Origin of the sequence: Helicobacter trogontum (assembly GCF_000765905.2) — a bacterium.
GTDB classification, from domain to species: Bacteria; Campylobacterota; Campylobacteria; order Campylobacterales; family Helicobacteraceae; genus Helicobacter_A; species Helicobacter_A trogontum.
On the sequence record NZ_JRPL02000011.1, the window covers coordinates 1 to 57671 of the forward strand.

Sequence of the window (57671 nt, forward strand, 5' to 3'; positions counted from 1 at the left end):
TATTGAAACACAAAAGAAATTTGAAGAAAAACTCCCAGAATTTGCTATGGAATTTGAACGATCTGTAAAAAAAGGGCTTGATGCAAGAGGGAGAAGGTAGTGTGAGTAAAAAGCCTTAATTATAGGTGACTTTTGCTTGCATCTTCTTAGAATCTCTGCACCTCTTACTTTATATTATATATAGTACTTTTTTAAATTTTATTTTGCCATCTGCTATTTGTATCACTTATGTATCATCTCATCATTTACTTTTTAATTTGGCTTGTGTTGGTAGTAGTAGCATCAAGCTAAAAATTAATTTAGTATCCATAAACATCTTTATGTTATTTACTAGCCTCAATAGCTTGATAATTTATTTTGTGAGCATTTTTATACCTCATACTTATCTTATTGATTGCGATATTATTAGTTATGACTTACATAAAATTTCATCATAAAATCTAAAAAAACCAGTATTTTTTAGGCATGATGTGGTAGTTTATATGGCTTTATCATAAAAAAATACAAAAATGTAAAGTATTTTTTACATTTTTATTGACAAATAACTAATTTTTATGTATAGTTCCAATGCGTTCCTAATTATTAGGGCGTAGTTATAGGTGAGGTTACCCCCTCCAATTTCCCTACGCCTATAACTTCAAAAACTTTGCTGAACCCCACAAATTGTGAAGTTTTTGTTACTCTCCACTCCTTTTATAGGCTCCGTTAGGAGCTTTTATTTTTCATTTTACTCCTTTGTTTTATTTAAGATTTATTCTTTTGAGTTGAAAAACTCAAGGGATTTTTTTGTATCTACGATACGTTAAAGCTGCAACATAATAAAAAGTACTTAAAAAATAAGTTAAATAAATATATTTAAAAATAAAAGAAAATGAAGACTGTGGCAGAGGGGAAGGGATTCGAACCCTCGAAAGCTTACACTTTACACGCGTTCCAGGCGTGCTCCTTCAACCACTCGGACACCCCTCTATAGATAAAAATTCTATAGGAACGCAATTATAGCAAAAAAAATGCTTTTTTGCAGATTATATCCACTTTTTAATATGAGATATTGATGCTTGATAACAATCCTAATGCTTCTGGGTTTGTTGTACCATCATAAATATTTGTAAGTCCCTCCACCCTTGATAATAATGTGTTTTTTATAGCAGTATTTGAACTAAAAGCTCCACCTATGTGAAGTGTTGTAATATGCACTCCGCCTAGTTTAATATTTTCTTGCTTATTGTTTATAATTGGTTTCACATTCCATGCACTATGGGCTACAATAGCCCTTTGTGAGCCTTTGATATTGACATGCCCTAGATAAAGCATAATATGCCCCTTTAGCCAAATGATACTTGCAAAGGGCTTTGCATTTGCGATAATATACTCTTCTTTTTCACTCTCTGTCATTTTAGATAGATTCACAAATTGCCCTTTAAATTGTGCTTGTGCAGCAGAATTACGTGGTAAAAATATCCCAAAGGATGCAAAACTATCGCGTGTAAAAGCACTGCAATCTCTATTGCCAAATAATCCCCCCCAGCCATACTTTTGTCCTAACATCGTGTGGATGAGTAGTGACATTTTTTCTTCACTAAAAGGCATAGGAAAATCTGAAAACAGATTAGAATCAAAATTGACTTCTCGAATTTGAGCATAATTATCTACGTCTTTATAAAAGGTTACAAGCGTATTGTGCCTTTTATTATAGGGAAAAACTTGTCCCACACGTGCATCAAGCACCCATTGATTCTGATAGGATAAGGGAATAAAATCTTTATTTGGAATTTTATAAGATTCAAAACTTAGAATTTTTTTACGCATACTATCACTAACAAGTCCGACACTACGCGTATCAATCCAACCATATACAAAAGGTCCTTGTATGTGTGCATATCGCCCATCGCTGCTGAAGTGAGAAATCATTACAGGTGTGCCCTCAAATATAAAGCTGTTTTGCCATCTATCAAATGGGAAGTCATCTTTACTTTTATAGCGTGGCTTATTTGTGGGGACAGCTCGCACGGATGTGGCTTGCACAATAATTCCTGCTCTAGGTTTTCGCAAAAAGTCTTGTAAGTTCATATTTGATAGGATTTGCTCAAATTCTTCAAGTGTATTTGGCATAAGGTTCTCGCCAATACCAAGCAGCGTGTTTATCTTTTGCTTGAGTGATGTTATTTTTGCATTATATTCTCTTTCTGCTTTTGCATAATTTTTTATGCCTTTCTTTGGTGGTTTTTTCTTAAGTTCTTCTAGTTCTTTATTGTAATTTAGAGCATTTTGCAGCGATGGTACAATATAAAATATAGAATCTGTATTGCTATTAACTCTGTTTATATCCCATACAGCATAAAACTTTGATAGATATTCTTCCTTGATTGCAGCGTCCAAGCTTTGCGTTTGAAACGGCATAGATTCTATCGAGTTGAATGTATGTAAGTTCTTTGTGCCAGAAAGTATGTTAATATTAATGCCCTCTTGTGCTTTCAGGAGGGTAAGGCATACGCATAAAGTAGTAAGAGTTTTAATAAAAGAGTTCATAATAGCGCTTCCAAATGTTGTAATCCAATAGTAACTTTTTGGATAATATTGTTATGATAGCTTACAATAAGTGGTCGTTTTATTACACTTAGATTCTGTAATATAACTTCTAGTGTCATGTCTTTTATACCTTGTTCTTTTAGTTTTTTATAGGTTGTACCCTTGGTGTTTATAAGATCTTCTAGACTTGTAAATTCAAGTATTGCTTTCAAAGATTCTATATCTAACCCTTCTTTTTTAAAATCATGAAATTTATATGCAATACCATGTTCATCTAAAAATACGAACGCTTTCTTCATACTATTGCAATTTTTAATGCCATATATTACTAATTCCATTATATCCTCATTATGCAAAGTTAATGTTATAAGGCAAAAGTTTACCATACTTATATTGATTTTGCATGAAAGCATAAAAGCAGTTTTTTACTTTCTTTGAAAATGCTTAGTATTACCCCTTTTTTATAGCAACAAGTTGTGGTATAAAGCGAAATGATACTTTTTTATACACACTTATAAAATTGAACAAAAAAGCATACCATTTTTATTTACAGAAAAAATAATTTTTCATATATTATATTATCTCTTACCTTTGCATGATTAATTAAGAATGTCGAAATAGATAATATTTCATAGATTTAATTATTTACCTAGGGTAGGCTATCTTGTATTAAAGGGTGTTTTAATGAATGGTATGAATAGGGTTTTGTGGATAGCTATAGCAGTCATTGGAGCGTGCTGCTTTGGCGTGTTGGCATTACATAATGGTGAAAAGATTTCAGCACTTTATCTTGTTGTTGCCGCGATTTGTATCTATTCCATCGCATACCGCTTCTATAGTGCTTTTATAGCGAATAAGGTGTTAGGGCTTGATAGCACACGAGCTACACCCGCTATCTTACATAATGATGGGCAAAACTTTGTCCCAACGCATAAGGCTGTTCTTTTTGGGCATCATTTTGCTGCAATCGCTGGAGCAGGACCTCTTGTAGGACCTATCCTTGCTGCACAGATGGGCTATCTCCCTTCTATGATATGGATACTTGTTGGTGGTTGTTTGGCTGGTGCAGTGCATGATTTTGTTGTGCTTTTTATTTCATCTCGTAGAAATGGTAGATCGCTTGGTGAAATGATAAAAGAGGAGATGGGTAATACCATTGGCAGTTTTGCTATGCTTGCTATTTTTGGAATTATGCTTATTATTATTGCCATTCTTGCGATGGTTGTAGTGAAAGCTTTAGCTGATTCTCCATGGGGGACTTTTACAATTGCTATGACTATACCTATTGCTATGTTTATGGGCATATACATGAGATTTTTACGTCCAGGTTGTGTTGGAGAGGCAAGCATTATTGGCTTTGTGTTGCTTATGTTTGCGCTTTATTATGGGCAAGTTGTCGCACAAGATTCTAATTTATCAGGTTATTTTCATTTTAAAGAGACAACACTTGCTTTAATTATCATGGGATATGGTTTTATTGCTGCAGTTCTGCCTGTGTGGTTATTGCTTGCACCAAGGGATTACCTAAGCACATTTTTAAAAATTGGCGTTATTGTGATTATGGCGATTGCAATCCTTATAGTTGCACCTGATTTGCAAATGCCAAGATTCACTCAGTATACTGATGGCACTGGTCCTGTGTTTGCTGGAAAACTTTTCCCTTTCTTATTTATTACGATTGCTTGTGGTGCCATAAGTGGATTCCATGCCTTAATTAGTTCTGGAACAACACCAAAAATGCTTGAAAATGAAACGCATGCTAGAATGGTTGGTTATGGTTCGATGCTTATGGAATCCGCTGTTGCAATTATGGCATTGATTGCGGCGTGTATTTTGCAACCAGGGTTATATTTTGCTATCAACTCCCCTGCTATTGCTATTGGTGCAGATGTTGTAAGTGCAGCACAGACTATATCTAGCTGGGGATTTGTAATAAACCCACAAGATATTACAGATCTTGCAAAAAATGTTGGTGAAAATACAATATTAAGTCGCACAGGCGGTGCACCAACTTTTGCAATAGGGCTTGCTACCATTATTTCTCAAGTACCTATATTTTCAGCAGCTTCAATGTCGTTTTGGTATCATTTTGCTATTTTGTTTGAAGCACTCTTTATTCTTACTGCAGTAGATGCAGGCACACGCACATGTCGTTTTATGGTACAAGATATTTTGGGCAATATATATAAGCCTCTAGGGAATCTTGAATCTGTTCCTGCTGGTTTGATTGCCACTGGGCTTTGTGTAGCAGGTTGGGGATATTTCCTCTATCAAGGAGCAATTGATAAGAAGGGAGGTATCTATACTTTATGGCCACTTTTTGGCGTAAGTAATCAAATGTTGGCCGCTATGGCGTTACTCCTTGTGATGGCTATTCTCTTTAAAATGGGACGCGGTAGATATGCGTGGGTTGTCGCTATGCCTGTGACATTCGTGCTTATTGCTACACTTTATGCTGGAGTGCAAAAGGTACTTCCTGCAAATGGAGAAAAATTGCATGATGCGGTGAGTCATGTGGCTTTTGTGCAGAATACAAATGCAAAAATTGCAGTATTAGAGCAAGTAAATCAAGACTTGAAGGAAGGAAAGATTGACCCTAAATCAACTACAGAAGGAAAAACCCTGCAAGAAATGCGTGAAATTGAGATCGCAGCAAATGAGCGAGATATAGCAGGTATGCAAAAAGATATTATTAATAATTCTATTAATGCCATATTGTGTATATTTTTCATGTGTGTAACATTGCTTGTGCTTATCCAAGCTCTAAGGATTGCTATACAATCTCGCAGTGGTGGGCAGCTTCGCTATCCATTAAGAGAAGAGCCATATGTAGCAATAAAATAATATTTGTGTAACAATTCTAACGTTTGCTATTATCTAAATTTAATATGCAGACACTTTGCAGAGTTTACAATCCCTTTTATACAAAGTTTTACTAGAGAGATTGAGGTAGGGTTGTGACAAATTCTATGTTCAAATTCTATATTCTAGGAGATTTGAATCTTTAGGAAGAGAATTGGAATGACTATTATTTTGGTTTCTTGGTTTTTTAGGACAACTTATAAAATCTTTATACAAAATTTTTGTGAGTAATAGTCTCACAAAGATTTATCATATTATGCGATAAGCACTTTATTGTCTTTCTTAAGAGTTAGTTGGCTCGGTAAATAAATTAAGGATTATAGTCCATGTTATTGCGTTGTTTTTTTGGAGTCTACATCTTATTTTACATTGATATTGCACAAGCTTTTAATCTGTGTTTAACAGTATTATTTAAATTATTAAAATGACGTTTTTTGGAACATGCCTTTTATAATATTCATGAATCCCATCGATTTTAAGTTTATATATAAATGCACCTTAGGTTTTGCAAGTCGACTAGATGATAGAAAATCTAAGTTTTCTGCCATCTTAATATTGTTTGGTATAAATAAATATGGTTTATCTTCTCATGTTACGTATTACACAAAAAGACCTTTATTGTAGATTTAATTCTAATATTGTGCATTTTAGTCTCATGTTTGCCCTATTTTTAAGATTTATCTTCTATAAGCACTACTTATGATATTACCACTTATAGCAATCATTTTAAACCAAAAATAACCCAGTTTTACTCAAAAGCCTCAAAAATACTTATTAACATAAAAATTATAAAAACATATTTTTGAATTTTAGCTACAATAGCACCTCTCAGTATAGATAAGAAATTCAAGGAGTAAAAATGCAGCTTATCTGCGATATGAGCATAGGTAAAAAAATTAGTCTTCTTTCAACATCAGTTCTAGTGTTAGGCATGTGTATGCTCTATGTGATTATTTCTAGTAAGTTGGAGAGTGGTATGCAATATGAGGCACAAAAGACGCTTATTGCCAATGCTATTCAAAATGCTAGAGAAGTGGAAAATTATTTTAATGCGGCAGGTGCAAATCTTGAGGCAATTACAAAGGCAATCCAAGCAGGTTGGGAGGAAGGGAGTGGCTCTTTAAGCGATAATTATCTAATGCATTTTTTGGGATACATTGTAGATTATGATCCCACCATCATAGCAACTTTTGCACAAGTCAAATATCCCTCTTTCTCTCGGAGTGGAGGGGCAGACACAAGCTTATATAATGCTAATGATATTTTAGAATTTGTGCTCATTGATACAGATATTGAGAACTATGATTCTGGTGTTGAGGTGGCGAAGCAGGGTGTTATAAAACTAACAGATGGACGCAATATTTTCGAAGGTCTTTCTGCCATTCAGGAAGTGTATACACAGAAACAGCCTATAGTAACACAGCCTTACCGCGTATTTTATAACAATATGGAGCGATCGGTTGTGAGTTTGATTTTCCCAATTATTGCAGATAATAATAAGGTGGTTGGTGTGATTGGTGCATTGATTGATATGGATAGTCTGTCAAAAGTTGTATTCAACTCAAAACATGCTTTATACCCACATGCCGAACGCTTTCTTATAAATCATTATAATACCTTGACACTTTATCCTGATACAAAAATGCTTGGAAGTCCTATTGATGCAGTTATAGATCCTAAAGCTGCACAAGAGATCATAGCTTTGCAATATGACGCAGAAGCTAGTGCTAGAGATAACACAAAGGTTATTGAGATAGAATCAAAGACTGGTGCAAAAGGTTTAGCAAGCGTTTTTAAACTGGAAATATGGGATGATATAGTCTGGACTATGGTAAGTTTTGCACCTTATGACGAAGTCTTAGAAGAACTTTATGTTGTAAGATATGTGATTATTATTGCAGTGATTATCCTTACACTTTTTATTGCTTTCATAATGATTGGTTATGCAAGGTTTTATTTACAAAATGATATCGAGAAAATTTATGTGGGCTTGGAGAATTTCTTTGCATTTTTGGATCATAAAACAAACAAAGTTGATAGTATTGCAATTCACAAGCGAGATGAATTTGGGCGAATGGCACAGAAAATTAATGCAGTTGTAAAAGACATTGAGAATCACAGCTTACAAGATAAAGCAGCCATCACCGATGCTATAAATGTGGTTAATAAAGTAGAATGTGGTGATTTAAAAGCACGTTTAACAGAGCAACCATATAATCCGCAATTGATTAAATTGCAAGAGATTCTGAATAATTTGCTTGGGGTTTTGCAAACAAAAATTGGTAGTGATATGAATGATATTCAAAAGCTCTTTGAACAATATAGAGATCTTGATTTTCGCCAATCTATCGCAAATGCAGAGGGTCATATCGAGAGTATTGCCAATTTGCTTGGCATGGAGATAAGAAAGATGTTGCAAGATTCTAAAACATTTGCAACAAGCCTTAATGATAAATCAAGTTCGCTTGAAGACAACGTAAATAAACTCACAGAAGGCACAACACAACAAGCCCAAGCACTGACACAAACTGCCGCATCATTAGAGCAGATCACAGCCTCAATGCAAAGTATGCGTGGACGTATGAATGAAGTTTTGCAGCAAGGTGAGGATATTAAAAATATTGTTGCTATTATTAATGATATTGCAAATCAGACAAACCTACTTGCTTTAAATGCAGCAATTGAGGCCGCAAGGGCAGGGGAGCATGGTAGAGGTTTTGCAGTTGTAGCTGATGAAGTGAGAAAATTAGCAGAGAGAACACAAAAAAGTCTAAGTGAAATCGAGGCAAATGCAAATATTTTATCACAAGGGATAAACGAAGTAGCAGAAACCATAAATGAGCAGGCACAAGGTGTAGCCCAAATTAATGAAGCGGTTACGCAACTTGAGAATAGTATACATCAAAGTGTAGAAGTTGCAAGATATTCGCAAGATATTAGTCAGGCAGTATATGAAATAGCAGGACAGATCCTTGAAGATGCGGAGAAGAAGCAATTTTAATTATTATTCATATTGAGTAATTTTACCACACATTAATACTGCAAGGAAAGTTTGTGAAATCCTAGCAGATTCACAAACTTTAAGAAATAAATATACTTTTGTTTGGTTTCTTAGAAATGGAAATATCTAATTCATCGCATTTGGTATAGCTAAATATGATAGGCTATCAAATTTATATTGGAATGATATTTTCATGATTATTAAGAGGAAGGTTGGCGTCATTTCACGTATTTATTGTAAAAATTTGACTCCTTGAATTTAACTTTGCAACCTGTTTTTCAAGATACTTGGTTTAAAGGGTTGAGCTAGAGATATTTGACTTGCTTGTATTTAAAATTTGTGTTAATATGAATGAAGCTTATTAAGTCTTGTATTGATTTTATTGTGAATCACCTTTGTTTGACATTTAATGTAAAGACATATAGGTTAATTTCTTTTATTATGATATCTTTGTTTACAATTGTGATAAAGGTATTAGGGGTTAGAATCTTCTTAGAGAAAGTTAGGAAGTATATAAAACTTACAATTTTTGCGGGCTATATGCTATAGCAAAATATTATGAGTTGTATTTGAAGCTATTTTAATTTTACAGCCCTGCTTTTAAAAGATTCTATAAAGATAAAAACCCCTAAAACATGCTTTAACAATATGTTTTATGTATAGTTGATAAAAGACATCAAAACATTAAAGCAGATCATAAGCTAAAACCTTGCAAATAGGCTTAAAATAGTGCATGTTGTGAAATAAAGGTTTATAAGTTCTTGGATAAAACAAGATTTTTTGAGTTTCTTTATAGCAATCTTAATAATATACTACTTCGCTATAACATAGCTTATTGGATTTTTTTAAGAAAACTAACTTTTTGCTTTTTAGGATATTATCTTACTTCAACGAGCCAAGAGGTAAAAATTGTTGTTGATGAGATTTTTTATATATTCTTGTGGGATAAAAAGTTTGCTCAATAATTTTTTAAGATTATTTTTTGGCTTTGTATCTATAGGTTGTTATTGGATTCTATAAAGTTTAAGAAAAGTAATGCTGGGTTATAAACTTTTAAACTTTAGCTTTAATCCAAAGAAAAGAAACAAACATAGCAAGTGAAATCTATTCCTCCTCTGTAAGCATACTGATGTTATTTTAACATCTCATGCAAGAGTTTTTTACCTCGTTCGACTGCAGGTTGATTGTAGGTTTGTATGCCAAAGATACAGCCAACAGCAGATGTTAGTAGCTCATAATACATTATAAGGCAACCAACATTTTCTTCATTTAATAAATCAAGTTCTATAGAATCTATAGGCAATCCCTCATCTTGCAATACACGCATAGTAGCACGTTTTTGTGTTGCAAGTAATTTAGCAAACGAGATGGTATTTACAAAATCAGTTGGTTCTAAGCCTTGCAATCTTATATCAGGTATCACAAGCTCATTATATCCTTCTTCTTCAATGCATAGGAATGTGATGGTTTTGTCTTGTTTGCCTTCTAAAATAAGTTGCAAAAATGAATGTTGATCGATACTTCCAATAAGGCTTATAGGTGTTAAACCTATCTTATTAGAATCTTTATCGATTTTACCTAGGCTCTCTCCCCATAACTGCACATACCAAAGATTAAAATCTCTAAATGAACTAGAATAAGAAAATAAGATATTCATCGGCAATGTATTGTGATTTTTTGCCATAAATTGTGCCTTTTCTAAAATATGATCCTCATTTCTTGCAAGAAAGGAATCTTGCAGGGTTTTTGCTCCTTTAAGGATGGAATCTACTTTATAACCAAGCAACATTAAAGGCAGGATGCCAACTGCACTAAGCACACTAAATCTACCACCTATATTACTTTCAATTCCAACACTATATACGCCATTTTGCTTTGCCCATGTATCAAGGGGTGAGTTTATATCAGTAATAACGAGTAGGCGGTTTTTGACACAAGATTCTAAAAGATTGTAACGCCAAATACAATATTTCATCAAAGAAGTGGTTTCAATCGTCATTCCAGACTTTGATATTACAATAAAAAGTGTTGTGTGAAGTCTAATTTTTTTCAGTGATTTCTGTATTTTTAATGGATCTGTATGTTCTAGAAATTTCACCGTAATATTGTTTCTATGTGGTAGGTGATACAGCATTGTATCAATAGCTTTTAAACCAAGTGAGCTCCCACCTATACCAATAATTACAATATGCGTAAGATCCTTTAATACCGCACTATTATATTGCATATACGCAAGGGAATCTTGCAGAGCTTTTGTTTCATAAGGTAGATTGTAATAACCACTTTTTTGCTGCTTTTTTTCATTGATAAGGCGAGTAAAGATTTCATCTTTTTCTTGATTTGCTTCTTGTGTATACGTTGCTAGTTTATTGAAACCTAAATGAAATTTTACCATGAGGTTTTTCCTTGCGAGATTTAAGATCAAAAAAGTTTGATAAATCTTTCATTATATAAAAAAAACATAAATATATATGAAATATAGATGTTAATGAGGTTTAAAAGTATAAAGTTTATAATCTGTTTTCTTATTTCATGCAACAATGCTTTGTTATAAAATAAATCTAATTTGCTATAATGCACTGTAAAATCAGGACGCATTCACGGAGCACACAATATAATGGCTATATATGATGAAAATGTAATAATGGCAACCGCGACAACATATTTAAATGATGCTAAGAAATATATTAGAAAAAGGGATATGCAAATCTATCATCGTGTTAAATCATTAAGTAAAAGTGATATGGATTTTTTAGAACAACTCATGCTTATACACATAAAAAATATAGAAAAAGGTTCAAAAATTCCACAAAATTTCTATGCTTTTTTGGATAACTTTATTCTTGATAATCTTTTTGTTAAGCATTGTTTTTCAAGTTTAGAAATGATTCGTCTTATTTGTTATCGTCTTGCATTATTACCAAATCAGGTGTTGCTAAACGATGTCAAAAGGAAGTGTAACAACATTCTTTTAAATAGTATCAAAAAATATAAGCCATACAAAAATACAAACAATATGCTCTATGTTTTTATTCCACTACCAAACTTACAAAATGATATAGAATCTTTTGTAAAAGTATGTTTAGAGCTTTTTACACAAGATAAGATTAACGGATTAATAATAAATCCTCTAAACCTTATTTTAAACCCAGACTTCAAAGATCAAACACAACGTATAACAGAGCTTAGTGCCAACTTGCAAATACTTTTGAATAATTCAAATGCAAAGAAGCTTGTTTTAGATAATGATTGTGAAAATCTCTTTGTGCTCTTAGCAAGTATAGAAAATGCAGTGCAAAACATTGGATATCCTGTTGATATTACCCTAAGTTTGCCAAGCTATCACTTTATGTCATTGGAGGCATTAGATCATATTGCAGAATTAAGCAAAAAGTTATGTAACCAAAATAAAGCAAAGTTGTGTGTAAGGCTTAAAGATTTGGATTATGCTTATGATATTATGGAATTTAAAGCCGCACATACTCGTGCCATAAATACACATTTTACAAATCAAACTAATGCTAGAATTAACTTAATTGCACTTATAACAAAGTGCGTTCAGTATAAAGATATTCTTGCATGTTGTATTGTAAGCACAGACATGTTTGTTCTATCATTGGCAAAAAGTCTTGATATGCAAATGCAATTTGAGATAGAGCCAAGTCTACATTATCCCCTCTATAAAATCTTAACAAAACAAGGTGTCCAACTCTCTGCGATAGCCTATTACACAACACATTTTTCAGATATGATTGCTTTGCGGTTAAAAGAAGCATATGCAAACATTCACTATGGCTTACTTGATTATATTTCGACACTTTATAACAAGCAAGAATGGGATAAAAAGTCTAAAGCTTTTATGCACAATCTAAAATATAGCCAAAAAGACGATCTTAAAAAGGAATATAGTCTTAGTGCTATCAAAGATTCTATGCTTTTATCACAAACACAACAATACAATTTTGAAACTTTTGATTATACGCTAAGAAAACCTCTAGTGCTATCTCAAATAATGCTTTTACAGAATCTAACAACAAAAGATTCTATGAAATCAAATTATGTAGATTCTAAGGATAAGGACAACGTGGGCTCATTTCTAAAAGATTTAGAAAATTTGCAAATATACATGCCAAATACAAGTAAGCTAGAAGATGTTTTATATCTTAATGCACAAGATATGCATAGACTAAATATGCAAAGTATGAATAATGCTCCAGCAACATTTTCACTCTATGCGGAAAAGGAAAAAGAAGAGTTGAATTTAGCCCATAAAAAGCAAGAAGAAATATTGCAAAATAGGAGTAATATCATAACCTCTGTGATTGGCCGCATTAAAGAATGTATGCCATCGCTTTTTGCAACATTGTGTGAGTTGTATCCAAACACACCGCCAAGCATTTATGAAGAGCAAGTATATATGTTGCTTGATAGCTTTAAATATTATGCTTATGCATACAAGCAGCTCCTGCAAGAGACAGAATCCGTATTGCTTATGCCACTAGGAAACATCTTTATTCATACAAAGAAACTAGCTATACATGAGATTGGTGCTGTGATTGCAAGCAATATTATGATAGGTAATGTTTCGTTTTTAGAAGATTCTGTAATGAGTCGAATATTTTATTATCTTTTTACACCTATTTTTGATTTTTGCCCTTTCTTGTGTGTAATGGAGAACAAAAAGGCAAGAGAGAGAGAATTAATTGATTATGAAATTATTACAAAACAAGACTTTATGAAATTACAGACAAGTGAGCGAACAAATAACTTTTTGGTATGGGACAAAGGTGTAAGTGTTGTGTTTATTAGCTCATTTTATGACATACATGAAGCAGTCAAAGAAGTGCAATATATGCGATTTAGCTTACATGCACAAATTTTGATTTATACAGATTCCTACATTTATGAAGTAGCAAAGCAAATCTTTATTCCATCGCAAGTTATGCAAACAAGCCTTGCAGATCTCATCTTAAATTTACCAAAAGATACATCAAACTTTAGCCTTTTTACTTATAATAAAGCAGAGATGAATTATGCAATAAACAAACTAAAAGTGTCACTTTGTATCAATGGTGCATACAAATCAAAGCTGGTATCAGGCACTCCAAGGACATTTTCACCTGGCTATCTACAGCCTTTTGGCAGTAAGCTTTTGCTTGGTAAACTTGTGCAGACAAGCCCTAATAGTGTGATTTTGCATAATAGTTTATATTCTGATATTATTGGTTGTTTTAGCGAGATTCTAAGTATTGATGAGATTGAGTTTCTCTATAATCTCAATCATAATTACAGCCAGTTTTTAAAAAATCTCACACGCATAGCAAGTTTTGATAATATCTATGAGACAAAGAAGCCATATAGCATGTGTGTGCGTGTTTATGAACAGGATGATTTCTTTCATGTATGTGTCATTATGCTCATTAGCTTCTTATTGCAAATAAAAACTCGACTTAGTTTTGTAAAAGAGTATTTTGCACAAGCTCCAGATACACCAAAGATACTACAAAAAGCGTTGCAAGAGAAATATATTGATTATTTTACCTTGAATTTTGAAGATGAAAAGTCTTTTAGAGATTCTATTGACACAGAAACTTTGGTGCGTATCCTGCAAGATGAAAGTGAGTTTGCTTCCACAGAGACTTATACATACTTAAGCAATCAAGGCATCATTGCAGAGTATTCATTGCCTATACTTAATTGTCACTTGGAGCTTGAACGCTATCTTGCAACGCAGTATATCCAAATCGAGCCAAATATGCTTTTACAAACACATGTGTGTTGATGTATGCTTACTTGGGGTATGATATATAGAAGTGCAAAGCATGATATAAATTTATCTTTGATTTATTATTATGCTTTGTAGACCCCCTGCTTTCCAATACCCTTTAACTTTGTATTCATCGAGTTTACATAGATTTGAATCTGTTATAAATTCAATATGTTTATATTTCAGTATAACATTAGGTAGATTTTTGCAGTGATCTAGAAATATCATGTCTTTATCTAAATATGGCAGGATATTAGCATACAGATACATGGCTTGCAACACCAACTACATTGCATTATCTTTACTACCATCATTTATAAAAATACATTCAAATTTAAGTGCTTGATCACTATTTTTGGCAATAGAATCTAAGATATCAAAAACCTCTTTACTGAAAGCTTCTAAATTTTTAGATTCATTATAGCAAGGGACAATAAGCGAAAGTTTCATAATTAGATCCTATCTTTAAAAATAGGCAATATTATACCAAAAATTGCCATTAGGTAATAGCTTATGGGTTTTCATTAACAGCCATCTTTGTTGTGATGAGACATTTTAGATATGAATTTATATTAATTAGCAACAAGCAATAATTTAAGCATTTATCATTATAAAATACTGCAAACATGCAGGAATATAGTAGAATTCCATTTTAGTTTCAATCTCTACATAAAAAAAGCACATTGTAAGGAAATATCATGTTTTATGAGCTACATGGAATCTTAAACATTACTTTATTAAAATACATTACCTTTCGCTCTGGTTTAGCATTTTTTCTTGCTTTTTTGCTAAGCGTGTATTGTATGCCATTGTTTATCGCATGGGCAAAAGCTAAAAGAGCGAACCAACCAATTTCAGATTCTATAAGAACACATGCAAATAAGAAAGACACGCCAACTATGGGTGGTTTGGTATTTGTCTTTTCCGCTGTTGTATCAAGCTTGCTTTGTGCAAATCTTAGCAACTCTTATGTGCAAATTGGACTTGTTTGTCTTATTGCATTTATGCTTGTTGGTGCAAGAGATGATTATATGAAAATTTCAGCACGAAGTAATGCGGGTATGAGTTCAAGAGCAAAGTTTCTACTTTTAGCTTGTGTGGCATTTATTTTAAGTTTATGGCTTTATTTATCTGGTTTGAGCACTGATTTTTACGTTCCATTGCTTAAAAAGCCTATACTCACATTAGAATCTTGCTCTTATGTTATGATTGCCTTTTGGGTGATCGTATTTTTAGCGACTACAAATGCAGTAAATGTGACTGATGGGCTTGATGGATTGGCAACTATTCCTAGTATCTGCACCCTTGCATCCTTAAGTGTATTTGTGTATATAGGTGGAAATTTTGAGATGGCAAAATACCTGCTTTGGCCTCATATTATAGATTCTGGTGAAGTGATGGTTTTAAGTCTTGCTATGATAGGTGCACTTTTTGGATTTTTGTGGTACAACTGTCACCCTGCACAAGTCTTTATGGGAGATAGCGGAAGTTTAGCATTGGGTGGTTTTATTGCATATTGCGCTATTGTTTCAAAGAATGAGATATTACTAATTCTTATGGGCTCTATTTTTGTGATTGAGACCATTTCTGTGATTTTGCAAATTGGAAGCTATAAATTGCGTCAAAAAAGGATTTTTTTGATGGCACCAATCCATCACCACTTTGAGGCAAAGGGTTGGGCGGAAAATAAAATCATCGTAAGGTTTTGGATCATTGCTATTTTATCAAATCTTGTCGCACTCATCACTTTAAAGATTCGATAAGACGTTTTATTTGATATTTGTTTTGCAATAGAGATTTTAATGGGTATCAACTTAGAATCATAGTTGCCCAAACGCAAGCAAAAATAAATATTTGAAATCATACAGAAAACCGCCCAATTCTTTCATTGTTATGTCTGCTTTTTCACATGCAAATTCATCGGGGTCAATATATTGAAACATGCCTGATAATGTATTGCACACATTTTTATCAATGCGTGCTTGAGCAATCACAAAATTTCTGCCTTCAGCTACCATTATCGATGCAATTTTTTTAGCTAAATCAGATTTTGCTTCTGCACCAAAAATATAATTATCCCATGTTTTTTCAACATAAAGACCAGATGTTTTTCCTTTCATTAAACTATATAGTCGTTGCATATAAACTTCACATATTCGCTTATCAATTCCTGTGCGAATGCACTCTTGGGGTATAATAGAATGAATTTGTGTAATCCTATAGTTTTCATACTGACTTTGTGTTTTTTCTTTTATATCATCAAGAAATATAAAAACCCCTATACATGTAATGATACCAAAACATGCAACAATAGAAAGTACCCACTTAATAGCCCTTTTTAATATCCCAAATCTAATTAAAATAGCAACGAGCACTGCAAGTGCAAACAACAAGGTTAAGATAAACATAAAAACCTCCAAATAATATAACCGATCTAAATATCTATTATATATTAAACTTATTTCAAATACTCAAATCTATAAGATTCTAGCACCTTTGCACACAAAATCCCCCTTATTCATGCTAAGAACTAACCTATCATTACGATTAATCACAAACAAGTCATCCTTTTTACTAGTCTTTTTGATTTTTCTAACATGCACCATCAATATTACAAAAAGCCTTATTAAGTGTAATTAATATCTCTTTTAATTCCTGCTTATGTATGGATTCATGGTGCTTTACATTATGCTTTTTAAAGAGTATGTTATACTTAATCCTATCACACACTATACATAATATAATCAAGTGCTTTCATATAGTTAAAAATCTGCTTACATACAGAATACAACGTTTTGCATGTAGCTAGTTTATTACTTGTTTGATAGTCTTGCAATATGGCTAAAATATCATTTTTAGTAATATCCCTTATATCTTTATTGCCAAATGCAGCACATAAAATATTAGAATAATGCTTATATCTTGCAAGTGTAACCGCCCTTACATTCTTACTAGCTAACCATTCATTACAAACCTTATATCTGCGATAATATCAACGTAACATACAAATCATTCATCATCAAAATCTTAGATAAGCAGATTTTTCATATTGTTCAATGTAATATATTTACATTTATTTTTATACTTGTTTTTGTTTTTATCTCTAACATCTAAGAGTTGCAAATATTCCTTTAGATTTAACCCCTTTTGCTTGTATTCAACACTTTCAATAATATTGTTATATCTCTTTGCTATCTCTCTAGCGTTATTTAAGTTGAATTGCGGGTATTGCTAATGCTTTGCTTACTTGGTTTTACAAATATGTATCAGTTATAAATCATTTAAAAAAGAATAGCATGTAAAAAACGATGCTCTTATATTTTAATATTACATGAGTATTTCTAGATTCACTTATACATATATGTAAATTTATATACAAGTTCATGTGTAATGTTATATGGTTTTGTGTATATGCTTACTCACTTAAGAGTGTAGTTCTATGATGAAACAAGAATGCCAATACATAGTATAATGATTCTATTTTTCATACCAATTTACACCCCAAATATTCTACTCATACTATACAGAAAGCTTTAATCTATTAACTACATAAATTCCCTAGTCTTGTTTGTGTAATAAATGAAGATAACAAATAATATATTAAAAAATTGAGAAGCGCATATGATTTAAAACCTTTATGACTAAACCATTTCATCAATAATCTAAGATGTAAACACGGAATATAAAATACGAAATAGATGGAGAGAATATTAAAGTGATAAGTATCTAAATACTAAGATGTTATAAAAAGAGAATATCGCGGCTGATATTCCCCAAGTCAAAAGACTTAATAAATTATTTTAATATGTTATAAACGAGATTCATAGCGTCTTAACATATAAAGTCGTTTTAACATTTTTTTCTTAGCGTTGATTTTTCGCTTTTTGCGTTGTTCTGTTGCAGATTCAAAAAATCTTCTTGAACGACATTCTGTTACGATAAGATTCCTATCAGCTTGTTTCTTGAATCTTCTATACGCTTCATCAAAAGTTTCAACTTCTTTTACTTTAATGCCTGGCATATCATCACCCACTTTCTTTGAAAAATTGGACTAAATTATATCGAAAGAATGCAAACAAAGGTAAATATCTTTAATTTTCCACCCATACATCCTGATTAATAACTAACATATGTTATTGCGATTAAATTGGAGATTAGAATCCTTAATCGCATACAATCAAGTCATCTCTTTCTGGGCTTGTGGAAATAAAGCCAACCTTACAATGCACAAATGATTCTATAAAAGCTATATATTCCTTAGCTTCTTTAGGTAATGCTTGAAAGTCTTTTAGTCCTGTAGTTTTATCCCAACCTTTAAAAGTTTTATAGATAGGTTTTACATCTAAATCATAAGGCATATAATCAATTTCTCTGCCTTTATATTCATAACCAACACATGCTTTTATAGTAGAAAAGCCATCAAGTACATCAATTTTCATTAATGCAAGCTTTGTGCAACCATTTAATCGTACGGCATGTTTAATCGCAACCAGATCAAGCCAACCACATCGCCTTTCTCTACCTGTCGTTGTGCCAAACTCAAAGCCTTTTTCTCTTAATAAGTTACCAGTATCATCATGCAGTTCTGTTGGGAATGCACCATTACCAACGCGAGTACAGTATGCTTTTGTGATCCCAATAACTTCATTTATGTCTCTTGTGTTTAAGCCTGTGCCAGATAGACAACCTGCAATGCTTGTGTTTGAGCTTGTTACAAATGGATATGTGCCATGGTCGATGTCTAGCATACTACCTTGAGCGCCTTCGAGCATGATTTTTTTACCCTTTTCTATGCAATCCCAAAGTAATTTTGTGGTGTCTGTGATAAATGGAGCAAAAATTTCTGCATACCGCATTAATTCTTGTATTAAAGATTCTGAATTAATATCAAGATTTAAATGTTTCAAATTCTCAAGATTTACCTCAATTTTAGTTCTTAGTTTCTCTTCACAAAGTAAATCACCAATCTGTATGCCATTTCTTGCGACTTTATCTGCATAGGTAGGACCTATACCCTTGCCTGTTGTGCCAATGGTTTCTGTGCGTTTATTTTCACCTAAATTATCAAGCAAAACATGATAAGGTAGGATTACGTGTGCTTTATGAGAGATAAAAAGTCTATTTTGCAATATACTAATATCATCACCTGCTTGTGGATTTAGTGCCTTATTTAAATCTTTTAATTCTTGCAGTAATGCACCAAGGTCAATAACTACACCATTAGCAATAACGTTTTTGCATTGTGGATATAAGATTCCGCTAGGGACTAAATGTAGTGCGTATTTTACACCATTCACAACGATTGTGTGACCCGCATTGTGCCCACCTTGATACCGCACTACATACTCATAATCTTTTGCAAATCGATCAACGATTTTACCTTTACCTTCATCACCCCATTGCACACCGACAACAACATCAACCATCTATATATCCTTTTTATTTTGTTTTAATAAATAATGCACAACATTATCTGTATAGATTCCAAAACCACAACTTTTTACCTCATCAATACAAGATATACCACCAGATAAAAACGTAAAATTTTGGATAACCATACGGAAAAATAAATCATCATAATATTCAACTGGCACAGGCAATAGCGGAGCACATATAAGATTTTCATAATCTGATGAACATAAATCTAGAAGTCTTTTGATCTCTGTGCGTAAAAAGTCAGGGCATATTGCCAGAAATGCTTTTAAGCTTACTGCATCATTGACTTGTAAAAGTTTTGCAAGAAAATCAATACTCTGCAATCTCTCAATATTTAATGTTGCAAAGTCTTTATAGTCTAGTTCTGTGTTATCTACACAAACTTTGGCAATACTTGCATTTGTAACTTGCAGTAATGGCTTAATACCTAATTCCTCAAAGATACGAATGCCAAGTTCTAGAATCTTTAAATATTCGCTTTCATCAAGACATTCTACACCGATTTGATTGTGCTCTATGGTGGGGTAACTAAAAACAGGTTGGATATAAAACCACTTTTTTTGTGTCGTACTTCGACCAAGTCGCTTTGTGATAATCCGCACAACATCAATTGTGCTATCATTTCTCATTGCAATTTGATGATTTTTTTCGCTACTTAATTGAATCACATCTCTGTTTAGAAAGCTTTTTTGATGTTCTTGATAGACAAAAGTGGGACTTACAATCTCTTCAAAACCATGCTCATAAAAAAGATTCACACTTAGATTCTCAACCTTTCGTTTGAGTGCTGCTGATAGCCCAAAATGAAGCTTACTTCCTTCTGGAATCTCATGTTCTAAAATCATATTTCACCTTTTCTTGCTTGCAACAAACTCATTATTACAAAGTTTTAATTATAGCTGATACTTGATAAACAACGCGATTTTTTAGAATCTTGGATTATTTAATTCCTTAAATATGGCATCTATAAATGCGTATGTGATAAGAAAGATTTAATCTTGTCTAAGACATAAGATTCTATTGTTATATCAAGCATAAGCAATGCAACAGGCAGCATAAAATTCATACATTTTACATAATCTTTTTGTGTCATTAAGATATGTGTTGCATTATATTGTTTTAAAAGGGTGTTTAAAGTATTAAAATCAAAGTCTGCATGATCTGCCAAATAGTATTCATGCACAACATTCTTTGGTAAATATGGTTTTAAGCGGCTAGGATTTGCTATTGCAGTCGCTAAAATATATTTAGATTCTATATGAGAATCTTGAAGATGATATAAGCTAACCTTTCGCTTATAATCTTTATTTTCTTTTAAATGTAGATCGCATTTTTTGTAAAATCTCTTTGGAAAGCGATAATATCCGCTTGGTAAAACAAAAGGGAAATAAGGTTTTAGAGTTGGCTCTAGGAGAATATCAAACTTATTAAAATTAAACCTATATGCATCATCAAGGATTACTATTGGTATATTTTGTGGAATGTTTTTTATATGTTGGGAATTTTGTTTTGTTTGCGTGTGTGTTAGCGTTTGTATGTATTCCAATGCTTTTGTGCGATCTTCACTTACAATTACATTGCCTTTTGTTTGCGTGGCAAGCAACATTGCTTCATCGCCGCTTTGTGCTACATCACAGAGTATTTTCCCATTGCAACTTACTTGTATTAAGCCTTTAGATTTTCGCTTATAACCACGCAAGACAATATAAATATTTGTGTAGCCTTGCTTGTGTAGATGTTGTGTAAGTGCAATGCAAAATGGTGTTTTACCACTCCCACCACTTACAAGATTTCCAATGCTTAGAATCTTTATATCAAATCTCATTTTTTTTGTTAAATATTTCTTGCAAAGTGCAATTGATACGTATAGACATGAAAATGGCAATAAAGCATAGGCAAGAATTTTATGCCATAATTTTGGATAAAAAAAATAAGATTCTATGAAACTAATTTTTTTTGTATTTGATTGTGTTTTTGCGTGAGGTTTTATTGGATTTATTATTTCTTTATAGCCCTCATATGCTATGCTAGATTTCTTTGAATCTTTGTGTTGATTATCATTCATAGATGTATTTTTTTGCATAAGATTCCTCATAACTTATCATTTAAACAGAATTGGTATTGTAATACCTCTGTTTATGAAATTATAGATTCTATAGAAGTTTTGTGTATTTGCCATATTTGTTCGCAACATTTTCTTTGATATGCCTTATAATACTCATTCTTTTGCAATTGGCTCAACAACACATAAAAATCAGATTACAAAGATTATAAATAGATGTTTTATTTACTTAAAATAAAAATATAAAGATATTGTTTGAGAGTGTTTATATATCTTTGCGTCAGCATGTATATGTTATTGTGGAATCACATAAGTATATATTGTGTATGTAGCATATAATTCAAATGTTTTAATGGTGTTACAAAATTACCATTATTTACATACTTTATATGCAAACCAATGTTTTTTATTTACTTTTATGTGTGTTTGTGGTTTTATATACGCGATTGCAATGATCACGAAAGGGAGTGTTTAAATATGGCAAATAACAATACGCAAGTTTACAAGAAAAAACAGCCTCTCAATAACAAACTAGCAAAAAGTTTAGTGTTTTGGGTTTTTATAGGCTTATTCTTAGGTGTACTTGTTGGGACGATAGGAAGCTTTCATGGAGCAGAACATTCTTCTGCTTTTTTTCAGTTTTTTTATGATTTTTCAGTGCATTCTAAAGAATACACAATTGATCCTTTTATTAAAGGGTTAAAGCTGCTTATGGGTCCTATCATTTTCCTTACGATTATTACTGGAATTATACGATTGGAGGATCTTAAAACACTTGGATCACTTGGCTTTAAAACGGTTATTTATTTTGAAGTAGTTAGCACATTTGCACTTATTGTTGGTGTGTTTTTTGGTGAGATTATTAAACCTGGTCATGGTATGCATCTTGATATTGCTAGTCTTGATGCAAAAAGTGTACAAGGCTATATAGAAGCGGGTGCAAAAGAGACACAAAGTGCAGGTGGGGAGCTATATAACATTTTAATAGGTGCAATACCCCATGATCCAATTACACCATTTGTGGAGGGCAAAACACTGCAGGTGCTTGTTATGGCGGTTATCATTGCTATTGCATTGTCTTTTACAAGTAAGAACTTCAAAGAATCTGCATTAAAATATTTTGAAAGTATGCAAGAAACATTTTTTAAGGTGCTTACAATTTTGATTTGGTATAGCCCGTTAGCAACATTTGGTGCAATGGCATTTTTGATTGCGAAATTTGGCTTTAGCTCTATTAGCGGTATGGCATTATTACTTATAACAATGGCTCTTGCTGTAATTGTGTTTATCTTTGGTGTTTTAGGTGTTATTGCGGCTATGGCTCGTGTAAATATATTTAAGTTTATGCGTTTCATTTATCGTGAAGTGCTTGTTGTCTTTGCAACTTCAAGCAGTGAAACAGCGTTAGCACCACTTATGCGTAAGCTCGAGAAGGCTGGGATACAAAAAGCTTCTGTGGGACTAGTGATCCCAACTGGGTATAGCTTTAATCTTGATGCAACAAATATCTATCTAAGCCTTGCAGTCATTTTCTTAGGACAAGCCTTTGATATTCCACTTACATTAGAGCAAACCATTACGCTTATTATAATTTTAATGGTTTCTTCCAAAGGTGCAGTGGGTGTTACAGGTAGTGGATTTATCGTGCTTGCAGGGACGCTATCAGCATTAACTACCGCAGATGGTTCGCATTTAATCCCTGCAGTAACCGTTGCTGCTATACTTGGTATTGATAAATTCCTTAGTGAAATGCGTAGTGTTGGGAACTTGTGTGGTAATGCAGTTGCTTGTATGATTGTAAGTATTTGGGATAAGCGTGTTGATATGGAAAAATTCCGCTATGCACTAGATCATCCTGATGAATTTAGAGTCTTATAGTGCGATGTGCATATAGTTTTTATATGGCCCATTGAAGTTGTGTTATGCAGGGTGTCTTAGAAACTTCTATATCCTTGTTATAGCTGCTTTGTAAATGTCATTCTGATATAGAATAGATATAATTTTGAGTATGAATATAAAAGGAAGACTAAATGCAGACACAAACAAATTTATACCTTTCAAACGATGCTTATACTATTGCGCATAGTCCTGATGCTGATGACATCTTTATGTATTATGCAATTGCGTTTGGTTGGGTAGATACGCCTTATAAGCTTATTAATAGTGCACTTGATATTGAAACTCTTAATGTGGCATGCTTACAAGGTATGTATGATATTAGTGCTATATCTTTTTCACTGTATCCTCTTGTATGCAATGAATATGCTTTATTGCGTACTGGAATGAGCTTTGGTGAGGGGTATGGACCAAAGATGGTAAAACGCAAAAACACTTCACTAAAACGCAATTTTAAAGTAGCCCTAAGTGGAGAACATACAACAAATGCTATGCTTTTTAGAATTTATTACCCACACGCACGTATTGTATATAAGAATTTTTTAGATATTGAACAAAGTGTGCTTTCTGGTGAAGTAGATGCTGGAGTGTTAATTCATGAATCAATTCTTAATTTTTCTCAAGAGCTTGAGGTGGAGGCATACATTTGGGATATATGGCAGGAACTTTGTAAAGAAGATTTGCCCTTACCTCTTGGTGGTATGGTGCTACGTAGATCTATACCGCTAAATCGTGCAATCATGTTAGAAGAGGCTTTAACTCGTGCTATACAAATAGGACTTAGACACCAAGATATTTTAACAAAAATGTTACTTGAAAATAATCTTGTAAGGATTAATGCCAAAGAGCTTGACATATATCTGCAACTCTATGCAAATGAACATTCTCACACATTAAGCATAGAACAAACTAGAGCATTAGAGAAATTGTATGAAATTGGTTACAACCACAAGCTATATAAGCAACACATGGAGCTTGAAAAATATCTCATTCCAACAGAATATGCAAAGGTGCGCTATAGCTAAGTTGTTGTTTCAAAAATAGAATCTAAAAGCCCATTAATAAAATCCTTTTCCTCAAATGCGACAAGTTCATCAGCTTTTTCACCCACACCTAAGAATAGAATTGGTAATTTAAATTCATGAATAATACTTAGAATCGCACCACCTTTACTTGTGCCATCCATCTTTGTAATAATAATACCATCAAGCCCCAAGGCTTCATGAAAGATTCTTGCTTGCTCTATACTTGAGCTACCTTGTGTGCCATCTAACACCAAAATCTTATGAAAAGGTTTATTATCTAAGGCTTTACTACATGTTTTTGAGATTTTTATAAGTTCATTTTTTAGATTCGTCTGGTTTGGCAATCGCCCCGCTGTATCAATAATAGCATAGTCCATATTTCTCGCTTTTGCAGCATTAATTGTATCAAATGCAAGTGCACTAGGATCATGTGCATGTTTTGTGGTAACAATCTCAACACCAATTTTCTCGCTCCATAATTGTAATTGCTCGATAGCTGCTGCACGAAATGTATCACCTGCACCAAGTATTACTTTCTTGTTGTTGTCTTTAAATTTTTTTGCAAGTTTTGCGATTGTAGTAGTTTTTCCTGCACCATTAACACCGAATACAAGATAAACAATAGGGCGTCCATCTACCTCTTGGAATCTAACTTTATCATAGTAACTTTCACCACGAAAAAATCTCTCAATAGCAACACGCAAGGCATCTCGACTGATATTTTCATCAAGATTATCTAACATTTTCTCAATGATCTCATAATGAATATCTGATTCTATTAGAATTTCTTCTAGCACACTTTTTTCTATTTTTTGTTGTTTTTGTCCTAAAAATCGTGCGATATTTTCTGAAGTTTTCTTAAAAAATGAAAACATATCTACTCCTTGTTTTATAAGCTATTTGGATTCTAATGCCTTAGTGCTGCTTGGGGCAGTTTGGCTCAATGTATTATTTGGGACTTGTTTTGTAGTGTTGGGATCTGATGTGTTATTTTGTTTGGAATTGGGCGTATCATTCTTAGCGAGAAGTTCTGCTACTATTTGTTCAAGCACTTCCTCAAGCACCACTCCTTCAATGCTTTGTGTAATGTTATTTTCAGTATCTTGTAAAATAAATAATGGTGCCTTGTAATCTCTGATTTCAATGTTTAATACACGTTTTAGAGAATCTAAAAACAGATCGAATTTACTCTCTGTATCCACAAGATTGATTAAGCCTTTATTTAGTGTGATTGGGAAATCTCTGTAATTATTGGCATGTAATGGGGTTTTGCTTAAGATAAATACTTGCAAACTTTTTGTTCTATGCAACAAATTATTAATGTGGATAAAGGTTGGCATACACATATTACAATCTTTTGGAAAAAAAGCAAATATTTTAACCGCATTACTAGATAACATACTTTGCTTATTTCCAGCACTTGTGACATGTAGCTGAATTTTGTTATTGATATGTTGCAATGAGAGTTGAGTGCGTGTATCATCGCTTATATTTGTGAAATCATAAGTTTCTGTTTGACTATCACTTTTTATATTCTCATCAGTATCACTACAGCCAAGCAAAACGATAAACAAACTTAAGCACAAAGCAAAAAAATAGATGTTATATGATTTTATCTTATATAATAGATTATGTGATTTTTGCATATTTCCCCATTATTTATAGATTCTAGAGTAATAAAAAATTAAATGCGAATTATAGCTAAAATAGCTATTTTATGTAAGCCAAATAGAATAATTGACAAATTTATACAATCTATCAACGTCTCCTACACATGCAACATGTAATGAATAATTACATGCTTATGATGCAATATAATGCTTTATGGCATGTCCTTAAAGAGATTGTTGAGTGTTATTAAAACATTGTCTTCGACTAAGTCATTTATGTCTTTTTCTGTAATTTCTGATTTACTACCCAAGTCAGCAATTTGAGATGATTTGAGATTAAGCTTTGCATGTTGTGTGCTTGTAAGTGTTGTTAGACCACCTTGCTCTGTTGGAATAAGCATAATTGCATGTATGGTAACATCAAAACTATTATCATGTTTGTCTTGTATAAAGCCACTTTCTGTTTGTAGGATCTTTTTTGAATTTATTTTTATGCGTAAGTTTGCATTGCTGCTTTCTGATTTTTTAAAGCAACTTTTTGTTAAGGCTTTTTTTGCGGTTTTTTCAATGATTTCTGCCATATCACCTTCTACTTCAAAGGTAGCACTAGCAAATGTTTTAAAGACGGCACATTGTGCAATATTTTTTTGCTCCACTTCAGCTTTTTCGGCACAACCACTATTAAGCATAAGAGCTGCTAGGGCAACACCTAAGATTTTTATTTTAAATGACATTATATCCTCCTTATTATCCATGTCAGTGACTAAGTTTTGAGTTTTAGTAAAATGAGATTCTACAATAATTTGCTATAATTATGTACCAATTTTTTATTTTTAAGGAGCATTTATGCCACTACTTGATAGCTTCAAAGTCGATCACACAATTATGCCTGCCCCAGCTGTTCGCCTTGCAAAAAGTATGGAAACACCAAAAGGCGATAAAATTTCTGTATATGACTTGCGTTTTTGTAAGCCCAATAAAGAAATACTGGATGAAAAAGGCATTCATACATTAGAGCATTTGTTTGCAGGCTTTATGCGAGATCATCTAAATGGTAAAGATACAGAGATCATTGATATTTCTCCTATGGGTTGCAGGACAGGATTTTATATGAGTGTGATTGGTGCACCTGGAGAATATGAGGTAAAAGAAGCGTGGGAGGCTAGCATGCGTGATATCTTACGTTTAACAAGCCAAGATCAGATTCCAGAGCTTAATATTTATCAATGTGGCACGGCACAAATGCACTCTCTTTATAATGCACAAAAAATAGCACAAGATATGCTTGATAAGGGCATTGGTGTGATGGATACCCAAAAGCTTTTGTTAAAAGATTTTTGTTAATCTTTTTGGTTTTAGAATCATTAAAGTTCAAGCTTGAGGAATAGGCATGGCAAAACAAAAAGAGATTCAATATAATCTGAAACAATTAGGCAAAGAAACAGCATACACTTTCAGCTATGATCCAAGTGTTTTAGAATCTGTACCAAACCCACACCCACAACGAGATTATTTTATCAAATTTAATTGCCCCGAATTCACTTCGCTTTGCCCAATTACTGCACAACCAGATTTTGCTACCATATATATTAGCTATATAGCAGATAAGCTCATTGTAGAGTCAAAATCACTTAAGCTTTATTTATTTAGTTTTCGTAATCATGGTGGATTTCATGAGGATTGTGTAAATACAATCGCAGATGATTTAATCAGACTGCTATCACCTAGATACCTTGAAGTTTGGGGTAAATTTACACCAAGAGGTGGGTTAAGCATAGATCCTTATGTGAATTATGGAAGAGAAAATAGCATATATGCAAAATTAGCAAAAAAGCGTTTGTGGTTGCATGATCTGTATCCTGAAACAATTACAAATCGCTAGTAGATTTTATATCCAAATGGTTTTGTAATATAGAATCTAAAGCATATGGGCAAAACTCATTTTACATCAATATTTCAAAATAGCTGTGTATTGTAAGATTGTAGCTACATCACATATAAGTCAAATGTTATAAGTGGGTTTGTCATCAAACGTGAGTTTTATAAGCCAAGCCCTCCGCGTAAAGAAGATATTAAATGCAAAAAATGTTAATATGGTTGCAATAGAGTCCAAATATTTGCAGCTATTTTGTTGTCCAAGCTATAGTCTTTGTAAAAGCATAGATGAGGTTTTGTTGTGCTAAGTTGTCAATACGGCGTACCTTGAAAAATACATTATGATACCTTAAGTTTATTTTTTAGGAAAAAGTAAAATCTTGCTACATGGTTGTAATGATTGCAGAGAAAATGATGATATGAAAATAGATTTAAGGTATTGCAACGTAGATTTTATATGAGGAGTATCGCTATGAATGGCAATGCAATAAGAAAGTATAAAATGACTAAGCTTGTGGTTAAAAGATTCTAATATACTGCAACACATAACACATTCAGTTGGTTGCGGTATATGTAGATATATTGATATTAGTGATGGTAACTAAAATTTAGTTGGCTTTTCTTAGAAGCCTTCACCTTTGATTTGTGCTACCCATGCATCAAGTCTCTCATCGGTTTTGTCGTCTTGATTTACTTCATCAATAGCCAAACCTACAAATTTTCCACCTTCTACACCCTTAGATTCATCAAATTCATAACCATCAGTTGAAGTTGCACCAACAACTTTTGCACCTTTTGCTACATTTTTGAGGTGGTAGAGTGCATCACAGAAAGTACTGCCATAGCTATCAGCATCACCTAATGCCAATAATCCCACAACTTTACCATTAAAGTTTGCCCCTGCAAGAGTTTCTGCATAACTTTCCCAATCACTTTGCAATTCACCATCACCCCACGTTGAGCTTGCTAATATGATTTTATCAAATTTATTGATAGCATCGGCATCAGCATCGGCTACATTTACAAGCTCTGCACCACCCAACTTTTTTGCTAATCTTTCGCATACATCAGTCGTAGTGTCATTATCGCTTCCAAAAAATATTCCAATACTCATTGTATTTCCTTAATAATATAGATTTACAAACCATATATTTTGGTTTGTTTGACTGCAAGGATACTACATTTTACTTAACTGCATTCATATTTCTGCTATACTTACGCATATTTTTTTGCAAAAGGGAAAAAATGAAAACAAATATTTCAAAGATTGTGACGCAACCACTTTTATTTACACCTGGTCCAACGCCCACCCCAGAGTTTATTCGTCAAGCTATGGCAGAGCCAACACTACATCATAGGACAGCTGAGTTTGAGGCAATATTTGCAGAAACTAGAAAGCATTTAAATACAATGCTTGGCATGTCAGAGACACTTATGCTTGCAAGTAGTGGCACAGGGGCTATGGAGGCATGCATTGCAACTTTTTCTTCACACAAAATTCTTAGTGTAAATAGTGGCAAGTTTGGAGAACGTTTTGGTGATATAGGCAGGGCAATTGGCAGGGAGGTTGTTGAGATTATAAATGAGTGGGACACACCTGTAAGTGTAGAGGCTATTGAGCAGGCATTAACAAAGCATAGAGATATTGAGTGTGTGTGTTTGCAGATTTGTGAATCTGCAGGTGGTTTATCGCATCCATATAAGGAGGTTGCAGAGCTAGTGAAGCAATATAACAAAGATATTTCTGTTATTGCTGATGGTATCACAGCCATGGGAGTAGAACACATTGATACTATGCATATTGATGCTTTAATCGGCGGTAGTCAAAAGGCTTTCATGTTGCCACCAGGATTAGCATTTATTGGTTTAAGCAAGGTAGCAACTGATTTTATAGAAAATAACTCAAAAGGTTATTATTTTAATTTATCAAAAGAGTTAAAAAATCAGCGTAAAAACACAACTGCATATACAGCAGCAACTTCTATTATAATAGGTGTTAAAGCTTATTTTGACATGCTTAAGAGCAGAAATTTAGAGATCACAGATATATATGAATATAGCGCAAAAATTGCAAATGCCACACGCAAAGCATTGCAAGCAATAGACTTACATATTTATCCAAAAACACCAGCAAATAGCATGAGTGTTGTGGATTCTGTGTATGCAAAAGATATTATAAAAACCTTAAAATCTCATTTTGGTATTAACGTAGCAGGTGGGCAAGATAGGTTAAAGGATAAGATTTTTAGAATCAATCATATGGGATATATTCCTGTGCATGAGATTGCTTTTGTAGTAAATGCTATAGAGCTTAGTTTGCAAATGCTTAATCTACGCACTTTTAATGGAGAAGCAAATAGGGTATTTTTTGAGGCATTGATGTAGAAGTATCACCTAATAGGGCAATGTGATAGTATTTGAATAGCTTTGTCCTAAAATGCTATTTAATAATATTAAACATAAATTAAAGTTCTTTTATTATCCATTATCTTAATATGCATGAATTTAAAGCTATTTTGCGGAGGTTTGAATCAATAAATTATTTACCACTGCTTATTGGCGTAGATTGTAACCATATGGATAAATATAGATAATGTGATTGTAAATTATACCAAGCGATATGTTGCATATAGACTTGAAAGATATATATAAATGCATATAAATAGTTCAATATAGTAGATCTTGAGTGTTATTATATGTATAAATATATAGTGTATCCTGCATTGAATAAAAATATGGACATTATTATCCAGACCAATAGAGTGTAAGTCGGATTCCTAGGTAAAATACTACATTTTACAAAAAGATTTCAGATATATAGATTATAGCAAGTAGAGCTTGAGTTTGAAGTTTATATGATAATATTGTGCAATAGAATAGAATCCCCATTTCTTAGAATTCTACATATTGTATATAAGGATAAAAATGACAGCTACACATAAATCAGTTTGGATTACTTTTATTTTATTTGGTCTTTTCTTGTTGAGTATTAATTATGTATTCCCCACACAAAGTGATGATTTGGAGGCTAGTTTTGGCGGATTAGATGGTGCTATAAGCATGTATATGAATTGGAATGGGCGATTTGGTGAGTTGCTTAGAACAGCTTTTATTGGTGCACTTGCTCCAACACTATTTTTTAAACTAATAAATACTTTAGTTGGAATTGTATTTTTGCTTACATGGTTTGTGATTCTTTATGCAAGACTACCAAGAAGTTTTAATGATAGCATAGTGCTTGCATTAAGTATTTTATGCATTTTGCTTTTTAGTACCTTTGGGTCAATATTTGTATGGGCTGCTGGTGCACTTAATTATTTATGGGCTTATACACTTGTTTTACTTGTTTGTATACCCTATAGACTTTTTTGGCACAACTATATTACACATAAGCATGTTATTTTCCAGTCCCCACATATATTCATTCTACTTCCATTCTATATAGCAAGTTTTTTTGCTGGAATGTCCAATGAGATTACAGGTGTTATCGTAATTGTTATTCATATTTGTTTGATTTTTTATGCAATTGTGTTTGCAAAAGTTAGGCTACCTTTTTGGTATTACACAGGTATAGTATTATTCTTACTGGGTTTTTTAGCATTGTATCTATCTCCTGGTCATGCAAAGAGGGCGGCGTTATTTATACAATTAGAAATTGAGTATTATTCAATTAGAGATCTCTTGCACATGGGCTTATATGAAAAGCTTACAAGAATTAATCATGTTATGAAAGCTACAAGCACAACCCTTGTTGTATTTGCATGTTTGTTGTTATGTTTTTTATATACTCAAGTTAAACAAAAACAATGGCTATATATTGCTCCAATCATGTTATTTGCGATAATTTTAATCACAGCTTTTATTGTGCCACCACTACACTTTCTTAAACATCTTGTTAGTGCTTGTTTGTTTATTGTAACATGCTATTACATTTCATTGGTTTATAAGAGAGATGGGAATATAGTATTGTCTAGACTATATTTTTATGCTTTTATTCTTTTTCTCTTTTGTCATATATGTCTTTTATTTACATTACAGGTAAATATACCACCTAGGGCTCGTCTTTTTGTTGTGCTTAATGGTATTGTTGGATTTTTAATTGTTTACCAAGTCGCAATAACGTTGTTTTACCGCACACAAAGAAAGATTCAGTATGGAATCTTATTATTTAGCTGCCTTTATGCGACTTTTGTTTTAAGTGCATTTGTAGATATGCGTATTAAGTGGAATAATATGACAAACTATATAGCAGAGCAAAAGGCACAAGGGATAGAGGACATAATTGTAAGTCCTGCATATTTTCATAGCTTCTATAAACGTTATGGAGATTGGCAAAATCCAGCTGATAAGGCAGGTGAATTTCCAAATCCAAGTTATGCAAAGCATTTTGGTGTGAGAACTTTTGTGGTTAAAGAAGATAAATAGATGTAATGTTTTTTTTGAAGCAGTGTTTTTGTCAAATATATTGGGTATATCTAGGGATATCAAATTATATGAAACTTTAAATTTCAAGAATAGTTGCTCTTATTGTACTGCATCTTAATACGCATTACAGACACGGAGATTATCTAGAATGGCATATAGTTTATATGATAAATAGATATCTTCTGCTTTTTACACACAGAAATATAGCTTTCATTCAGTAGAGCTGGCAAATATATAACCTTATTATCAATAATAAATTCTTGTATAACAATATAACACAAAATATTTTCATAATAAAATAATTCCAACTTAATTATTTCGTTGTTTGCAGAATCATTATTATATGCATTATGTATTATTTTAGATTGAAGCACCATTTTATTAATATGGTGATATAGTGCGAATCTTAGATTCTAGAATGATAAAGCAACACAAGATTTCGCTTTTTTTGTTATAATTTTGTCCTAATTTAACACATAAAACTGGATTTTATATGAAACATATACCAAATATTCTTACATGTTCGCGTATTTTACTTGCTATTTTGTTACTTGTTGTTATGTTGCATTGGGAATATATTGCACCTTCCTGGGTGGATATTTCTTGGCGTAATTATTGTGCTTGTCTTATCTTTTGTATAGCTTCTATTACAGATTTTTTTGATGGTTATATTGCGCGGCAGTTTGATTTGGGTAGTACATTTGGTGAAGTATTTGATCCCTTAGCAGATAAAATGCTTATTCTTGGGGCTTTTATCGGCTTATTATTGCTTGATAGAGCAAATGCCTGGGCAGTTTTTATTATTTTGGCACGTGAATTTTATATCACTGGATTGCGTGTTGTTGCGGCAAATTCAAGACAAAATGTAGCAGCAAGTCCTCTTGGCAAGTATAAAACAGGTTTTCAGATTCTAGCAGTCGCCTTTTTGCTTGCTGATTTTTTTCCTGGTGGCACACTTTTTTTATGGATTGCAGTAGTTGTTACTTTATATTCTGGGCTTGATTATACTTTTAAGTATTATAAGGCTATTGTTTAATGGGCTTATTGTTTGCTATTCTTGGACTTTCTTTTCTCATCTTTTTTCATGAGTTAGGGCATTTTTTATTTGCACGTCTTTTTGGTGTTAGGGTTTTAGTGTTTAGCATTGGCTTTGGTAAAAAGCTTATATCAAAGCATTATAAAGGAACCGAGTATGCTTTATCAGTCATACCACTTGGCGGATACGTGAAGCTTAAGGGTGAAACAGAAAAAACCTCTAAAGAAGAGAAAAGTAGTTCTCCCATTCAATTAGATAGAGATTCCTTATTATCTAAACATCCACTGCAACGGATTTTAATACTTCTGGCAGGACCATTATTTAATTTCATCTTAGCATTTATGATATATATTATTGTCCCTATAAAAGGTGTAGAAACTTATTCTCATGAACCTATTGTTGGGGATATTGGAAAAGAGTATTTGGCATATAATGTATTGAAGAAAGGTGATAAGATAATAAGCGTCAATGATGTTAAGATAGAAAAATTTAGCGATATTGGTCATACTTTAAATGATAATAAGCCAGAAAATATGGAGGCAAAATTACTTGTATCTCGCCCTATTTCTAGTGAAGAAAAATATACAGAATCTAACAAGATAGATTCTATGCACACACAGCATAACAGAGAACTATTAGAATTATTTGTGCCTTTAAGCAGGGATAATAATCGCGTAATACTAGGTATCAAGCCTATTACCACAATCATATATCTTGGTCCTATGGAGATATTACAAAATGCTGCATTAAAGATATGCAATGATATTACGTTAATATACAAAGGGCTAAGAGATATGTTAATAGGACTTATTGGGATTGAACAGCTAAGTGGCGTGGTAGGTATTGCTGATGTGAGTGCTAAGGCTTATAATTCAGGATTTGTTAATTTTATGTTGGTTCTTGCACTCATTTCTGTGAATCTTGGTGTTATAAATTTGTTACCAATACCAATAGTTGATGGCGGACAAATTCTTTTCACCCTTTATGAATGGATAACAGGAAGAGTATTGCGTGAAAAGATAGCCAATACTCTTGTCGCATTGGGACTAAGCCTTATTATAACTCTTATGCTACTTGGACTTTATAATGACATTGTAAGAATTATGGGAAGATAGATAAGAATACGTGCGTCTTGAATAGGATTGGTTGTTAAAAGATAATCGCAACTTAAGGTTTATTTTGATGTAATTTTTGCCATAATATTTTAGAGATCCTACTGAACAACATGTATAAAAATATTGTTATAATAGATTCTGATAAAGTATATTCATATTCTTAGCATCCATTTAAAGATCCTTGTTTGTAAAATGAATGCACTCTTATAAAAGCAGTTTTACCTAATAAAACATATAGATAAGGCATTTTTGGTGCTTTATAATATTTGCATATCTTTAATCTAATTCGCATTGCTCATATAAGCATGATACTAACAAATAATTATTCATTACAAAGTAAAAGCATTTGTACTAATTATTTGAAAAATACAAACTTCAATGTGAGAAGTATAAAAGATATGTAGCAGTAAGTCATAAGCTTTGATGTTTTTAAAATCTTCTCTCTTCTTTCTGACTTAATTGATTCTATGTCACTACTTATGATTTTAGCCATTATCAAGCATTTGTAAAATGAGGTTTTGCTATGGATCTTCTAAGCTTGTGAATAAGTAGAGCTAGATGGATCAAGTTTATTGTTTGAGTAGATATTAAGGTGTAGGCAAGAAGAATTGAGCCGTATATATTCATAATATACGAGACAACAAAAAATGTAAGCTTTACAAAAATAGCCACATTATAATATAGAAATTTATCTTATAACAGAGTAATACTTTTTAAGATTATAACACTCTTTGCTTTTCAATCTCTTTATAAATCTCAAATTCATCTTGCACAGCAATATCATTAAAACCATCAAGCATAATGCCGCATTCATATCCTTTGCTTACCTCTTTTACATCATCCTTAAATCGTTTCAGACTCGCTATTTTACCGCTCCATAACACTACACCATTACGCAGAACCCTCACGCTTAGATTTTTTTCAACCTTACCATCAAGCACCATACAACCAGCAATAGTACCACGTTTTGCAACTACAAAAGTCTCTCGCACACTTACATTCCCTACAACTTCTTCTTCAATAACTGGAGACATAAGTCCACTCAATAATGCCTTCATGTCATCAATTAGATCATAAATAATTGTATAGCTTTTAATTGTAATGCCTAAGTCTTTTGCAAGATTTTTAATCTCATTTGTTGGACGAACATTAAATCCTAACACAACGCAATTACTACTTGCATTTGCTAAGTTTAAATCGCTTTGCGTGATTCCACCGATACCAAAACTAATGACATTAACTTCAACCTCTTGGTTATTTAAACTCTCTAGACTTGCTTTAATTGCCTCAAGGCTTCCTTGTGTATCAGCACGCAGGATAACAGGCACACTTTTGATTTGCCCTTTTGCTACCATTGAGCTTAACTCATCAAAAGTAACTTTTGTGCTTTTACTAAATTGTTTCTGTTGTAAATATGCACGGCGTTTATTTGCCATCTCTCTTGCAATAGAATCATTTTCCACCACTTGCAGTAACGCACCAGCACTAGGCACCTCTGATAATCCAGTAATTTGAGCTACACCACTTGGCTCTAATCGAGTAATACTTTTACCTGTATCATCTTTTAGTGTTCTTACCTTGCCATATGCCGTATCTGCAACAATACTTTGCCCAATTTCTAGAACACCTTGTTGCACAATAATTGTTGCTACAGAACCTTTACCAACTTGCTGACTGCCTTCTAATACGATAGCTTTTGCTCTTGTTTGCTTACTTGCTTTTAGCTCTAGAATCTCTGCTTGTATGAGAATTGTCTCTAAAAGCACATCTACACCTTCACCCGTTTTCGCACTGATAGGAATAAATTCATACTCACCACCCCAATCCATCGGCGTAAAACCAAGTTCTGCACATTCTGCTTTTAACTTATCTGGATTTGCATCCTCTTTATCCATTTTATTCATCGCAATAATAATTTGCACATTCGCAGACTTTGCGTGATTTAGAGCCTCAATGCTTTGTTGTTTTACTCCATCATCAGCTGCTATTACAATGATAGCAATATCTGTAACCTGTGCACCACGACTCCTCATTTGTGCAAATGCCTCATGTCCTGGAGTGTCAATAAAACTTATCCATTTATCATCCTTTTGCACCATGTATGCACCAATATGTTGTGTGATACCACCTGCTTCACTACTTGCGATGCGTGAATTTCTTATATAATCAAGCAATGAAGTTTTACCATGATCGACATGCCCCATGATGGTAACAACAGGCGGACGATGTTCTAATTCAGATTCTACAACTTCCTCTTCCTCGACGAGAGGCACATTTGCTTGTATGCTTACATCAATGTTGTATTCACTTGCTAAGATCTCAATAGTATCTCTATCAAGGAAGTCATTTTTTAACATTTTTACACCAAGCAAAAAGAGTTTCCCTAATACATTGCCTAATTCTAGATTTGCTTTTTCGGCAAATTCATATACACGTATTTCTTCAGGTAATACAAGTGAGCTAACAGCTTCTGTTTGTTCCTTACCTTTATTGTTACGCATTTTTTTGCCTTTACCTTTTGAAGGTCTCGCAATCGATCCTTCTTTCATCCATGGGCTATAGCGATTGACTTTAATCTTATCATTTAGCTCATTTTTCTTTACCCTTTCTTCCTCAAGACTTTCTTTTGGCGTATTATCTTCGTATAAATCAATTAGCATAATTTCATCTTGCTCATCATCATAGCCAAAGCCACCCATGTCGCGTTCCATGCTGATAATGTGAGAAGAATGTTTTTGCTGCGGTTTGTTTGCATTTTTATCTTTTTTCTTTTTTACTTTCTCTTTGCGTTCAACATGCTTTAAGCTATCAAGTATTTGTGTAGCACTACGTAAATTCGAATTAGAATCATCTTTCTTCTTGTTAGTTGTTTGTGCTTCATCGTTTTTACTGATGACTCGTATAGAACTAACACGTGGTTTTCTTAATTGACTTGGATCTATTCCTTGTGGGACTTCAGCATCTTTTTTGACATCCGTATCTAGTATAGATTCTAGTGGTTCTGGTTGTGCGTTAGTTTGTACTTCTTGCCTAGTTTCTTTAATATCTGTTTCAATATGAGTGGTGCTTGCCTGTTCTTTTTCTACTTCATGTTCTATTTTTATTTGATTGCTTGTCGGTGTTTTTTCTACCATTTTTTGCTGGTCTTCATCACCTCTTCTTATAATTTGGATAGGCTTTTTAGTCTTAATATTATTGGGTTGCACCGCTTTGGGGATTGCTTGTGTTTCATCTTTGGTTGGTGATTCTACCTGCATATCTTGTTTTGTTGCTTTTTGTTTTTTTATATTTTTTTGTGCTGTAGTTTCTATTTCTGTCTCTATATGTGCGTCATCTTTTTTGTCTGCCGTTTTAGCTTTAGAATCTTTTTTTGTTTTTGTTTTTTCAGTTATTGGTACTGATGTGATATGTTTGTAAAGCATTTCTGCTTCTTCTGTTGTAATAGTGCTTGATACATTTCGCACCTTAAAGCCCAATTCTTTAGCTTTATCGAGTATATCTTTTGGGTTTTTTGCAGCTTCATCTGCGATTTCTTTAATACTTACTTTTGACATATTTGCACTATCTCCTCGATTTGTTCTTGCAGATTCTCTGCTTTTCTAACAATCCTCTTAATAATTTGCTGTGTTTTGCGTTGTGGCAAACACATATAACATACATAAAAACTTCGCCCGCTACCATCATAAAGTTGCAATGCAGATTCTAGGGCTTTAAATCGTATGAGGTTTCTTTGTAAATCCCTCTGCCTACATGCAACACACATACGCACACTTTTTGTAGCATAGTATCGTGTAACCTTACTCACATGCACCTATCCTTTCTCAATCTTAATGCCATCATTATCAAAATCAAGCGTTAAGACACGAAATTTAGGAAATTTGGTGATAAGTTGTTTTGCCAATCGCTTTGCATCATCGCTATAACATAAATTAAACATTGAAGAGCCACTGCCAGATAATGTGCTCATGAGTGCACCATTATGTAAGGCATGTTTTTGAATCTGAAAAAGCACTGGAAAAGTTGCCATGCGAACTTGTTCATGCATTCTATCAAGTGAGCTTTCACGCAATAAATCCCACCTTTGCATACAAAATGCAAGACTTAATACTGATGAATGTGAGAGATTAAAGACACAATCTTGCACACTATAGGTTTTTGGCAATACATTCCTTGCTTTTTTGGTAGACATTGGTTGATAAGGGATAACCATTACCGCCTTAACATTTCTTGGCATCCTTTGACGTAAATATACTACACTTGATTTGTTATTATGAGTTGTTTTTAAAAAACTTGCATTAAAGCCACCCATAGTTGCTGGTGTGATATTATCAGGGTGGTTTTCGTGTTGCAAAGCAAGATTAAGCACTTCATCTTTACTTGGTATTTGTCCCACCATTTTAAATGCACTAAAAATTGCTCCAACAATAATGGCACTTGATGAACCCATGCCTCTTGCGACAGGTATATTGTTTTGGAATGTGAAATGAAATTGAGATTTGCCACCAAGTCTTTTGTATGTGTGCATAAAGATTCTTACAAATGTGTTGTCTTGTGTAAAGTGCGGATTTGTCTTTCCTTCACCACTAATTGTAATGCGTTGCTCTCTTGCTTCTTCTATACTAAAATAATTGCGAAACCCTAATGATATGCCTAGACAATCAAATCCCGGTCCTAAGTTTGCGCTGGTAGCAGGCACTGAAAAATTCAAACTTCTCTTCTCCGTATTTTTAATCTGTTATGACAGTTATAGTGTCTCTGTAAAATATCGTGCTATTATAGCAAAGGATTCTTTATTTTGCTACAAATAAAATAAAGCAGAAGCCACAAATAGTCCGATATTAAATATACAACAAAATGCAAGTATAACAATAAAGCGAAGAATGTTTACCCACCATACATGTCGTCCAAAATTTTTTCTTGTTTTGAAAGGTTTTGTGCTTATTAATCCCAAGAGATAAATTATAAGCAATACAACAGTGCTAAAAAATGATAAGATGATTTGTGAGTGAACGGCCATGCTAAGTTTGACTTGATCCATATCTGCATGTGAATTGAGAAGATAAATAAAGATTATAATGCAAGAGAAGACCCAAGCGAACAATATTTGCAAGTTTAGAATCTTGTGTGATGAGAATACGCTCATAAGCAGCATTATGCAACAAAATAAAGCAATCGTGATTATATAGATAAATGGCGAGTTGCGTAATAAAAAAACAATTTGATCAATATGAATAAGTGTTGTAATGGTGTGAAAAAGATTTGCTAAAAAATCCATATAGTTCCTTAGAATATGCGATATCACATTATTATATTCTTAATGCAAGAGTTTTTAATATATGTGATGACATATAACATTGTGAAAGAAAACTCATTGTTTTATGAGGCTGCATTATATCTAAAATTTTATATTATCTTATAACTCTCTACGCTTTGTCACAAAATCTGTGCCAATTATACTACATGGGCACTGAAATTCATAAGATTATTTTATGAATAGCATACTAAAATGTTACTTTAAGCTTTGCCCAAATGCTTCTACCCGGCTCATAGATTCTATCAGTTGGTGCTACACCAAGAATAGCTTCACTACCATATTTTGATAGATGATAGGCATAGAGTGTGTCTGTGATATTATCTATACCTGCAAGTAAAGTCATATTTTTAAAAGTGTAGCCACCATATAAGTTAAGTGTTGCAAAAGCTTTACTTGCTCCAAAATCTTTGCCAACCACATTTCCAAAATTTAGAGCATAACGATATTGTGCCGCATTAAACAATACATCAAAACGTAACAACCAGTTGTTATCATCATAAAATATAGAAAATTGCCCTTGTAATGGTGCAATTTGTGGTAGTGGCGAACCTGCATTGAGTAGTGCATTTGCATTGCTATAGGTGGTGAGATTCTGTCCGTAGGTGTAAGCCAAAGAGCCATAAAGGTGGATAGAATCTAAAAAGATATACTCACCTTCAATTTCACCTCCAAAAAGTAATGCATTTGTATTAAATACACTTGTATTACTTCCATAATATAAGGCAATATAATTTGGCATATATGATGCAAATAAACTGATTTTTGCATTATAGTTTCTATGCTTATAAACTATACCAGTATCAAATTGTGTATTTGTTTCGGGTAATAAATTCATACCTCCAACCTTACTTCTCTCCCAAAAGTCTGGAGCCCTTTGTGCTACACCAAGTCCAGCATACAATGTAGCACTACCTAAATATTGCTCATAACGAGTAAATGCACTTGCAAGATGGTTATGTAGTCGTGTCTTTGTGCTATGTTGAAGGGTTGATACATAATCATATCTTGCACCAAAGAAAATAGCAAAGTTAGAATCTGGTAAATATGCACCTTGTGTAAAAACTCCTGCATTTTCAAACAGAAAGTTTGCCGTATAAGGTTTATTGAGTGTTTCATTTGCCGCACTTGCACTAGTTTGATTTCCAGACATTCTTAAGGCGTGAGAATCATTGTTATAACTTGTGCCAACATAAAGCTCAATCATATCATTAAAATAGAATTTACCCTCAATTCTACCACCAATATTTGTCCTTTTTGGATTACTCAATTGGTATACATTATTCATAACAGAACGATGCGAAAAGTTATCCATAACATGATCTATATCATTATACCATGCACGTATGTCTAGTAAATCAAAGGTTTCATTAAATTGTTGTTGGTATTTGAGGTTATATGACATTCTATCAAAAGTGCGTGCATCCATTTTTCTATCTGCATAAGATGCAAAGCCCCTTCCCATATCAACATCTAGTTCTATTGCCGCATTTTCTGTGGGCGTTATCGTGCCTATTAGACTTATAGATTCTCTATTGTATGCAGAATGCACACTTTTATTGCCACCTGCTTTATAATCATCTGCAGAATAATGCGAGACTATTGCTTGTAAAGAACCATATTTATTTCCCACAATAGCATTTGCATTGATATCAAGACGATTAAAACTTCCATAAAGTCCACTTGCTTCTGCATGATAGCTTGGATTTTTTAGCCTCGTTATATCTCTTTCAAACAATACACCACCTGCTATTAATGCACCATAACGCACGTCTTGTGGTCCCCTGTAGATACTAATTCTGTTGTAATTTTCTGGAAAGACGTAAGTGATCGTTGTATCCATTCTACCGCCACATGCACCATTGAGTGTGCCGCCATTCAAAAAGATAGGCAACCTTGAAGCCCCTTGTGAACGAAAATAGATCTCGCTGCCACCACCACCTTTCCTAGTCATAGAAAAGCCTGGAATAAATAACATTGACTTTGCGACATCACCATTATGTAGAAGTGTATCCTTACCATGAAGTTCGATGTTTGATGGGGAAGACAAGCTATCTCTTTTCCATTGAGATACAGCGACAACAGGAGATAAAACTGCCCTTTCTTGTATGCTTGTGCGTTTTGTTTGTGTGTCTTGTGTTTGTGTATCCAATGATTGGCTATCAGAATCTATTGTTGTGGTTTGTCCATAAACAATGCAAAATATCATAGGCAAAACACGTATAACCTTTGTCATAATATTCCTCCCTTTGTGCGGTGCTACATACATGTGTGTCTAAATATCTGTGTGAATTTGTGCATATTTATAGCAAATAAATTCGCTAAGCAATTATAACTAAAAACTATATTGATTAGTGAAAAAACCTATTTCCAATACATTATATCCCATATCATGTTGTTTTAAATTATCAAGCAATTTGTTTTGTATGAACATGCTTACAATGTTATATTTAAGCTTGATAGTCATGCTTAATCTATAAGGCTTACATATATTTCAGGTATAAAGGATTAAGCTCTTTTTTACAGGCGAATTAAAAAAGCTTCAGGTCCATCTTTTATAGATAAGCTGAAAAACCATCTATATAATGACTGGAATCTAAAGCTCATTGTCTTTATAACTTATAAAATAAAGATTAACATACAATCTCTAATACTTCTTTTAAGTCTTTTGTATCAATGCAATGCGTAGCGCTCTTTTTTAATATGTCTTTTGCACAGAATGCAATTTTTGTATCAGCATAAGCAAACATGGATAGATCATTTGCACCATCGCCAACAACTACACATTCTTTAGAATCTAAACCCAACACGCCTTGTAAATTCTGCAACATGTTGCCCTTAGAATCTGCAAACATCATATCTCCACCAACTTTTCCTGTAAGTTTTGAATCCTTATGATGCAAGATGTTGCTAAAAGTTGCATTAAGTCCTAAAATTGGCTTAAAATACTCTGTAACAATGCGAAACCCACCACTAAAGCAAACAACAATATGTCCTCGTTTTCTTAACTCCTGAACACATTCAACAGCTCCTTGCATAAGGTTGAAATCTTTTTTTATGCTTTCTTCCACTAAACTTAAGGGCATATTTTCCAAAAGTGCTACTCTTTTAACCAAGCTTTCAAAAAAGTCAAGCCTACCCTCCATAGCTTCTCTTGTGATATAGGCAACTGCAGATTCTACTCTATAGCGTTTTGCAAAAATATCAATACTTTCTCCATCCATAAGCGTCGAATCAAAATCAAAAACAACAAGCATTAACCCTCCTTTTTACAGCTTTGTGCTATTTAATAAGTCCTCAAACTCTTTCAAGAGATTCTTTACCTCATTCATACCAATCTCCCAAAACGCACTTTCATTCACATCAAATCCAAACGTAAGGATTAAATCCCTTGGGCTTTTGCTACCACCTGCACTTAAAAAATCTATATAGGTTTGTATGAATTTCTCCTTATCTTCACTTCTTTTATAAAGTCCAAAAAGTGCTAAAACTAAAAGTTGTCCATATGAATAGGCATAGCAATAAAATGGTGAGTGGATGAAATGTGGGATATAACTCCACCATTTTGCATATTTTTTTGTTAGATACACGCTATTTCCAAACATTTTTTTATTTTCATCAAGCCAAATTTTATCAAAGTCTTCACTTTTTAATTCCCCTTCTTTCTCATGAATGGCTCTCTCAAAGTTTGTCATGACAATTTGGCGAAATAAAGTTGAAAAAATATCTTCTATTTTACCCGCATATATCTCAAGTAATTCCTTCCCTTTTAAAGTCTTTTTCATACTATCAAATAAGAGCATCTCGGCAAATACTGAAGCAGTTTCTGCGGTTGTAAGCGGCGTATCATGATTTAGTGTGCCTTGAATTTTGCTTAATTCTTGATGGATTGCATGTCCTAATTCATGTGCAATTGTGAAAGCATCGCGTCTATTGCCTGTAAAATTCAACATGACGTAGGGATGGGCACTTGGCACACTCCCATGACTAAATGCACCGCCTCTTTTTGTTGGTTTTGGGTGAGAATCTATCCAACCATTAAAGACTGCTTCTTTTGCAATCTCGTAGAATCTCGGACTAAAGTTATAAAAAGATTCTAATGTATCATATAGAGCATCTTGAAATTCTACTTTTGTTTTCTTGCCATTTTTGGTAAGTCCAAGTGGTGCATAACGATCATAATCTTTAAGCTTATGTCCCAGAAATTGAGCTTTTACACGATAATATCCATGCACGAGTTGCATATTTGCATTGACGCAATCAATCATGCTATCAACGCTTGCTTGTGTTGTTTGATTGCTGATATGACGAAAAGATTCTGGTTTTTCATAGCCTCTTAGCTTCTGTGTTATAGCCACATCTTTACGCACCATGTTTAAAATATATGTCAATAGATGAGAGTTTTTACGCAGACCTTTTGTAAAATTTTTTTGTGCTAATTTTCTTAGCTTTCGATCATCTACATGTAAGAATCCTAGTATTTCTTCTTCGCCAATTTTTTCATCATCTACAACACCCTTAAAACGCATGTTTGCAAAACTTTCATCAAATAATCTTGAGAAAGCATCAACGCCAACAGGTGCGACATTAAGCAGTATTTGCTCTTCTTTTAGACTTAATTTATACTTTTTTGTTGCTTCAATATTTTGCAAGAAAAAGGAATATTTGTCATTTTTTGCAATAAACTCATTCATTTTCACAGAATCTAAGTCCGCAAATTCAAGCTCAAAAAACATTACCTTTGCATACATTGCATTACATTTTAACTCATAATCTGCGTATAATGCCCCATATGTCTTACTATCTACTGCAAACTTTAAAAACACATAAGTCATGATTGCACCTAAGCCCTCGCTTAGTGAATCATAAACTTGCAGTGCGTTAGAAAAGTCGTCAGCTTGTAGCATGGATAGCTTTCCCGCATAGGCATCATTAAATTCTTGCAACTTGATATCAAGCTCTTTTGCAAAATTTTCTAACTCTTTTTCATCTTTAAAAAGTGCATCTAAATTAAATTCTAACGACTCTGGTAAAGCCTTTTTTTCAATAAGTTTTATCTTCTTGTTTTTGGAAGATATTAAGCTTTTTTGATCCTTATCTATCTCGCTCTTTTGCATTAAAATCTCTCCTCTTAGTAATTCTTCTGTATTTATATTTTTAGTTTGTGTGTCTTCATTGCTTGTAGTGAAATCTTTCGCCATAGCCACACCTTTTATATAAAATCCCATATTTGCATTATAATATGTTATAGTTTTGTTTTAGCTTAAAATAGGGTTGCAAATGCAAGGTTCTAATCAATTTGGTATAGCAAATAATTTGGGTAATAGTCGCTTAGGTTTTACTTTTTATGCAAAGTTTTTACCTTTTGTGTTTTCTGTTGGACTCTTTACTGTGTTTCTTGTCGCATACTTGTCAATTAAGGGTTTAAAAGATGATTTTGATGGAAGTGTGCCAGAACCATTGAATGAATTGAGTTTGCTCAATGACTTTCAAAGTCAATATATGCTTGAAACAATTGATATGTTGCAAAATAATCCAAAAGAAATCCAACCCTATGCTATTAGCTCCTATCAATGGAATCTTTATAAAAACCTTGTGCAATCTTTGGATGAGCAAAGAGGTGTTTTTAGTTTTTTAAGACATATTTATAAAGCTACTTTTTTAACAAAACAAAACAAGATGATATTGCTATACCAAGAAAAAAAGCAACATTTAATGCAAGAAGTAGAGCAAACTATCACCCTTGAGGCAGCGAGTATATTAAAGGCAGATAAAGACTTATTATATGAACATGCAAAAAAAGTAAATAATATTAGTGCAAATATTATTAATACTCAAGTTGATATACATAGGCTTGAAAAAGAGATAACAGATTATTTTTATAACGCAACAATAGGATTATTATGTGTGATAACCTTGCTTGTATTTATCATTGTTGTGTGTCTTGATGTCATCATTATTAACTTTATTCGTCGCTTAAACCAATACTTAGAAGAGCAATTTAATAATGCAACAGCAGATTTACGCAATTTAAATATACATTTGCAAAATGAAATTGCTAAGAAAGTAGAAGATATACGCAAAAAAGATGTAGCAATGTATGCACAATCAAAACTTGCAGCAATGGGAGAAATGGTGCAAAATATCGCACACCAATGGAGAAATCCACTAAATTCATTAGGCTTAGTTATACAGGATATACAACGCAAGTTTAATAAAAATGCACTGACAAAAGAGATATTAAACAAGCATACAGCAACTGCACTAACACTCGCAGATAATATGAGTAATACTATTGAGAATTTTCATAATTTTTTCCGTTTAGATAGTAGTTTTGAAAATTTTAGCACGCAAGATGCAATTAATGAGGCGATCATAATTTATGAACCCTTATTGCAAACCTTGAACATAAAGGTGCATGTTGAGTATGAGACGCAAGAAGATTGCAGAATCTTTGGGAATAAACATGCATTTATGCAGATTATATTTGTGTTGTTAGGAAATATTAAGGATGTATTTGCCGAGAGGAATATAAAAAATCCACATTGCTTTATTACGCTTGAGAAAAAAGATTCTATCTTGTGTCTGGATGTATATGATAATGCAGGTGGTATTAAACCAAACATTATTGAGAAAATCTTTGATATTTATGTTACAACAAAAGAGGTTGGGACTGGTATTGGACTTTATATGGCACGAGAAATGCTGACAAAATATTTACAAGGAAATATGTATGCAACAAACGTTGTCTTTGATTGTGATGGTGAATATTGTCAAGGAGCATTATTTGTGCTAGAATTGTGGCTTAGCAACACAGAGGAGGGAGAAGTTGGCAATGAAGAATACATTGAATGAGATTGATATTCTCAAACATTTTACTATACTTTATGCAGAAGATGATTTCACGGCACAACAGACACTTGCTTCAATATTGGGGGATTATTTTGGCAATGTTATTGTGGCAAAAGATGGCTTAGAGGCATGGGAAATCTTTCAGGCAAATCAGATTGATATTGTTTTAACTGATATTGTTATGCCTCGTTATGATGGCATAAAGCTTATGAGTCAAATTCGAGATCATGCGCATAAAGATGTACCGATTGTGCTTATTAGTGCGTTGACAGAGACGCATTATTTTCTTGATGCTATTAAGCTTGGTTGCAATGGCTATTTATTAAAGCCAATAAAAATTGATGATCTATTGGATACACTGCATAATGCAATATTACCTTTTACACAAAATAGAATCATTGAAATGCAAAATCAATTACTTATTGCTTTAAACACACTTTTTGGTGGTAAAAAAGTAGAGATAGTGCAATATCTTTTTACGCATTGTGATAATGAACAAATCTTTTATGGCACACATGATGAGATTGCAGAACATCTCAATACAACAAGGCAAACAGTTGCACAATGCTTCAAGGATTTAGCTCAAAAGGGATTATTGCAAAAGATTAGAAACAAAACCTATAAGTTGGGACATATAAGTGATTTTACGCAAACTACGATGTCAGAATCTAGTTATGATGAGGAGCGAGTATGAGTATGTCATATAAAATCTTCACATCAATTGCAGGTAAGTTTATAAGCAATTCAGCCATACCCTGCACTGGGTTTTATGCAGATCATTTTTTTACTAACTCAAGAATTTTATATAGAATCTACAATAATAAGGATTACAATTCTTTTGTAAAGCCATGCTCTTATAAAGCTTTAGGACTAAGTGTGATATCATGCTTATTTCTAAGTCTTTCTACTTCTATTGAGGCAAATTCTATTCAGGCAAAAAATACCGACAAATTGCCTGAAAGCACAAAAGAACAAAACACAAAAGCAAATGGTTTGATAGGTATACCAGAGGATAATAGAAAGATAAAAATATTTAAGCAAGATCTCTATATGCTTCCTTATTTTCATGTGCAAGTTGGTATGGGAGCAACTAATACAGAAAAGATTGCACAAAAACACAATATGATTACAGAATCTGTTATCCCAACGTTTATGGTTGGTATAGGTTTTCAACAACAATATTATATGTTAGGTGTAAATCTAGGCTATAAATTGCAACTATCCTATGAGGTTGGAGTAAAATCGCTTGGTGAAAATACGACAGCATTTCGTAGTGGTGGCGTGTTTTTTCAAATCCATGCAGGATATAAATACATTTTACCTCACATTAATGTTGGCTATGAAATGCTCTCTGTTGGTGTTGATTTTCTCCCAAGTGCAAATGAGCAGGCTATTTATGCAGATAAAGGTATGGCATATGGTTATGGAGTAACGTTTTTATTAAACCGCTATCATGCATTGGAGTTAGGTGTAAGACATTCAAAAATATATGGGAATAAAGCACGTTTTCTTTTTAATTACGAGTTTAGATTTTAAGCTTTTTATTGTAGATTCTAAGCAGCCATTTAGGTGGTAGTTTAGAATCTGGGTTGTATCTAATTATCCCTCACTAATAATCTTAAAGCGTTTTGCAATCATTTTAAATGTTGGTGGCAAAATAAGCAATGTTAATGCAGTTGAGGTAGCAAGTCCGCCAAGCACAACGACTGCTAAAGGTTTTTGCACCTCACTACCAACGCCACCGCCAATAAGCATAGGCACAAGTCCAAGTGCTGCAATACTTGTTGTCATTAAAACAGGTCTAAGTCGTCTTTTTGCTCCCATCTCTACTGCTTCATCAATGCTATATCCTTTTTTGATAAGCTGGACAAAATAGCCCACCATAACAAGCCCATTTAATACAGCAATACCAAATAACGCAATAAAGCCAACACTCGCTGGTACAGACATATATTCACCAGAAAGATAGAGTGATATTAATCCACCCGTTACTGCAAATGGAATATTGAGCAAAATCATGAGCGAGAGTGTAATAGAGCGGAATGTAAAAAATAGGATAAAAAATATCACTAAAATACTAAGTGGAATTACCGTGCTAAAACGTGCATTTGCTCGTTGTTGATTTTCAAATTGTCCGCCATAAGTCAGCGTATAGCCATCTGGTAATTTCACCTCTGCACTAATTCTTGCCATGGCCTCTTCAACAAAACCGCCCAAATCCCTATCTTCGACATTACTCCTTACAACACCAACACGACTGCTCTGCTCCCTCATAATACTGATAGGACCATCAACTGCCTTAATCTCTGCTACAGAATTAATGGGCACGACCAAATCATCTTCAGAGCTTAACTCTAAGCCTTGAAATTTTGATACATCATAAGCAATATCACTTGATTGACGGATAAGCACTGGAGTTCGTGCAAAGCCTTGAGGAATGTAGTCAATAAATAAGCCTTCTAATGAACTTTTCATAAACTTTGAGAATTCCTCAACACTAATATTTGTGCGTGCCATTTTTTCTCGTTGTGGGGTTACATAAAAGTAGTTTACACCCTTATTTAAAGCAGTATAAACCTCTTTGCTGCCCCGTATATCTTTAAGTATATCTGCGATTTGGGTGCTCAATCTATTTAATTCGCTAATTTCAGAGCCAAAAATCTTAATTGCCACATCACCACGCACACCCGTTACCATTTCGCTAATACGCATATCAATAGGTTGTGTTATGATGAATGTAACACCTTTAAAACCTTGCACAGCATTATGTATCTTATCAATAACTTCTTTTTTATTTTTTGCTTCCCACTCATCTTTTGGTTTTAAAATAATAAATGAATCTGATTGATAGAATCCTGCTAAATCAAGCCCTAACTCATCAGCACCAGCACGTGTGATAATGGTTTTAATTTCTGGGACTGAATCTTTAATTTTCTTTGTAATCTTAAGTAAAATGTCACGTGATTCATCAAGAGAAGTTGATGGTGTTGTTTCAATAGACAATACAATGTCCCCTTCATCAAGCGTTGGCATAAAAGCTTTTCCAATGTAGGGGAAGAGCGAGAAAGCAAATGCAAGAAATACGAGTGAACCAATCAGGACAACACGACCATTATTTAAACAAAACTTCAACATAGGATGATATAAATACTCAATTCCACGCAATAAAAGTGTTTCTTTGTGTGGCTTTGATTTTAATACAAATGAACACATAACAGGAATAACTGTAATAGAGAGTATAAGTGAACCAATGAGTGCATATACGATAGTTTCTCCTAGCGGCACAAACATTTTTCCTTCTAAGCCTTCTAATGTGAGAATAGGGACAAAGAACACAATAATAATGATGATCCCACTTACAACAGATGGAGCAATCTCTTTTGAGGCACGATAAATCGTGTGGATTTTTGTTAGATTTTGCTCATGGCTTAACCTCTCAAAGGCATTTTCTACCACAACAACAGCAGAATCTACTAAGATTCCAACTGCAATAATAAGCCCACCTAAACTCATTAAATTAGCATTTAGCCCATTTTTCTCCATTAAGGCAAAGGCAACAGATAGAGCAAGGGGTAAAATCACACTCACGGCAACTGCAGCACGTAAATCCCCTAAAAATAGGAATAAGACAATAACAATCAATATGATAGCTTCTGCAAGGACTTTAATAACTGCATCCACTGCTTTTTGCGTTAAATCAGATCGATTATAAAATGTATTGATTTGCACATCTGGTGGGAGGTTTGCTCGAATCTCATCAAGTTTTTTTTCCACCATTTCAATAGTGTTTTTTGAATTTGCACCCCTTAATCCAAGCACAATTCCCTCTGTGGTTTCTTGCGCCCCATCGATTGTTACAAAGCCTAATCTTGTTTTATGATTTTCTATTACTTGTGCAAAATCTTTTATTCGCACATAGCCATTTTGGGTGTACATTGATATATTTTCAATATCTTTAATGTTTTTTGCTGCACTTTCTATTTTTACAAGATACATTTCACCAGGACGATTGATAATACCTGCACCATCATTTTTTAGATTCTCACGCAAGGCAGTTTCTAATTCAGATATAGAAATACCAAGTTTTGCCATGTCATGGAAGTCTGGGATTACAACATAAGCCTTTGCAAAACCACCATAACTACTTACATCTGCCACACCTTTAATACTTCGTAGGGCAGGGCGGATAGTAAAATCAAGCAATTGTCTTTTTTCAGTCTCTGTGATGTTGCCTTCAATCGTGAACATATACATATCACTTAAAGGTGTTACAATTGGGGCTAAACCACCGCTTACGCCTGGTGGTAACTCTGACATCGCAGTGCTTAGCCTTTCGCTTACCATCTGTCTTGCGATATTCATATTTACAGAATCTTCGAAGTTGATTGTAATATCTGCAATAGCATACTTACTTGTGCTTCTTAGTGAAGTTTGCCCTTGCAATCCCAAGAGCTCGAGCTCTAAGGGTCTTACCACACGATTCTCTACTTCCTCTGGAGAAGCACCTGGCATTTTCATAATAATTTTTACTTGTGTAGAGCTTACATCAGGGAAAGCATCAATTGGTATTCTTACAAAGCTAAATACACCATAAGCAAGTAAAAGGCAAGCAAGGATTGTAACAATAATTTTTTGTCGCAGAGAAAATTCAATAATCTTTGTTAGCATATTACAACCCCCTTTATATTGCTTTGAATTCTAATTGTGTTGTATTAGATTGTGGCAGTATTGCAAGAGTTTTTGTTAAACTTTTGCTAAGTCCCCTATAATAATTACTGATTTGCATATTTTGGATTCCACATGATTTAAAATTGATTGTAGATATAATGTTTTTTCTCCTAGCATTAGATGTTGTTTTCAAGGGTATAACACTATTATAAAATAAATCCTTTGTCACATCTTTCAAGAGAGTATTAAATTTTGTTGTCGTATGATTACACTCATAGAGATTGTTCAAATTTGTGATTAAAGTAGGGCGTTTTAGAATGTAATTTAAACATAGTGATCGCACAAAATTACTATATTGTAAAATTACTTTTTTTGTGAAGTGAGCACCTAATAACACTTGAGTGTTTATATATCGAGCATTTATGTATGTGTGTAAGGTGGTATTGAGTGAAAAAAGCTTAGCAAATCTTGAGATACAATCAATGACCATGACTATCACTCCCATCTTCGCCTAATCCCGCCATGACGCCTTTAAGTAAAACAAGTGAGCCTTTGGCAACTTTTGTGCCAACCTTTAATCCACCTCCTTGTACCACGGCAGCACCATCTCTTTCCTCTAAAATTGTTACAGGAACTGGCTGAAATCCATTTGCTACTTGAAGGAATGTAAGGTAGTCATCACCGTATTTAATCCAGCAATCATCAGGCAATACAACTGCCTCTCCACCTACTGAACCTGCCACATAAATCTCAACTATTTCTCCAACGCGAAAGCTTTTTGCCTCAACTCTAGCAACTGCACTAATTGTATTTGTTTGTTTGTCAATAACGCTTGAAATACTTTCAATAATACCAATTTTATCACCTCTATCATTAAATACAGAGAATCCTTGCTGCACACTTCTAAGCCTACTTTGTGGCACCCTTATGCGTAAAAGCACATTATCATTATCTGGCTTTGCAATCCTTATGTAAGGGGTAAAAGCTGGAATCTTTTGTCCAATTTGGGTTGGAACAACACTTAATCTCCCGCTACCACTTGCTCTAACAAGAAAGCCATATTGCCCACGAGGATTGTCAGGATTAATCCCAAAAATATTAAATGATGCTCGGATTTCATTCATTTTTAAACGAAGTTCATTCATAGTGAGATAGCTTGTTTGATACGCTCTTTGCGAAATGACACCTTGACGCAATAACTCTTTATCCTTTCTCTCCACTTCTTGTGCGATCTGAAATCTACTATATGTATTTTGAAGAGAAAAGTAAAGCTCACTTAATGCATTTGAGCTAATTTCGGCGATAGGCTCCCCCTTTTTTACATTTTCTCCAGCCCTTTTATAGAGATTCACGACGACGACTTCAAGACTTGAGTTTTGTGTATAACCATCTTTATCATCAAAATCGACTACCGCAGAAAATGCCACACCACGCTCACTTGATGTGTTTTTGATAGTGAAGATTCCAACACCCATAGCCTTTATTTCAGAATCTTTCAAATTTATTTTTTCGTATTGCATAGTGTTTGCATGAAGTGGTAAAATAAAAAACAGACTAGATAATGCGACTAAAAGATTATGCAACAAAGAGGCATAATATTGCGATTTTGTATTGCATGTTTCAATTTTCGTATATACCATGATACTCCCTTTCCCTATTGATTCTTAATCTATTTTTGTAAAGCTCTCGCCTAATGTCTCTTCTAAAAATGCAACGATATTAATGTATTTTATTTGTGAATTTACAAGTGCAATTTGTGAATCCACAAACGCATTTTCTTGCATAATGTATTCAAAAAGAGTGACTTGCTGTGCTTCATATCCTAAGCGATTAAGTTCTGCTAAATGCTGTTTTGCCTGCATATTTTGCTTTGCAACATCAATATACTTTTTTTGTAAGGCAAGCTCTTGCAAATATGCCTTTGCCTTGATTGCTATTTGCTTTTTTGTAATATGTGTTTTTGCCAATGTGCCAGATTCTAAAGCCATATATTTTGCTTTTAAATGTGATTGCTTTTTTGTAACAGGCAATGGGATTGTAGTCTGCAGTGATGGGTTATAATGTGAGAGTGAATAATTTACTCCAACACCAACTTCTAGGTTCCCCCATAGATTCTGTCCTTCATATTGTGCTAGTGTTTGATATTCCTTTGTTTGCGAGTCTAATATGTCTATATAGAGTGAAGATTGCAACTTTTGTTCTAGTGCATTTTGTTGCATGTCTACAAATTGAAACTCTAAACCTTTAATAACGATTTCATCGTGTTTTGTCTCACTATCATCATGTTCTATATCCTCTATACCTTGCAACTCTCTTTCGATAGCATATATCATATTTGTGTTATCTTGATTTGTTGCAACATGTGCGTAGTGATGCTTATCTAAGCCCATAAACATAAAGAGATTTTTTTGTAGCTCTAAAAGCTCATTTCTTACAGCCACACTTGCCAAAGTAGAATCTAAATATGCAACTTCAAAACTTACATAATCTTTTCTACTAATGCTCCCGCCCTCTAATCGTTTCTTTGCAATATACAGCAATTTCAAGAAGTTTTCTTCTCGTTTGAGATAGTAACGATACTTTTCTTTTGTTGCAACATAGGTAAGATAGATTCGCTTTGCATTGATAAAGTTAATATTGCGTAGCAAACTATGCGTTTTTTGGTATTGCTCACCTTTTGCTTGTAAGCTCTGTTTTAAAAGTGCATTCACCCACCAAAGTTTTGGTTTAGTAAGGAGAGCGACATCCCATTCCACTTTAGAAACACTCTCTCCTCGTGCTGTGCTTCCACTTGCTTCTATCGTAGGATATTCCCATGCAATACTTGATTTTCTCTCAGCAAGCATACTTTCAAATTGTGCTTTATTATCAATTAATGAAATGGCATGTTTATCAATGGCTTTTACGAAGTCTTGTAACTCAAAGGTTTGAGCAAAAAGCGATATGTGATATATCCAAAAAAGACCAATGGCACATATATATTTTTGTAGACAACCTTTCAATGTTTGCACTTATACTCCCCTTGCATTATAATTACTTTAAAATGATCTAAAATGTTGGGTTTATTCATAAAAAAGTAATAAATTTTAAAAAAATGAAACAAATATTTTAATATAAAAAAGTTATCATTATGCGATTTAACTAAGAATTTACAAAAATTTTACATTGTAATTATGCGGTGAAACTGCAGAAAGAATAAATATGAGGAAATGAAGTGAAATAAAATGCTTCAAAATAATGGATTTTTGTTATAGTCGCATGATATTACATAATAATTAGATTAGAGTTTGGGGTAATTATGCCATTTTTTAAGTGCAACTATCAAAGCATGAATACGCAGGGTGTGAGGTATATTTTCGCACAAAATACTCAAGAAGCAAGACAAAAAATGTTGCAAAAAAATTTACTTGTTGTGAGTATCAAAGAAGTTAGCTTTTTTATGCAACATGGCAACAAAACACAAGAGCTTGAAAGGATATTTTGGCAACTCGGATTTAGTTATACCTCGGGTTTACATTTGATTTCTATCTTACAATCTATAAGAGAAGAGTTGCATTTTAAAGAAAATATTGCTTTATTGCAATCTATGATTTTTGCTTTGGAAAAGGGTGATACTCTCTCAAGTGCATTACAAAAACATGTAAATACTTGTGGGAGTCTTGTTGTGGCATTGTTTAGCATTGGTGAAAAGAGTGGATTTTTGCAAGAGACTTGTGAATTGTGTGCAAAAGAAATAGCTCGAAAAAATACTTATATGCAAACATTACGCAATGCAATGATATATCCATTTCTCCTTGCTATAAGTTTTTTATGTGTGTTTTTTGTGCTTGCATTTTTTGTGATTCCAGAATTTGCAGAGCTTTACAGAGAATTGGGTGCAAATCTACCATTTCTTACAGAAATTATCCTTAAGATATGTAGCTTTTTACAAGCATATATTTTTGAAATACTGATTTTTACTATAGTTTGTATTATGTTGTGCATTGTGTTCCTTAGTAAAAAGGTAATGCGAGATAGCATCTTATTACATATTCCATTCTTTAATCGCGTGATGATTGATTATTGGCTCTACATCTATTTTTTAGGTTTGCACTATTTTTTAAAAAGTAAAGTGCCATTTATGGAAAGCGTTATACAATGTGAAAAATTAATCAATAATCATATCTTGCAGCAAAAAATTTCTCCTTTAAAATCTATGTTAAACAAAGGCATACCGCTTAGCCAAGCTCTAAGCCACGTTGATATAAAAATTATGAATATCGCATTATTGCAAAGTGGGGAACAAAGTGGAATGCTAGATAAGGCTTTAGAGCTAAATGCGAGATTCTATAAAGACAGGTTTATGCAATCTCTACAGATATTGCAAACACTTTCACAACCATTTGCAACAATTATCATGGGCGTATTGATAGCAGGGTTGGCTTATAGTGTCGTAGCACCAATGTGGCAACTTTTAGAAGTTGCAATATAGATTTTCTATCATCTTTATGGACACAGGATTTATATGTTTGCAACTTGAGTGATTTTGTATTTTTGTGGTATCTTAGTTATTGTTATTTAGAAGAGTTTTTAGGTTTTATATTAAGCACTTGAATTTATTAACACAACAAAATACTATGGTGATGGATTGGCTACATCTTGCAGTCATTTTGCATACTTAAGTTATGAAAATGCCTCAATATCTTATAAGCAGATATTAGGTATTATGACTTTTATAGAAATTTTTAGTTTTTTCTTGTTGAATTCTTATTTCTTTTTAAAAAATCTTTATTGTTTTTATAATTTTTATTGCTAGAATCAATTTTTTAAAGTTTTTTGCAGTTTATTTTTAAGGAGTTTTTATGAATCATAAGAAATATAAACGCGGTTATTTTATGCCGCCAGATTCTAGTGAGAAATCGTATTTAGATTGGAGTAAAAAAGAGTATATACAATCTGCACCTTTATGGTGTAGTGTGGATTTACGCGATGGGAATCAAGCTCTTATTACTCCTATGAGCTTAGAAGAAAAGATCACATTTTTTAAACTCCTACTGCAAATTGGCTTTAAAGATATTGAGGTTGGATTCCCTGCGGCAAGTGAGACAGAGTATCGCTTTTTACGCACACTTATTGAGCAAAATCTCATTCCAAATGATGTGCGTTTACAGGTGCTTACCCAAGCAAGAGAGCATATTATTCGACGAACTTTTGAGGCATTAGATGGTTGTCCCAATGCGATTGTGCATTTTTATAATTCTACTTCTTATGCTCAAAGAGAGCAAGTTTTTAGAAAGTCAAAAGATGAGGTAAAAAAGATTGCTATTGATGGGGCGTTGTGTGTCAAGCAAATTGCACAAGAGACTAAGGGGAATTTCTCTTTTGAATACTCACCAGAGAGCTTTAGTGGCACAGAAATCGATTATGCTCTTGAAGTGAGTAATGCAGTAATTGATATCTTTAAACCTACGCAAGATAAAAAGTTTATTTTAAATCTTCCTGCAACTGTTGAGATGAGTTTGCCACATATCTATGCACAACAGGTGGAATTTATGAGTAAAAATCTTTTACATAGAGAGAATGTGCTTATATCTTTGCATCCGCATAATGATAGAGGTTGTGCGGTAGCAAGTGCTGAGCTTGGAATCTTAGCAGGGGCTGATAGGATTGAGGGCACACTTTTTGGCAATGGTGAACGCACTGGGAATGTAGATATTATTACACTTGCGTTGAATCTCACCACACATGGTATAGATTCTGGGCTTGATTTTAGTAATCTTCCACATATTTGTGATATTTATGAATCTGTAACTCGAATGCAAGTGTATGAACGACAACCCTATGCAGGTAAGCTCGTCTTTGCTGCTTTTTCTGGATCGCATCAAGACGCTATTGCAAAAGGTATGGCTTATCATAAAGAACATAAACTTGACACATGGAGTGTGCCTTATTTGCCATTAGATCCAAAAGATGTTGGACGTGTGTATGAAAGCGATGTTATACGTATAAACTCACAAAGTGGTAAGGGCGGTATTGCCTACATTTTACATGAACACTATGGTGCAAATTTACCATCACTTTTTAGAGAAGCTTTCTCTTACTATATCAAGGATATTTCTGACAAGGCACATAAGGAATTAAGTCCAAGTGAGATTTGCGAAATTTTTGAAAAAGATTTTGTAAATTATACAGAACATTTAGAGATCGGTGAATTTAGCTTTA

General features: G+C 33.3%; 39 protein-coding genes, 1 tRNA gene and 1 pseudogene (1 of these 41 running past the window's edge). 17 read left to right on the forward strand and 24 right to left on the reverse strand.

What is annotated here, in order from left to right; genetic code table 11:
* Positions 1 to 881 precede the first annotated feature (881 nt).
* From LS81_RS05755 to LS81_RS05765, 3 genes are all read right to left on the reverse strand, one after another.
* Positions 882 to 969, reverse strand: a tRNA-Ser gene (locus tag LS81_RS05755).
* Positions 970 to 1038: 69 nt separating this feature from the next.
* The gene (locus LS81_RS05760) at positions 1039 to 2529 is read right to left on the reverse strand and encodes an SH3 domain-containing protein (protein ID WP_104696404.1); all 1491 of its coding nucleotides are present in this window, start codon (positions 2527 to 2529) and stop codon (positions 1039 to 1041) included.
* Complete coding sequence (locus tag LS81_RS05765; RefSeq protein WP_034346176.1) at positions 2526 to 2867, reverse strand: Spx/MgsR family RNA polymerase-binding regulatory protein; 342 nt, start codon at positions 2865 to 2867, stop codon at positions 2526 to 2528. The genes LS81_RS05760 and LS81_RS05765 overlap by 4 nt, the downstream gene beginning before the upstream one ends.
* A 346-nt stretch (positions 2868 to 3213) precedes the next feature.
* On the opposite strand from LS81_RS05765, the gene LS81_RS05770 reads away from it, so the two are divergent.
* The gene (locus LS81_RS05770) at positions 3214 to 5373 is read left to right on the forward strand and encodes a carbon starvation CstA family protein (protein WP_034346174.1); all 2160 of its coding nucleotides are present in this window, start codon (positions 3214 to 3216) and stop codon (positions 5371 to 5373) included.
* A gap of 877 nt (positions 5374 to 6250) precedes the next feature.
* Positions 6251 to 8392 carry a methyl-accepting chemotaxis protein gene (locus tag LS81_RS12320; RefSeq protein WP_034346172.1) on the forward strand — a complete coding sequence of 714 codons (2142 nt, stop codon included), beginning with the start codon at positions 6251 to 6253 and terminating at the stop codon, positions 8390 to 8392.
* A 1132-nt stretch (positions 8393 to 9524) separates the two neighbouring features.
* Here the strand turns inward: LS81_RS12320 and LS81_RS05780 are convergent.
* Entirely contained in the window at positions 9525 to 10787 is a 1263-nt protein-coding gene (locus LS81_RS05780; protein ID WP_034346169.1) for a glucose-6-phosphate isomerase, read from the reverse strand.
* Positions 10788 to 11009: 222 nt separating this feature from the next.
* Between LS81_RS05780 and LS81_RS05785 the strand changes: the two genes are divergently transcribed.
* A complete protein-coding gene (locus LS81_RS05785; protein WP_034346168.1) occupies positions 11010 to 14174 on the forward strand; it encodes a hypothetical protein in 3165 nt (1054 codons plus the stop codon).
* Positions 14175 to 14444: 270 nt separating this feature from the next.
* On the opposite strand, the gene LS81_RS11745 is transcribed toward LS81_RS05785, so the two are convergent.
* The gene (locus tag LS81_RS11745) at positions 14445 to 14609 is read right to left on the reverse strand and encodes a glycosyltransferase (RefSeq protein WP_081955916.1); all 165 of its coding nucleotides are present in this window, start codon (positions 14607 to 14609) and stop codon (positions 14445 to 14447) included.
* A gap of 245 nt (positions 14610 to 14854) precedes the next feature.
* Between LS81_RS11745 and mraY the strand changes: the two genes are divergently transcribed.
* On the forward strand, positions 14855 to 15922 hold the full coding sequence (gene mraY, locus LS81_RS05795) for a phospho-N-acetylmuramoyl-pentapeptide-transferase (RefSeq protein ID WP_199769735.1): 1068 nt from the start codon (positions 14855 to 14857) through the stop codon (positions 15920 to 15922).
* Positions 15923 to 15979: 57 nt separating this feature from the next.
* On the opposite strand, the gene LS81_RS05800 is transcribed toward mraY, so the two are convergent.
* From LS81_RS05800 to LS81_RS05825, 6 genes and pseudogenes are all read right to left on the reverse strand, one after another.
* On the reverse strand, positions 15980 to 16567 hold the full coding sequence (locus LS81_RS05800; RefSeq protein ID WP_034346162.1) for a hypothetical protein: 588 nt from the start codon (positions 16565 to 16567) through the stop codon (positions 15980 to 15982).
* A gap of 314 nt (positions 16568 to 16881) precedes the next feature.
* A pseudogene (locus tag LS81_RS12505) lies at positions 16882 to 17121 on the reverse strand (phage integrase central domain-containing protein); the annotation flags it as partial.
* Positions 17122 to 17967: 846 nt separating this feature from the next.
* Positions 17968 to 18180, reverse strand: a complete 213-nt coding sequence (rpsU, locus tag LS81_RS05810; RefSeq protein ID WP_005219948.1) for a 30S ribosomal protein S21 — start codon at positions 18178 to 18180, stop codon at positions 17968 to 17970.
* 142 nt (positions 18181 to 18322) lie between these two features.
* The gene (locus LS81_RS05815) at positions 18323 to 19585 is read right to left on the reverse strand and encodes an adenylosuccinate synthase (protein WP_034346500.1); all 1263 of its coding nucleotides are present in this window, start codon (positions 19583 to 19585) and stop codon (positions 18323 to 18325) included.
* Positions 19586 to 20440 (reverse strand): ATP phosphoribosyltransferase regulatory subunit, encoded by an 855-nt coding sequence (locus LS81_RS05820; RefSeq protein ID WP_034346501.1) that lies wholly within the window; start codon positions 20438 to 20440, stop codon positions 19586 to 19588.
* Positions 20441 to 20559: 119 nt separating this feature from the next.
* A complete protein-coding gene (locus LS81_RS05825; protein WP_052096547.1) occupies positions 20560 to 21678 on the reverse strand; it encodes a tetraacyldisaccharide 4'-kinase in 1119 nt (372 codons plus the stop codon).
* A gap of 456 nt (positions 21679 to 22134) precedes the next feature.
* Between LS81_RS05825 and LS81_RS05830 the strand changes: the two genes are divergently transcribed.
* A complete protein-coding gene (locus LS81_RS05830) occupies positions 22135 to 23535 on the forward strand; it encodes a cation:dicarboxylate symporter family transporter (RefSeq protein WP_034346502.1) in 1401 nt (466 codons plus the stop codon).
* Positions 23536 to 23687: 152 nt separating this feature from the next.
* Positions 23688 to 24578, forward strand: a complete 891-nt coding sequence (locus tag LS81_RS05835; RefSeq protein ID WP_052096548.1) for a menaquinone biosynthesis family protein — start codon at positions 23688 to 23690, stop codon at positions 24576 to 24578.
* Here LS81_RS05835 and ftsY read toward each other — a convergent pair.
* The 3 genes from ftsY to LS81_RS05850 form a co-directional block, all read right to left on the reverse strand.
* On the reverse strand, positions 24575 to 25453 hold the full coding sequence (gene ftsY, locus LS81_RS05840) for a signal recognition particle-docking protein FtsY (protein WP_034346503.1): 879 nt from the start codon (positions 25451 to 25453) through the stop codon (positions 24575 to 24577). The two genes, LS81_RS05835 and ftsY, sit on opposite strands and share 4 nt — an antisense overlap.
* 21 nt (positions 25454 to 25474) lie before the next feature.
* Positions 25475 to 26224, reverse strand: coding sequence for a hypothetical protein (locus LS81_RS05845; protein ID WP_034346504.1), 750 nt, complete (start codon positions 26222 to 26224; stop codon positions 25475 to 25477).
* 176 nt (positions 26225 to 26400) lie between these two features.
* Positions 26401 to 26922, reverse strand: a complete 522-nt coding sequence (locus tag LS81_RS05850; RefSeq protein WP_034346505.1) for a hypothetical protein — start codon at positions 26920 to 26922, stop codon at positions 26401 to 26403.
* Between the two features lie 112 nt (positions 26923 to 27034).
* On the opposite strand from LS81_RS05850, the gene luxS reads away from it, so the two are divergent.
* Positions 27035 to 27532, forward strand: coding sequence for an S-ribosylhomocysteine lyase (luxS, locus tag LS81_RS05855; protein WP_034346506.1), 498 nt, complete (start codon positions 27035 to 27037; stop codon positions 27530 to 27532).
* Between the two features lie 46 nt (positions 27533 to 27578).
* Positions 27579 to 28070, forward strand: a complete 492-nt coding sequence (gene queF, locus LS81_RS05860) for a preQ(1) synthase (RefSeq protein WP_034346508.1) — start codon at positions 27579 to 27581, stop codon at positions 28068 to 28070.
* A gap of 615 nt (positions 28071 to 28685) precedes the next feature.
* Here the strand turns inward: queF and LS81_RS05865 are convergent.
* Positions 28686 to 29177, reverse strand: coding sequence for a flavodoxin (locus tag LS81_RS05865; protein WP_034318145.1), 492 nt, complete (start codon positions 29175 to 29177; stop codon positions 28686 to 28688).
* Between the two features lie 131 nt (positions 29178 to 29308).
* On the opposite strand from LS81_RS05865, the gene LS81_RS05870 reads away from it, so the two are divergent.
* The 4 genes from LS81_RS05870 (at position 29309) to rseP (ending at position 34639) form a co-directional block, all read left to right on the forward strand.
* Entirely contained in the window at positions 29309 to 30448 is a 1140-nt protein-coding gene (locus tag LS81_RS05870) for a pyridoxal-phosphate-dependent aminotransferase family protein (protein ID WP_052096549.1), read from the forward strand.
* 540 nt (positions 30449 to 30988) lie between these two features.
* Entirely contained in the window at positions 30989 to 32488 is a 1500-nt protein-coding gene (locus LS81_RS05875; protein ID WP_034346509.1) for a DUF6056 family protein, read from the forward strand.
* 493 nt (positions 32489 to 32981) lie between these two features.
* The gene (gene pgsA, locus LS81_RS05880) at positions 32982 to 33524 is read left to right on the forward strand and encodes a CDP-diacylglycerol--glycerol-3-phosphate 3-phosphatidyltransferase (protein ID WP_034317400.1); all 543 of its coding nucleotides are present in this window, start codon (positions 32982 to 32984) and stop codon (positions 33522 to 33524) included.
* Positions 33524 to 34639 carry an RIP metalloprotease RseP gene (gene rseP, locus LS81_RS05885; RefSeq protein ID WP_034346511.1) on the forward strand — a complete coding sequence of 372 codons (1116 nt, stop codon included), beginning with the start codon at positions 33524 to 33526 and terminating at the stop codon, positions 34637 to 34639. Before pgsA ends, rseP begins: the two co-directional genes overlap by 1 nt.
* A gap of 719 nt (positions 34640 to 35358) precedes the next feature.
* Here rseP and infB read toward each other — a convergent pair.
* The 6 genes from infB to LS81_RS05915 form a co-directional block, all read right to left on the reverse strand.
* A complete protein-coding gene (gene infB / locus LS81_RS05890; RefSeq protein ID WP_104696405.1) occupies positions 35359 to 38193 on the reverse strand; it encodes a translation initiation factor IF-2 in 2835 nt (944 codons plus the stop codon).
* Positions 38181 to 38444: a DUF448 domain-containing protein gene (locus LS81_RS05895; RefSeq protein WP_052096609.1), complete on the reverse strand. Its 264-nt coding sequence runs from the start codon at positions 38442 to 38444 to the stop codon at positions 38181 to 38183. The genes infB and LS81_RS05895 overlap by 13 nt, the downstream gene beginning before the upstream one ends.
* 6 nt (positions 38445 to 38450) lie before the next feature.
* Entirely contained in the window at positions 38451 to 39347 is an 897-nt protein-coding gene (gene thrB / locus LS81_RS05900; RefSeq protein WP_034346513.1) for a homoserine kinase, read from the reverse strand.
* A 793-nt stretch (positions 39348 to 40140) separates the two neighbouring features.
* A complete protein-coding gene (locus LS81_RS05905; RefSeq protein ID WP_104696406.1) occupies positions 40141 to 42186 on the reverse strand; it encodes a TonB-dependent receptor domain-containing protein in 2046 nt (681 codons plus the stop codon).
* A 397-nt stretch (positions 42187 to 42583) separates the two neighbouring features.
* Positions 42584 to 43207, reverse strand: coding sequence for a phosphoserine phosphatase SerB (gene serB / locus LS81_RS05910; protein WP_034346517.1), 624 nt, complete (start codon positions 43205 to 43207; stop codon positions 42584 to 42586).
* A 12-nt stretch (positions 43208 to 43219) separates the two neighbouring features.
* Positions 43220 to 45178, reverse strand: coding sequence for a M3 family oligoendopeptidase (locus LS81_RS05915; RefSeq protein ID WP_237022203.1), 1959 nt, complete (start codon positions 45176 to 45178; stop codon positions 43220 to 43222).
* 52 nt (positions 45179 to 45230) lie between these two features.
* Here LS81_RS05915 and LS81_RS05920 point away from each other — a divergent pair, with 52 nt between their 5' ends.
* From LS81_RS05920 to LS81_RS05930, 3 genes are read left to right on the forward strand one after another with little or no spacing between them, the layout of a single operon-like run.
* The gene (locus tag LS81_RS05920) at positions 45231 to 46805 is read left to right on the forward strand and encodes a sensor histidine kinase (protein WP_034346519.1); all 1575 of its coding nucleotides are present in this window, start codon (positions 45231 to 45233) and stop codon (positions 46803 to 46805) included.
* Positions 46786 to 47496 (forward strand): response regulator, encoded by a 711-nt coding sequence (locus tag LS81_RS05925; protein ID WP_034346521.1) that lies wholly within the window; start codon positions 46786 to 46788, stop codon positions 47494 to 47496. The genes LS81_RS05920 and LS81_RS05925 overlap by 20 nt, the downstream gene beginning before the upstream one ends.
* Positions 47493 to 48338 carry a hypothetical protein gene (locus LS81_RS05930; protein WP_233715825.1) on the forward strand — a complete coding sequence of 282 codons (846 nt, stop codon included), beginning with the start codon at positions 47493 to 47495 and terminating at the stop codon, positions 48336 to 48338. Before LS81_RS05925 ends, LS81_RS05930 begins: the two co-directional genes overlap by 4 nt.
* 63 nt (positions 48339 to 48401) lie before the next feature.
* Here LS81_RS05930 and LS81_RS05935 read toward each other — a convergent pair whose 3' ends face one another.
* From LS81_RS05935 to LS81_RS05945, 3 genes are all read right to left on the reverse strand, one after another.
* Positions 48402 to 51470: an efflux RND transporter permease subunit gene (locus tag LS81_RS05935; protein WP_034346523.1), complete on the reverse strand. Its 3069-nt coding sequence runs from the start codon at positions 51468 to 51470 to the stop codon at positions 48402 to 48404.
* Between the two features lie 479 nt (positions 51471 to 51949).
* The gene (locus tag LS81_RS05940) at positions 51950 to 53110 is read right to left on the reverse strand and encodes an efflux RND transporter periplasmic adaptor subunit (protein ID WP_052096550.1); all 1161 of its coding nucleotides are present in this window, start codon (positions 53108 to 53110) and stop codon (positions 51950 to 51952) included.
* Positions 53111 to 53134: 24 nt separating this feature from the next.
* Positions 53135 to 54481, reverse strand: a complete 1347-nt coding sequence (locus LS81_RS05945) for a TolC family protein (RefSeq protein WP_034346526.1) — start codon at positions 54479 to 54481, stop codon at positions 53135 to 53137.
* 287 nt (positions 54482 to 54768) lie between these two features.
* Here LS81_RS05945 and LS81_RS05950 point away from each other — a divergent pair, with 287 nt between their 5' ends.
* Both LS81_RS05950 and LS81_RS05955 read left to right on the forward strand, forming a co-directional pair.
* The gene (locus LS81_RS05950; protein WP_034346528.1) at positions 54769 to 55941 is read left to right on the forward strand and encodes a type II secretion system F family protein; all 1173 of its coding nucleotides are present in this window, start codon (positions 54769 to 54771) and stop codon (positions 55939 to 55941) included.
* 370 nt (positions 55942 to 56311) lie between these two features.
* Positions 56312 to 57671 carry the 5' portion of a 2-isopropylmalate synthase gene (locus LS81_RS05955; protein WP_034346530.1) on the forward strand. The gene runs 308 nt beyond the window's last position, so only the first 1360 of its 1668 coding nucleotides appear in the window; it begins with the start codon at positions 56312 to 56314; the stop codon falls past the right edge of the window.

Excerpts from the sequence above, each read along its gene's own strand:
- LS81_RS05760 (WP_104696404.1), bottom strand. The coding sequence starts at position 2,529 with ATGAACTCTTTTATTAAAACTCTTACTACTTTATGCGTATGCCTTACC.
- LS81_RS05765 (WP_034346176.1), bottom strand. The coding sequence starts at position 2,867 with ATGGAATTAGTAATATATGGCATTAAAAATTGCAATAGTATGAAGAAA.
- LS81_RS05770 (WP_034346174.1), top strand. The coding sequence starts at position 3,214 with ATGAATGGTATGAATAGGGTTTTGTGGATAGCTATAGCAGTCATTGGA.
- LS81_RS12320 (WP_034346172.1), top strand. The coding sequence starts at position 6,251 with ATGCAGCTTATCTGCGATATGAGCATAGGTAAAAAAATTAGTCTTCTT.
- LS81_RS05780 (WP_034346169.1), bottom strand. The coding sequence starts at position 10,787 with ATGGTAAAATTTCATTTAGGTTTCAATAAACTAGCAACGTATACACAA.
- LS81_RS05785 (WP_034346168.1), top strand. The coding sequence starts at position 11,010 with ATGGCTATATATGATGAAAATGTAATAATGGCAACCGCGACAACATAT.
- LS81_RS11745 (WP_081955916.1), bottom strand. The coding sequence starts at position 14,609 with ATGAAACTTTCGCTTATTGTCCCTTGCTATAATGAATCTAAAAATTTA.
- LS81_RS05800 (WP_034346162.1), bottom strand. The coding sequence starts at position 16,567 with ATGTTTATCTTAACCTTGTTGTTTGCACTTGCAGTGCTCGTTGCTATT.
- rpsU (WP_005219948.1), bottom strand. The coding sequence starts at position 18,180 with ATGCCAGGCATTAAAGTAAAAGAAGTTGAAACTTTTGATGAAGCGTAT.
- LS81_RS05815 (WP_034346500.1), bottom strand. The coding sequence starts at position 19,585 with ATGGTTGATGTTGTTGTCGGTGTGCAATGGGGTGATGAAGGTAAAGGT.
- LS81_RS05820 (WP_034346501.1), bottom strand. The coding sequence starts at position 20,440 with ATGATTTTAGAACATGAGATTCCAGAAGGAAGTAAGCTTCATTTTGGG.
- LS81_RS05825 (WP_052096547.1), bottom strand. The coding sequence starts at position 21,678 with ATGCAAAAAAATACATCTATGAATGATAATCAACACAAAGATTCAAAG.
- LS81_RS05830 (WP_034346502.1), top strand. The coding sequence starts at position 22,135 with ATGGCAAATAACAATACGCAAGTTTACAAGAAAAAACAGCCTCTCAAT.
- LS81_RS05835 (WP_052096548.1), top strand. The coding sequence starts at position 23,688 with ATGCAGACACAAACAAATTTATACCTTTCAAACGATGCTTATACTATT.
- ftsY (WP_034346503.1), bottom strand. The coding sequence starts at position 25,453 with ATGTTTTCATTTTTTAAGAAAACTTCAGAAAATATCGCACGATTTTTA.
- LS81_RS05845 (WP_034346504.1), bottom strand. The coding sequence starts at position 26,224 with ATGCAAAAATCACATAATCTATTATATAAGATAAAATCATATAACATC.
- LS81_RS05850 (WP_034346505.1), bottom strand. The coding sequence starts at position 26,922 with ATGTCATTTAAAATAAAAATCTTAGGTGTTGCCCTAGCAGCTCTTATG.
- luxS (WP_034346506.1), top strand. The coding sequence starts at position 27,035 with ATGCCACTACTTGATAGCTTCAAAGTCGATCACACAATTATGCCTGCC.
- queF (WP_034346508.1), top strand. The coding sequence starts at position 27,579 with ATGGCAAAACAAAAAGAGATTCAATATAATCTGAAACAATTAGGCAAA.
- LS81_RS05865 (WP_034318145.1), bottom strand. The coding sequence starts at position 29,177 with ATGAGTATTGGAATATTTTTTGGAAGCGATAATGACACTACGACTGAT.
- LS81_RS05870 (WP_052096549.1), top strand. The coding sequence starts at position 29,309 with ATGAAAACAAATATTTCAAAGATTGTGACGCAACCACTTTTATTTACA.
- LS81_RS05875 (WP_034346509.1), top strand. The coding sequence starts at position 30,989 with ATGACAGCTACACATAAATCAGTTTGGATTACTTTTATTTTATTTGGT.
- pgsA (WP_034317400.1), top strand. The coding sequence starts at position 32,982 with ATGAAACATATACCAAATATTCTTACATGTTCGCGTATTTTACTTGCT.
- rseP (WP_034346511.1), top strand. The coding sequence starts at position 33,524 with ATGGGCTTATTGTTTGCTATTCTTGGACTTTCTTTTCTCATCTTTTTT.
- infB (WP_104696405.1), bottom strand. The coding sequence starts at position 38,193 with ATGTCAAAAGTAAGTATTAAAGAAATCGCAGATGAAGCTGCAAAAAAC.
- LS81_RS05905 (WP_104696406.1), bottom strand. The coding sequence starts at position 42,186 with ATGACAAAGGTTATACGTGTTTTGCCTATGATATTTTGCATTGTTTAT.
- serB (WP_034346517.1), bottom strand. The coding sequence starts at position 43,207 with ATGCTTGTTGTTTTTGATTTTGATTCGACGCTTATGGATGGAGAAAGT.
- LS81_RS05915 (WP_237022203.1), bottom strand. The coding sequence starts at position 45,178 with ATGGGATTTTATATAAAAGGTGTGGCTATGGCGAAAGATTTCACTACA.
- LS81_RS05920 (WP_034346519.1), top strand. The coding sequence starts at position 45,231 with ATGCAAGGTTCTAATCAATTTGGTATAGCAAATAATTTGGGTAATAGT.
- LS81_RS05925 (WP_034346521.1), top strand. The coding sequence starts at position 46,786 with ATGAAGAATACATTGAATGAGATTGATATTCTCAAACATTTTACTATA.
- LS81_RS05930 (WP_233715825.1), top strand. The coding sequence starts at position 47,493 with ATGAGTATGTCATATAAAATCTTCACATCAATTGCAGGTAAGTTTATA.
- LS81_RS05935 (WP_034346523.1), bottom strand. The coding sequence starts at position 51,470 with ATGCTAACAAAGATTATTGAATTTTCTCTGCGACAAAAAATTATTGTT.
- LS81_RS05940 (WP_052096550.1), bottom strand. The coding sequence starts at position 53,110 with ATGGTATATACGAAAATTGAAACATGCAATACAAAATCGCAATATTAT.
- LS81_RS05950 (WP_034346528.1), top strand. The coding sequence starts at position 54,769 with ATGCCATTTTTTAAGTGCAACTATCAAAGCATGAATACGCAGGGTGTG.